This is a genomic window from Amycolatopsis sp. NPDC088138 (assembly GCF_044741685.1).
GTDB lineage: Bacteria > Actinomycetota > Actinomycetes > Mycobacteriales > Pseudonocardiaceae > Amycolatopsis.
The window spans coordinates 418805-473737 of record NZ_JBIUTB010000006.1; the positions used below are offsets into that span (position 1 = coordinate 418805).

General features: G+C 70.7%; 57 protein-coding genes, 1 tRNA gene and 1 pseudogene (2 of these 59 only partly in view). 39 read left to right on the forward strand and 20 right to left on the reverse strand.

Annotated features, from left to right (window positions below; translation table 11 throughout):
- From ACIOD2_RS33750 to ACIOD2_RS33760, 3 genes are all read left to right on the forward strand, one after another.
- Positions 1-786, forward strand: partial view of a serpin family protein gene (locus ACIOD2_RS33750; RefSeq protein WP_400547362.1) — the 3' portion only. 309 nt of this gene lie to the left of the window's left edge; the window shows 786 of its 1095 coding nt (coding positions 310-1095); its start codon lies beyond the left edge, outside the window; it ends in the stop codon at positions 784-786.
- A 95-nt stretch (positions 787-881) separates the two neighbouring features.
- The gene (locus ACIOD2_RS33755; RefSeq protein WP_400548873.1) at positions 882-2597 is read left to right on the forward strand and encodes a glycosyl transferase; all 1716 of its coding nucleotides are present in this window, start codon (positions 882-884) and stop codon (positions 2595-2597) included.
- 47 nt (positions 2598-2644) lie between these two features.
- A complete protein-coding gene (locus ACIOD2_RS33760) occupies positions 2645-3184 on the forward strand; it encodes a DinB family protein (RefSeq protein WP_400547365.1) in 540 nt (179 codons plus the stop codon).
- A 1-nt stretch (position 3185) separates the two neighbouring features.
- Here the strand turns inward: ACIOD2_RS33760 and ACIOD2_RS33765 are convergent, their stop codons facing one another.
- The 4 genes from ACIOD2_RS33765 to ACIOD2_RS33780 all read right to left on the reverse strand — a co-directional run bounded on the left by ACIOD2_RS33765 (position 3186) and on the right by ACIOD2_RS33780 (position 6054).
- Positions 3186-4595 (reverse strand): serine/threonine-protein kinase, encoded by a 1410-nt coding sequence (locus ACIOD2_RS33765; RefSeq protein WP_400547368.1) that lies wholly within the window; start codon positions 4593-4595, stop codon positions 3186-3188.
- A gap of 76 nt (positions 4596-4671) precedes the next feature.
- Positions 4672-5070: a VOC family protein gene (locus ACIOD2_RS33770; RefSeq protein WP_400547371.1), complete on the reverse strand. Its 399-nt coding sequence runs from the start codon at positions 5068-5070 to the stop codon at positions 4672-4674.
- Positions 5063-5413 (reverse strand): VOC family protein, encoded by a 351-nt coding sequence (locus ACIOD2_RS33775; protein WP_400547375.1) that lies wholly within the window; start codon positions 5411-5413, stop codon positions 5063-5065. The genes ACIOD2_RS33770 and ACIOD2_RS33775 overlap by 8 nt, the downstream gene beginning before the upstream one ends.
- Positions 5414-5451: 38 nt before the next feature.
- Positions 5452-6054: a TetR/AcrR family transcriptional regulator gene (locus tag ACIOD2_RS33780; protein WP_400547378.1), complete on the reverse strand. Its 603-nt coding sequence runs from the start codon at positions 6052-6054 to the stop codon at positions 5452-5454.
- A gap of 102 nt (positions 6055-6156) precedes the next feature.
- Between ACIOD2_RS33780 and ACIOD2_RS33785 the strand changes: the two genes are divergently transcribed.
- Positions 6157-6858 (forward strand): carboxymuconolactone decarboxylase family protein, encoded by a 702-nt coding sequence (locus ACIOD2_RS33785; protein WP_400547381.1) that lies wholly within the window; start codon positions 6157-6159, stop codon positions 6856-6858.
- Here the strand turns inward: ACIOD2_RS33785 and ACIOD2_RS33790 are convergent.
- A complete protein-coding gene (locus ACIOD2_RS33790; protein WP_400547384.1) occupies positions 6855-7310 on the reverse strand; it encodes a MarR family winged helix-turn-helix transcriptional regulator in 456 nt (151 codons plus the stop codon). The genes ACIOD2_RS33785 and ACIOD2_RS33790 overlap by 4 nt on opposite strands.
- 24 nt (positions 7311-7334) lie before the next feature.
- Here ACIOD2_RS33790 and ACIOD2_RS33795 point away from each other — a divergent pair, with 24 nt between their 5' ends.
- From ACIOD2_RS33795 to ACIOD2_RS33805, 3 genes are all read left to right on the forward strand, one after another.
- A complete protein-coding gene (locus ACIOD2_RS33795) occupies positions 7335-8693 on the forward strand; it encodes an MFS transporter (RefSeq protein WP_400547387.1) in 1359 nt (452 codons plus the stop codon).
- A gap of 20 nt (positions 8694-8713) precedes the next feature.
- A complete protein-coding gene (locus tag ACIOD2_RS33800) occupies positions 8714-9280 on the forward strand; it encodes a carboxymuconolactone decarboxylase family protein (RefSeq protein ID WP_400547390.1) in 567 nt (188 codons plus the stop codon).
- Between the two features lie 62 nt (positions 9281-9342).
- On the forward strand, positions 9343-10113 hold the full coding sequence (locus ACIOD2_RS33805) for a hypothetical protein (RefSeq protein ID WP_400547393.1): 771 nt from the start codon (positions 9343-9345) through the stop codon (positions 10111-10113).
- Here ACIOD2_RS33805 and ACIOD2_RS33810 read toward each other — a convergent pair.
- Positions 10085-11038 (reverse strand): sigma-70 family RNA polymerase sigma factor, encoded by a 954-nt coding sequence (locus ACIOD2_RS33810; RefSeq protein WP_400547396.1) that lies wholly within the window; start codon positions 11036-11038, stop codon positions 10085-10087. The two genes, ACIOD2_RS33805 and ACIOD2_RS33810, sit on opposite strands and share 29 nt — an antisense overlap.
- 32 nt (positions 11039-11070) lie before the next feature.
- Here ACIOD2_RS33810 and dnaG point away from each other — a divergent pair, with 32 nt between their 5' ends.
- Genes dnaG through ACIOD2_RS33825 form a run of 3 tightly spaced genes read left to right on the forward strand, consistent with a single transcriptional unit; the run spans position 11071 to position 14330 of the window.
- Positions 11071-12987 (forward strand): DNA primase, encoded by a 1917-nt coding sequence (gene dnaG, locus ACIOD2_RS33815; RefSeq protein ID WP_400547399.1) that lies wholly within the window; start codon positions 11071-11073, stop codon positions 12985-12987.
- Positions 12988-12990: 3 nt separating this feature from the next.
- Positions 12991-13518, forward strand: a complete 528-nt coding sequence (locus ACIOD2_RS33820; protein ID WP_400547402.1) for a hypothetical protein — start codon at positions 12991-12993, stop codon at positions 13516-13518.
- Between the two features lie 50 nt (positions 13519-13568).
- Positions 13569-14330: a trans-aconitate 2-methyltransferase gene (locus tag ACIOD2_RS33825; protein WP_400547405.1), complete on the forward strand. Its 762-nt coding sequence runs from the start codon at positions 13569-13571 to the stop codon at positions 14328-14330.
- Here the strand turns inward: ACIOD2_RS33825 and ACIOD2_RS33830 are convergent.
- A complete protein-coding gene (locus ACIOD2_RS33830; protein WP_400547408.1) occupies positions 14327-14503 on the reverse strand; it encodes a hypothetical protein in 177 nt (58 codons plus the stop codon). The genes ACIOD2_RS33825 and ACIOD2_RS33830 overlap by 4 nt on opposite strands.
- A gap of 166 nt (positions 14504-14669) precedes the next feature.
- Between ACIOD2_RS33830 and ACIOD2_RS33835 the strand changes: the two genes are divergently transcribed.
- From ACIOD2_RS33835 to ACIOD2_RS33845, 3 genes are all read left to right on the forward strand, one after another.
- Positions 14670-14742, forward strand: a tRNA-Asn gene (locus ACIOD2_RS33835).
- A gap of 583 nt (positions 14743-15325) precedes the next feature.
- The gene (locus tag ACIOD2_RS33840; protein WP_400547411.1) at positions 15326-16117 is read left to right on the forward strand and encodes a hypothetical protein; all 792 of its coding nucleotides are present in this window, start codon (positions 15326-15328) and stop codon (positions 16115-16117) included.
- A complete protein-coding gene (locus tag ACIOD2_RS33845) occupies positions 16110-17375 on the forward strand; it encodes a helix-turn-helix domain-containing protein (RefSeq protein WP_400547414.1) in 1266 nt (421 codons plus the stop codon). Before ACIOD2_RS33840 ends, ACIOD2_RS33845 begins: the two co-directional genes overlap by 8 nt.
- Positions 17376-18213: 838 nt before the next feature.
- On the opposite strand, the gene ACIOD2_RS33850 is transcribed toward ACIOD2_RS33845, so the two are convergent.
- Entirely contained in the window at positions 18214-21453 is a 3240-nt protein-coding gene (locus ACIOD2_RS33850) for an RHS repeat-associated core domain-containing protein (RefSeq protein WP_400547417.1), read from the reverse strand.
- A 350-nt stretch (positions 21454-21803) separates the two neighbouring features.
- On the opposite strand from ACIOD2_RS33850, the gene ACIOD2_RS33855 reads away from it, so the two are divergent.
- From ACIOD2_RS33855 to ACIOD2_RS33865, 3 genes are all read left to right on the forward strand, one after another.
- Positions 21804-22553 carry an SDR family NAD(P)-dependent oxidoreductase gene (locus tag ACIOD2_RS33855; protein WP_400547420.1) on the forward strand — a complete coding sequence of 250 codons (750 nt, stop codon included), beginning with the start codon at positions 21804-21806 and terminating at the stop codon, positions 22551-22553.
- Between the two features lie 98 nt (positions 22554-22651).
- Positions 22652-23845, forward strand: a complete 1194-nt coding sequence (locus ACIOD2_RS33860) for a hypothetical protein (RefSeq protein WP_400547423.1) — start codon at positions 22652-22654, stop codon at positions 23843-23845.
- 72 nt (positions 23846-23917) lie between these two features.
- Entirely contained in the window at positions 23918-24553 is a 636-nt protein-coding gene (locus ACIOD2_RS33865; RefSeq protein WP_400547426.1) for a hypothetical protein, read from the forward strand.
- Positions 24554-24717: 164 nt separating this feature from the next.
- Here the strand turns inward: ACIOD2_RS33865 and ACIOD2_RS33870 are convergent, their stop codons facing one another.
- Complete coding sequence (locus ACIOD2_RS33870) at positions 24718-25146, reverse strand: STAS domain-containing protein (protein ID WP_400547429.1); 429 nt, start codon at positions 25144-25146, stop codon at positions 24718-24720.
- Positions 25147-25442: 296 nt separating this feature from the next.
- Positions 25443-25853 carry an Lsr2 family protein gene (locus ACIOD2_RS33875; protein WP_400547432.1) on the reverse strand — a complete coding sequence of 137 codons (411 nt, stop codon included), beginning with the start codon at positions 25851-25853 and terminating at the stop codon, positions 25443-25445.
- A gap of 261 nt (positions 25854-26114) precedes the next feature.
- Here ACIOD2_RS33875 and ACIOD2_RS33880 point away from each other — a divergent pair.
- From ACIOD2_RS33880 to ACIOD2_RS33890, 3 genes and pseudogenes are all read left to right on the forward strand, one after another.
- Positions 26115-26354: pseudogene (locus ACIOD2_RS33880) on the forward strand (hypothetical protein); the annotation flags it as partial.
- 322 nt (positions 26355-26676) lie between these two features.
- Positions 26677-27555 (forward strand): DUF3592 domain-containing protein, encoded by an 879-nt coding sequence (locus ACIOD2_RS33885; RefSeq protein ID WP_400547435.1) that lies wholly within the window; start codon positions 26677-26679, stop codon positions 27553-27555.
- Between the two features lie 85 nt (positions 27556-27640).
- Positions 27641-28045, forward strand: a complete 405-nt coding sequence (locus ACIOD2_RS33890) for a hypothetical protein (protein WP_400547438.1) — start codon at positions 27641-27643, stop codon at positions 28043-28045.
- A gap of 53 nt (positions 28046-28098) precedes the next feature.
- On the opposite strand, the gene ACIOD2_RS33895 is transcribed toward ACIOD2_RS33890, so the two are convergent.
- Positions 28099-29241: a M48 family metalloprotease gene (locus tag ACIOD2_RS33895; RefSeq protein ID WP_400547441.1), complete on the reverse strand. Its 1143-nt coding sequence runs from the start codon at positions 29239-29241 to the stop codon at positions 28099-28101.
- A 238-nt stretch (positions 29242-29479) separates the two neighbouring features.
- On the opposite strand from ACIOD2_RS33895, the gene ACIOD2_RS33900 reads away from it, so the two are divergent.
- Positions 29480-30688, forward strand: a complete 1209-nt coding sequence (locus ACIOD2_RS33900; RefSeq protein ID WP_400548876.1) for an Ig-like domain-containing protein — start codon at positions 29480-29482, stop codon at positions 30686-30688.
- Between the two features lie 65 nt (positions 30689-30753).
- On the opposite strand, the gene ACIOD2_RS33905 is transcribed toward ACIOD2_RS33900, so the two are convergent.
- The gene (locus tag ACIOD2_RS33905; protein WP_400547444.1) at positions 30754-31521 is read right to left on the reverse strand and encodes a glycoside hydrolase family 75 protein; all 768 of its coding nucleotides are present in this window, start codon (positions 31519-31521) and stop codon (positions 30754-30756) included.
- A 213-nt stretch (positions 31522-31734) separates the two neighbouring features.
- On the opposite strand from ACIOD2_RS33905, the gene ACIOD2_RS33910 reads away from it, so the two are divergent.
- A complete protein-coding gene (locus tag ACIOD2_RS33910; protein WP_400547447.1) occupies positions 31735-31872 on the forward strand; it encodes a hypothetical protein in 138 nt (45 codons plus the stop codon).
- A gap of 19 nt (positions 31873-31891) precedes the next feature.
- Here ACIOD2_RS33910 and ACIOD2_RS33915 read toward each other — a convergent pair whose 3' ends face one another.
- Positions 31892-32440 carry a TetR/AcrR family transcriptional regulator gene (locus ACIOD2_RS33915; protein ID WP_400547450.1) on the reverse strand — a complete coding sequence of 183 codons (549 nt, stop codon included), beginning with the start codon at positions 32438-32440 and terminating at the stop codon, positions 31892-31894.
- A 63-nt stretch (positions 32441-32503) separates the two neighbouring features.
- Here ACIOD2_RS33915 and ACIOD2_RS33920 point away from each other — a divergent pair, with 63 nt between their 5' ends.
- The 3 genes from ACIOD2_RS33920 (at position 32504) to ACIOD2_RS33930 (ending at position 37236) form a co-directional block, all read left to right on the forward strand.
- Entirely contained in the window at positions 32504-33265 is a 762-nt protein-coding gene (locus ACIOD2_RS33920; RefSeq protein ID WP_400547453.1) for an ABC transporter ATP-binding protein, read from the forward strand.
- 1 nt (position 33266) lies between these two features.
- Positions 33267-34592 carry an FtsX-like permease family protein gene (locus tag ACIOD2_RS33925; protein WP_400547456.1) on the forward strand — a complete coding sequence of 442 codons (1326 nt, stop codon included), beginning with the start codon at positions 33267-33269 and terminating at the stop codon, positions 34590-34592.
- A 79-nt stretch (positions 34593-34671) separates the two neighbouring features.
- Entirely contained in the window at positions 34672-37236 is a 2565-nt protein-coding gene (locus tag ACIOD2_RS33930; protein ID WP_400547459.1) for an ABC transporter substrate-binding protein, read from the forward strand.
- 1 nt (position 37237) lies between these two features.
- Here the strand turns inward: ACIOD2_RS33930 and ACIOD2_RS33935 are convergent, their stop codons facing one another.
- The 3 genes from ACIOD2_RS33935 to ACIOD2_RS33945 are packed head-to-tail and all read right to left on the reverse strand — an operon-like array spanning position 37238 to position 38864.
- Complete coding sequence (locus ACIOD2_RS33935; RefSeq protein WP_400547461.1) at positions 37238-37702, reverse strand: DUF664 domain-containing protein; 465 nt, start codon at positions 37700-37702, stop codon at positions 37238-37240.
- Complete coding sequence (locus tag ACIOD2_RS33940) at positions 37699-38124, reverse strand: heme-binding protein (RefSeq protein WP_400547464.1); 426 nt, start codon at positions 38122-38124, stop codon at positions 37699-37701. The genes ACIOD2_RS33935 and ACIOD2_RS33940 overlap by 4 nt, the downstream gene beginning before the upstream one ends.
- Positions 38121-38864, reverse strand: a complete 744-nt coding sequence (locus ACIOD2_RS33945) for an SDR family oxidoreductase (protein WP_400547467.1) — start codon at positions 38862-38864, stop codon at positions 38121-38123. Before ACIOD2_RS33945 ends, ACIOD2_RS33940 begins: the two co-directional genes overlap by 4 nt.
- An 87-nt stretch (positions 38865-38951) precedes the next feature.
- Here ACIOD2_RS33945 and ACIOD2_RS33950 point away from each other — a divergent pair, with 87 nt between their 5' ends.
- From ACIOD2_RS33950 to ACIOD2_RS34005, 12 genes are all read left to right on the forward strand, one after another.
- On the forward strand, positions 38952-39329 hold the full coding sequence (locus tag ACIOD2_RS33950; RefSeq protein WP_400547470.1) for a winged helix-turn-helix transcriptional regulator: 378 nt from the start codon (positions 38952-38954) through the stop codon (positions 39327-39329).
- Between the two features lie 41 nt (positions 39330-39370).
- A complete protein-coding gene (locus tag ACIOD2_RS33955) occupies positions 39371-41803 on the forward strand; it encodes a tetratricopeptide repeat protein (protein WP_400547473.1) in 2433 nt (810 codons plus the stop codon).
- Between the two features lie 465 nt (positions 41804-42268).
- A complete protein-coding gene (locus tag ACIOD2_RS33960; RefSeq protein WP_323331595.1) occupies positions 42269-42436 on the forward strand; it encodes a hypothetical protein in 168 nt (55 codons plus the stop codon).
- Positions 42437-42503: 67 nt separating this feature from the next.
- A complete protein-coding gene (locus ACIOD2_RS33965; protein ID WP_400547476.1) occupies positions 42504-43010 on the forward strand; it encodes a MauE/DoxX family redox-associated membrane protein in 507 nt (168 codons plus the stop codon).
- Positions 43010-43507, forward strand: coding sequence for a TlpA disulfide reductase family protein (locus tag ACIOD2_RS33970; RefSeq protein WP_400547479.1), 498 nt, complete (start codon positions 43010-43012; stop codon positions 43505-43507). The genes ACIOD2_RS33965 and ACIOD2_RS33970 overlap by 1 nt, the downstream gene beginning before the upstream one ends.
- Positions 43508-43509: 2 nt before the next feature.
- The gene (locus ACIOD2_RS33975) at positions 43510-45324 is read left to right on the forward strand and encodes an ABC transporter ATP-binding protein (protein ID WP_400547482.1); all 1815 of its coding nucleotides are present in this window, start codon (positions 43510-43512) and stop codon (positions 45322-45324) included.
- Positions 45321-45752 (forward strand): S26 family signal peptidase, encoded by a 432-nt coding sequence (locus tag ACIOD2_RS33980; RefSeq protein WP_400547485.1) that lies wholly within the window; start codon positions 45321-45323, stop codon positions 45750-45752. The genes ACIOD2_RS33975 and ACIOD2_RS33980 overlap by 4 nt, the downstream gene beginning before the upstream one ends.
- A gap of 229 nt (positions 45753-45981) precedes the next feature.
- Complete coding sequence (locus tag ACIOD2_RS33985; RefSeq protein WP_400547488.1) at positions 45982-46392, forward strand: VOC family protein; 411 nt, start codon at positions 45982-45984, stop codon at positions 46390-46392.
- Positions 46393-46506: 114 nt separating this feature from the next.
- Positions 46507-47118 (forward strand): dihydrofolate reductase family protein, encoded by a 612-nt coding sequence (locus ACIOD2_RS33990; RefSeq protein ID WP_400547491.1) that lies wholly within the window; start codon positions 46507-46509, stop codon positions 47116-47118.
- Between the two features lie 32 nt (positions 47119-47150).
- A complete protein-coding gene (locus ACIOD2_RS33995; protein ID WP_400547494.1) occupies positions 47151-47474 on the forward strand; it encodes a YciI family protein in 324 nt (107 codons plus the stop codon).
- On the forward strand, positions 47471-48697 hold the full coding sequence (locus ACIOD2_RS34000; protein ID WP_400547497.1) for an RNA polymerase sigma factor: 1227 nt from the start codon (positions 47471-47473) through the stop codon (positions 48695-48697). The genes ACIOD2_RS33995 and ACIOD2_RS34000 overlap by 4 nt, the downstream gene beginning before the upstream one ends.
- Positions 48698-48734: 37 nt before the next feature.
- Entirely contained in the window at positions 48735-49484 is a 750-nt protein-coding gene (locus tag ACIOD2_RS34005; protein ID WP_400547500.1) for an MBL fold metallo-hydrolase, read from the forward strand.
- Here the strand turns inward: ACIOD2_RS34005 and ACIOD2_RS34010 are convergent.
- From ACIOD2_RS34010 to ACIOD2_RS34020, 3 genes are read right to left on the reverse strand one after another with little or no spacing between them, the layout of a single operon-like run.
- On the reverse strand, positions 49481-50362 hold the full coding sequence (locus tag ACIOD2_RS34010) for an NAD-dependent epimerase/dehydratase family protein (protein ID WP_400547503.1): 882 nt from the start codon (positions 50360-50362) through the stop codon (positions 49481-49483). The genes ACIOD2_RS34005 and ACIOD2_RS34010 overlap by 4 nt on opposite strands.
- Positions 50359-51255: an alpha/beta fold hydrolase gene (locus ACIOD2_RS34015; protein ID WP_400547506.1), complete on the reverse strand. Its 897-nt coding sequence runs from the start codon at positions 51253-51255 to the stop codon at positions 50359-50361. Before ACIOD2_RS34015 ends, ACIOD2_RS34010 begins: the two co-directional genes overlap by 4 nt.
- A gap of 22 nt (positions 51256-51277) precedes the next feature.
- Positions 51278-52018 carry an SDR family NAD(P)-dependent oxidoreductase gene (locus ACIOD2_RS34020; protein WP_400547509.1) on the reverse strand — a complete coding sequence of 247 codons (741 nt, stop codon included), beginning with the start codon at positions 52016-52018 and terminating at the stop codon, positions 51278-51280.
- An 88-nt stretch (positions 52019-52106) separates the two neighbouring features.
- On the opposite strand from ACIOD2_RS34020, the gene ACIOD2_RS34025 reads away from it, so the two are divergent.
- Complete coding sequence (locus ACIOD2_RS34025) at positions 52107-52742, forward strand: TetR/AcrR family transcriptional regulator (RefSeq protein WP_400547512.1); 636 nt, start codon at positions 52107-52109, stop codon at positions 52740-52742.
- Positions 52743-53206: 464 nt separating this feature from the next.
- Here ACIOD2_RS34025 and ACIOD2_RS34030 read toward each other — a convergent pair whose 3' ends face one another.
- Positions 53207-53767 (reverse strand): MarR family winged helix-turn-helix transcriptional regulator, encoded by a 561-nt coding sequence (locus ACIOD2_RS34030; protein ID WP_400547515.1) that lies wholly within the window; start codon positions 53765-53767, stop codon positions 53207-53209.
- Between the two features lie 114 nt (positions 53768-53881).
- On the opposite strand from ACIOD2_RS34030, the gene ACIOD2_RS34035 reads away from it, so the two are divergent.
- Entirely contained in the window at positions 53882-54814 is a 933-nt protein-coding gene (locus ACIOD2_RS34035) for a TIGR03619 family F420-dependent LLM class oxidoreductase (RefSeq protein ID WP_400547518.1), read from the forward strand.
- A gap of 35 nt (positions 54815-54849) precedes the next feature.
- Positions 54850-54933 carry the 5' end (the start) of an SDR family NAD(P)-dependent oxidoreductase gene (locus tag ACIOD2_RS34040; RefSeq protein WP_400547521.1) on the forward strand. 687 nt of this gene lie beyond the right edge of the window, so only the first 84 of its 771 coding nucleotides appear in the window; the start codon lies at positions 54850-54852; its stop codon lies beyond the right edge, outside the window.

Genomic DNA, 54933 nt, shown 5'->3' on the forward strand with positions numbered 1-54933 from the left:
CTGGCCGGGTGGCCCGGGGCGAACGTCGAGAGCGCGCCGTTCGAGGAGGATCCCGAACGCGCCCGCGCGCTGATCAACGAGGACGTCGGCCGCACCACGCACGGCCTCATCCCGGCGCTGCTGCCGCCGGGCTCGATCGCCGCCGACGTCGCGGCCGTGCTGGTCAACGCGCTGTACCTGAAGTCCGCGTGGAAGCTGCCGTTCCGGGAGGCCAACACCACCGGCGCGCCGTTCCACGCGCCGTCCGGCACCCGCGACGTCCCGACCATGTGGCTCGGTGAGAACGTCGGTTACGCACACACCGGCGGCTGGCAGGCGGTGCGGCTGGTCGCGGCGGGTGGCCTGCAGACCGTGGTGCTGCTGCCCGACGGCGACCTCGCCGAGGCGGAGGCGACGCTCGACGAAGCGGCGTTGACCGGCCTGCTCGGCGAGATCCGCTCGACGCGCGTGGAGCTGGCGCTCCCGAAGATCTCGCTCGACGTGCCCAGCACGCTGACCGGTGTGCTGCACGGCCTGGGCGTGCGGACGATGTTCACCGATCGCGCCGACCTGAGCGGGCTCTCCCCGGACCCGCGGCTCGCGGTGTCCGAGGTGGTGCACCAGGCCGTGCTGCGGGTCGACGAACAGGGCTTCGAAGGGGCCGCGGCGACGGCGCTGACCATGCGCCTCACCTCGATGATCACGTCCGACCCCGTCGCGGTGACGGTGGACCGTCCGTTCCTGGTGCTGGTCCGGCACGCCGGCACCGGGGCCCTCTACTTCTTCGCCAGGGTGGTCGAGCCGTGAGCTTGAAGTCCGAAGCCGTTCCCGAGCTCGTTCCGCCCGCTCCCGAAGCCCCGCCCGCAGGCCCGAAACGCTGGGAGTGGCAGGACTCCGCCATCATGGGCGGCTTCCTGCTGTTCACGATCCTGCTCTACAACGGGCTGTGGTTCGACCTCAAGCGCGGTTACCTGTGGAACGGCGCGTCGGACCAGAGCCAGTGGGAGTGGTACTCGACGGTCGTCGCGAAGTCCGTCCTGCACTTCCAGAACCCGTTCACCACGGACCTGCAGAACTACCCGTACGGCGTGAACATGGCGGCGAACGCGGCGATGTTCGGCCTGAACATCCCGCTCGCGCCGATCACGCTGACCTTCGGGGCCACGCTGACCTGGGCGATCGTGCTCACCGCCGGGCTCGCCGGCACCGCGATCGGCTGGTACTGGGTGTTCTCCCGGCACCTGGTGCCCAACCGCACGGCCGCCGCGATCGGCGCCGCGTTCTGCGGGTTCGCCCCGCCGATGATCTCGCACGGCAACGCGCACCCGAACTTCGTCGTGCTGTTCGTGCTGCCGTTCATCGCCCTGAAGGCGATCCAGATCGCGCACAACGAGCGCCCGGTGCGCAACGGCGTCGTGCTCGGCCTGCTCGTCGCGTGGCAGATCCTGCTCGGCGAGGAGCCGTTGGCGATCTTCGGGCTCACGTTCCTGGTGTTCGTGATCGCCTACCTGATCCCGCACCGCGCCGAGCTCCGCGGCATGCTCGCGCCGCTGGCCAAGGGCGTCGGCATCGGCGCCGTCGTGGCCCTGCTGATCGCGGGATTCCCGTTGTACTGGCAGTTCTTCGGGCCGCAGAGCTTCCATTCGCTGCTGCACGGCCCGGCGGGCAACGACACGGCGGCGTTCACCCGGTTCGCGACGCAGTCGATCGCGGGCTGGCCGGAGTCCGCCGCGGACGTCTCGATGAACCGCACCGAGGAGAACGCGTTCTTCGGCTGGCCGCTGATCGTGCTCATGGTGGTGCTGACGATCTGGCTGTGGCGTGACATCACGGCGAGAGCGCTCGCGATCACCATGTACGTCATGGCGCTCCTTTCCCTGGGTGTCGAGATCACGGTGGCGCACCAGGACACCGGCGTCCCCGGGCCGTGGAAGTGGCTGGGGCAGCTGCCGTTGCTGGACTCGCTGCTCGAGTCCCGGCTCGCGATGGGCTGCATCCCGGTGGTCGGCGGGCTCCTGGCGATCGCGACGCACCGCGTGTGGACGGCGGCGGCCGAGCAATCCCTTGACGCGGAAGGCAAACAGCGCGTCCCGCTGCGCCTGGTCTGGGTCGGCGCGGTGGTGGCGGTGCTGCTGCCGATCGCGCCGACGGAGCTGGTGACGCACGAGCGCCCGCTGTCGCCGCCGTTCTTCGCCGACGGCATCTGGCGCCAGTACATCGCCCCCGGCGGCTCGCTCGTGCCGGTGCCGCTGCCCAGCACCGGGGAAGCGGAACCGTTGCACTGGCAGGTGGACGCCGGCCTCGGCTACCCGATGCCCGAGGGCTACTTCGTCGGCCCGACGTCCGCGGAGGACCGCCGCGGCCGCTACGGCGCCGTCCCGCTCCCGACGTCGGACCTGTTCGCCGAGGTCGAGCGCACGGGTCAGACCGCGGACGTCACCGAGGCCGATCGCACCCAGGCGCTGGAGGACCTGCGCAAGTGGAACGCCGACGTGCTGGTGGTCGGCCCGCGCCAGAACCAGGAAGCGCTCAAGTCCACTGTGGAGCTGCTGCTCCGCAAACCGGCGGAGTTCGTCGGCGGCGTGTGGGTCTGGGACGTCCGCGCCTTGACGCCCTGACGAAAACCCCGCGGCCGCGAGCCGGCGAATCGGTAGAGTGCGCGCCCATGACCATCGTGGACGAGCAGGGCCGGGCCGAACCGCCGGTCGACGCCGACGAAACCGGGACCCTGCTGGGGTTCCTCGAGTACCACCGCGCGACGCTCGCGTGGAAGTGCGCCGGCCTCGACGCGGCGGGCCTGCGCGCGACCGTCGGCCCGTCCCCGATGACGCTGGGCGGCATGCTCAAGCACCTGTCCTACGTGGAGGACCACTGGTTCTCGCGCGTCCTGACCGGCGCCGAACGGGCGGAGCCGTGGCTCTCGGTGGACTGGACGGCCGCCCCGGACTGGGACTGGGATTCCGCCGTCGAAGACACCCCGGACCAGCTGCGCGCACTGTGGGAGGGGACGGTCGCACGTTCGCGCGAGCTGCTCACGAAGGCGCTGGAGCAGGGCGATCTCTCGCAGGTCGCCGCCCGCGGCTGGGCGGACGGGCTCAAGCCCAACCTGCGCTGGATCCTGGTCCACATGGTGGAGGAGTACAGCCGCCACAACGGCCACGCAGACCTCATCCGCGAGTCGGTGGACGGCAGCACCGGGGAGTAGCTCAGCGGTTCTTGGCCACCGAGTCCGAGTCGATGCACAGGTGGCCGTCCCACATCGCGACGCCGAGGACGTGGGTTTCGGTGGTGTCCGGGCGGCCGTCGCGGTAGTGCAGCCTGATCCGCGCGGTCACCGAGTCGTCCTCGACGCTCGGCGTGCCGACGACCTCGGCACCGCTGAACCTGCTCCAGAACTTGTCGTAGCTGTCCCGGGTCCGCAGGCGCAGGTTCGGGCCGATCAGCTCCCAGCCGGAGTCGGTGTCCGGCAGCAGACCGTAGTAGTGGACGACGAATCCGGAGAGGTCGCCGGGGGAAGGCCGGCTCGCCTGAGCCGTCGTCACCGCGAGCGGGACGGTGGTGTCCGGCGCCGGCGTGGGAGAAGCCGGGGAAACGGACGTCCGTACCGCAGCCGACGTCGGCGCGGCGGCGGGCGTTCGCGACGTCAGGGCGGGCAGGGCGATCAGCGCACCCACCCCGCCGAGCAGGACCAGCACCACGAGCGTGAGCGCGACGGCGAGACCGGCCCGGCGCGGCGGCGCGGCATCCGGTTCGACCCTGGTGAACGTCCGGGTTTCCGCGGGCAGGGCCGCGAAGTCGCGACGCGGGCCCGACGCGGCGAGGGCTCCCGCCGCGAGCGCCGCGGCGGTGGGGTAGCGGTCGTCCGGGCTCTTCGCCATGCCCCGGGCCACCACGCCGTCGAGCGCCGTGGGCGTGCCCGGGCGCAGCAGGCTCGGGCGGGGCGGTGGCTGGTTCAGGTGGGCGTTCAGCAGGGACGCCGCGGTCGTCGCGGCGAAGGGCTTGGTGGCCGTGAGGCACTGGTGCAGCACGCAGGCCAGGGCGTAGACGTCGACGCGCTGGTCGGGCCGGGCACCGGTGAACCGCTCGGGTGCCATGTAGTCGAGCGTGCCGATCGCCGCGCCCGTGCCGGTCAACCCGGTCGCCGCTTCCTGCGACCGGGCGATCCCGAAGTCCACCAGATAGGCGAACCCGCTGGGCGTCAGGAGAATGTTCGACGGCTTGACGTCGCGGTGGACCACGCCTTCGGCGTGCGCGGCCGTGAGGGCCTGCGCGATCTGGCCGATCACGTTGACGGCTTCGGCGGGATCCATCGGCCCGCGGGTGCTCAGCCGTGTCGCCAGGTCTTCGCCTTCGACGAGTTGCATGTCCAGGTAGAGCCGGCCGTCGATTTCCCCGAAAGAGTGAATCGGAACGATGTGCGGCTCGCGCAGCCGAGCCGCCGAATGTGCTTCGCGGCGAAAGCGTTCGCGAAAGTCCTGATCGGCCGCGAGGTGGGGCGACAGCACCTTCAACGCCACGACCCGGTCGAGCCGGGTGTCGTAGGCGCGCAGCACTTCGCCCATCCCGCCGCGCGCGATCAGCCGTTCGATCCGGTACGGCCCGAATTCCGAGGTCACGTCGCACAGTCGCGCGACGCCCCTTGCCGCGTTACACGTCACCGATTCCCGGAAACCCCGGCGGATTCGGCGGAAATCAGCCGACGAAGACGCAGAACGGGTGACCCGCCGGGTCCGCGTAGACCCGCAGTGGCTCCTCCGGATCCGCCGCTTCGTCCGCCAGCAGCCGCGCACCCAACGCCGTCGCCCGCTCGTGCTGCTCGTCCAGCTCCGCGCGGGTCGCCACCGTCAGGTCCAGGTGCAGCATCTGGGGGCGCGGCCCCGCCGGCCAGGTGGGCGGAGGCAGGGATTCGACCTGCTGGAACGCCAGCCGCGGGGCGCCGGCCGTGTCGTTCAGCACCAGCCAGTCGTGCTCGCCCGTCTCGTCGCCCGGGCGGTACGCGAACCCCAGCAGCTGCCGGTAGAACTCGGCCAGGGCGCGGACGTCCGTCGCGTCCAGGACGGTCTGGCGCAGCCGGGGGAACCGCTCAGGCACGGGGGTGCGCGATCTGGAAGACGTTGCCGAACGGGTCGCGGACCATCGCGCGCCGGTCGCCGTACGGGGTGTCCGCCGGCTCCTCGAGGCTCGTCGCGCCGCAGTCGAGAGCCCGGCGGTACGTCGCGTCCGCGTCGGCAACGTAGATGTAGAGGAACGCGGGGAACAGGTCCCGCTCGCCTTCGGCGGACACCAGCACGCGCGAACCGCCGATGTCGAGGTCGGCGGGGCGGCCGCTCTCCACCTCGCCGGTCGCGCCGAACACCGTGCGCAGGAACGCGACGGCGGCGACGAGGTCGCTCACCACCATCCGCGGGGTCACCGCCGGGTACGCCTGGCTCATACCGGCCCACCCAAGCCCGTCCGGAGCATGAACACAAGTCAGAGGCGCAGGCCGACCAGCTTCACGAGGAAGCGGTCGACCTGTTCGACCGCGGGCGGCCACGGCAGGTCGGGCTCGTTGATCCGCTGCGCCAGCATGCCGTTGACGGCGGTCCGCAGGTCGATGGCGACGATCGCCGGGTCGTCCTCAGGCGCCTGGCCGGCTTCCATGCACCGGCGGATCGCCTCGGTCGTGCGGGCGACCATGACGCCCTTGAACGGCATGCCGTGGCTCCGGTGGACCTTGCTCTCGTGCAGCACCTTGTAGAGCCCGGGGTGCGCCTGCGCCCACCCGGCCTGCGCCAGGATCCGGGCGCGCAACGCGGCCGCCGGGTCCGGGGCCGCTTCGGCGGCTTCGTCGCCGGTGCGCACCAGTTCGTCGTGGCAGCGCTGCATGGCGGCCAGCACCAGCGCGTCGCGGTCCGGGAAGTGCAGGTACACCGACGTCGCCGCGATCGACACCTCGCGCGCGACGGCCCGCAGGGACAGCGCCTCGTCGTCGGCCAGTTCGCCGAGCATCCGGACCGCGGCCGTGACGATCTCGTCGCGGAGCAGTTCGCCCTGGCCGCGGGCGTTGGGACGGCGGCGGGAGGTCTCGTTCATGGTCGTCCCAGTGTAGCTGGACACCTATTGCGCTACAGGTGTAGCGTCATTCGCACTACAGCTGTAGCGCTACGATCGTCCATTCACTGAGGGAGCACGATCTTGACCACCACCGCCACCCCGGCGAGCCTCGACCGGCTCGCCGCGCTCGACCCCGTCTTCGCGCAGCTGGTCGGCGCCTCCGCGCGGTTCCTCGGTGCGGTCCCGGAGCTGACCGACCGCGAGAAGACCTTCCTGTCGGTCACGGCCGACGTTTGCCAGGGCAGCCTCGGCCTGGTGCTCACCGCCCACGTCCGGGCCGGCCTGAAAGCCGGAGTGTCCACTTCGGACGTTCGCGAGCTGCTGCGCTTCGTCTCGTACGACTGCGGCTATCACGCGGCTTCCGCGGCCATCGAGCGGATCGCCCAGCTCGAAACCGAGCTGGGCATCTCGCGGCCGGACGCCGAACTGCTGCCCGGCGAGCTGGTGTCGACGGGCCCGGACGCCGCGCCGGCCCCGCTGCCGGAGCCGACTCGCGCCCGGCTGGCCGAGCTGGACCCGCACTTCGCCGAGTACTTCGACCTGCAGTCGCGGATGCGGACCGGGCACGGCCCCGGCACGCTCACCGAACGCGAGCGCGGCCTGGTCAGCATGAGCGTCGACGTCCACTACCAGACGCTGCGCGACACCTTCCGCATCCACGTCGGCCGCGCCCGGCGTGGCGGCGCGACGCCGGAAGACGTCCGCGCCGCGCTGCGGTTCCTGGCGCAGTTCGGCGTCACCAGGGCTTGGCACGCCTGGGAAGCGCTGAACGAGATGGACTAACCGAGGACCTCGTTCGCGAGCCGGTTCAGGTAACCGGCGAAGCGTTCGCGATCCTCCCGCGGCCACTGGCCTACCAGCGCATCGAACGCCTGGCGCTGGTAGGCCCGCGACGTCTCGAGGAACTCCTTCGCCCCTTCGGTGAGGGTCAGCACGGCGCGCCGGGCGTCGCGGGTCGACGTCTCGCGCGTCACGAAGCCGTCGTGCCCGGCTTCGCCGACCATCCGGCTGGCCACCGAGCGGTCGACGCCCAGCTGGCGGGCCACGTCCGCGACGGTCACCTCGCCGCTCGCGGCACCGTCGATCGCCTGGATGACGAAGAGGTTCGGCGCCGTCCAGGTCGGCGGGGCGTCGGCGGCGAAGCGCTGGACGACGTCCGGTGCCTGCTGCCGGGCCCAGTGCCGGACCAGCCGGAACAGCGCGGGGCCGCCGTCACCCGAGCTTGATGTGTGCATAAGGCACGTTATAACGTGTGCTTTATGCACGCAATTGCGCCTCGCAACCTCGCCTTCATCGGTCTGCTGCTCGGCATGGCCATGGCCCAGCTGGACGGGCTGGTCGTCACCGCCGCGCTGCCCTCGATCGGTGCCGACCTGCACGCCCGCACCGGGCTCGTCGCGGTCACCGCCGCCGGGCTGCTGTCCCTCACCGTCGCGACGCCGTTGCACGGCCGCCTCGGTGACCTTTACGGCCGCCGGGTCTCCTTCGTGGTGTCGATCGTCGTGTTCGCCGCGGGTTCGGCCTGGTGCGCCGCCGCGCCGGACGTCGGCTCGCTGATCGCCGCCCGCGCCCTGCAGGGGCTGGGCGGCAGCGGCCTGATCGTGAACGCGATGAGCGCTCTCGGCGAGCTGTTCGACCGGGACGAGCTGCTGCGCCGCCAGGGCTGGCAGACGGCGGTGTTCGCGGCCGCCACCCTCGGCGGGCCGCCGCTGGGCGGGCTGCTCGCGGCCGGACCGGGCTGGCGGTGGATCTTCCTGGTCAACCTGCCGTTGTGCGTGCCCGCATTGCTGCTCGGGCTACGCGGCCTGGCCTCGAAACCGCGCCGCACCAAGGAAAGGTTCGACTTCGCGAGCAGCGGGCTGCTGACCGTCGCGGGTGCCGCGGTGGTCGCGCTCGGCACGGTCGACGCGCTCGCCCGGAGTCTACTGTGGACACCGGTGCTCGTCGTGGCCGCGGCGGTGGCGGGATTCCTGTTCGTGCGGCGGCAGAAACGCACCTCGAGCCCGCTGATCTCGCCGAAGGTGTTCGCGGACGCCGTCCTGGCGCGCGCGGTCGTCGTCAACGGCCTCGCGGGCGCCGCGCTCTACGGCACGTTCACCTACGTCGCGTTGGTCGCCGCCCTCGGCGCCGGCGCGGCCGGGACCGGCCTGCTGCTCATCGCGATGACCGCCGGGCAGCTCGCGCTTTCGGTCTCCTTCTCCGCTCTGGCAAGAAAACGGCCCGACATGACGGCGTGGGGCCGCTTCGGCTGCGCGCTCGGGGTCGCGGGGCTCGCCGCGATCGCCGTGTCGGCTGGGGGAGCGCGCTGGCTGCTCGTGCCGGGGCTGTTCGCCATCGGGGCCGCGTTCACCGTCTGCACGTCCGCCTACACCGTGCTCGGCCAGACGCGGGCCGCGCGCGAGCTGATGGGCGTCACGATGGGCTCGCTGACCTTCGCCCGGCAGGCCGGCGGGCTGGCCGGCGCCGCGGTGTTCGGCTGGCTCGCCCTGGCTGTCACCGGCGGGCTGGCCGCGCCGGGCCTGGCCGTCGTGTTCGGCGCGGCGGCCGCGACGATGCTGGTGGCGTGGCTCACTTCGCCGCGTGTCACATCGGCGGACGCCGTCTCGTTCCCTTCCTGACCGAGACGAAGGAGACGGACATGCCCCGCATCGCCGCGAAGAAGACCACCGAAGCCGGACCGTTGCTCAAGCTCTTCTACCGCGTCGCCGGGAGGAAGTACGGCGCCGTGCCCGAGCCGATGGCCGTCGCCGCGCACCACCCCGGCCTGCTGCGCGCGAACACGGTGCACGAGCTGATGGTGCAGCGCGCGTCGAGGAAGCTCCCGGTGAACGTCCGCGAGCTCGCCGTCTACCGCGTCGCCACCCGGATCGGCTGCTCGTGGTGCGTCGACTTCGGCACCATGCTGCAGAAGCACGACGGCCTGGACATCGAACGGCTGAAGAAGATCGGCGACTACGCGACGTCGCCCGCGTTCAGCGCCCAGGAGCGGCTCGCGATCGCCTACGCCGACGCGATGTCCGGGGAGCAGGTCACGGTGACCGACGAGCAGGTCGCCGAGCTGGAGCGCGAGTTCGGCCGTGACGGCGTCCTCGAGCTGACCTACCAGATCGGCCTGGAGAACTCCCGCGCCCGGATGAACAGCGCGCTGGGCATCGTCGACCAGGGCTTCACCTCGGGTGACGCCTGCCGGGTCCCGCTCCCGTAGGACCCCGGGAACCAGACCCCGGTCGGACGCGCCGGAGGGGGCCGCCGCGGGACCGTTCCGGCATGCACCTCGTCGCCAGTGAACGGATCAAGCTCTTCAGCATCGCCACCCCCTGGGTGTGCGGCCTCTTCGCGGTCGTCGCGCTGGTCGCGCCGGCCGTGCTCACCGCGCTCACGGCGACCGAGTCCCGGCTGCCGCCGACTGTCGCGAGCACCCAGTTCGGCTACCAGCTCGCCATGGTCGCCGTCCTCCTGCTGGCCGCCCTCGCGGTGACCAGCGAGTACCAGTCCGGCACGATCCACGGCACCTTCCAGGCCGTGCCGAGCCGGTGGCCGGTGCTGGTCGCGAAGGTCGCGGTCGTCGCCGGGTACGGCTTCGTCATCGGCGAGGCCGCCGCCTTCGCGGCCTGGTTCGTCGCGCTTGTCCTCGCCCCGGACGCCGACCTGGCCTTGAACAGCCCGGCGGACTGGACGATCGTCGCCGGCACCGGCCCGGTGTTCGCGCTGGCCGCGGTCTGCGGGGTCGCCGTCGGCCTGCTCGTGCGCCACACCGCCGGCGCGGTCGCGCTGCTCGTCGCGTACCCGCTCATGGCGGAGAACGTCGTCACGTTGATCCCGCGCGCAGGGATGGCGATCCACCGGTGGCTGCCGCTGAACGCCGTCACGAAGTTCCTCACCGGCACCGGCGAGGCGAACGCCGGGCGGGACGGCGGCAACGCCACCGTCCTGTCGGACTCGCCGCTGGCCCCGGGCTGGGCACTGGCCTACTTCGGCGTCTTCGCCCTGCTCCTGCTGGCCGCCGGGATCACGAAGGTGCGCCGCCGGGACGCGTGATCCGGGTCAGCTTGTCCGGGTTGACGACGTCGTAGATCGCCACGATCTTCCCGTCGCGCACGCTCATGGCCTGGACGTGCTCGTCGAGCGCCAGGAAGCCCTCGCGCCCCGGCATCGGCGGCAGGTAGAACCCGACGTCGCCGTTGACCAGCACGGGCGCGCCGCGGCTGACGCTCTCCGGCTCGTACTTGCGCATGAGGCCGATGAAGAAGCGGGCGATCTTGTCGGCGCCGAGCATGAGCTGGCGGGTGGTGCGGCCCTTGCCGTTCGAGTCGCCGACCAGCACCGCGTCCGGGTGCAGCAGCTCGACGACCGCCCCGATGTCGCCCGCGAGCAGCGCGGTGACGAACTTCTCGAGGATCTTCGCCTGGTCGTCGAGCGGCACGCGCGGCGCCGGGTCCGCGTCGGCCAGCGCGCGGCGGCCGCGGGAGCCGTGCTGGCGCGCGGCTTCGGCCGAGCAGCCGAGGATGTCCGCGATCTCGGCGAAGGGCAGCGAGAAGGCGTCGTGCAGCACGAAGGCGACGCGCTGCTCCGGGGTCAGCTTGTCGAGCACGACCAGCGCGGCCATCCGCAGCCCGTCGTCGCGGACCGCGACTTCCAGCGGGTCCTCGCTCACCGGCTGGCCGAACGGCGTCACCACCGGTTCCGGCAGCCACTGGCCGACGTAGCGCTCCCGCTGCGCCGCGGCCGACTTCAGCCGGTCGAGGCAGATCCGGCCGACGACCGTGGTCAGCCAGCCGCGCAGGTCCCGGATCGCGTCGCGGCCGGCCTCGTCGAGCCCGGCCAGCCGCAGCCAGGACTCCTGGACGGCGTCCTCGGCGTCGGCGCGGGTGCCGGTCAGCCGGTAGGCCACCCCGATCAGGTGACCGCGGTGCTCGGCGAACCGCGCGGCGAGGGTGTCCTGGGCGGTGGGCGTGGAGGCCATGCCCCGAGTGTGCCGCAACCGGCGGGGATAGAGTGGGTGGCGTGGCAGGACGGATTCGGGACAGCGACATCGCGGAGGTGCGCGAGCGGAGCCGGATCGACGAGGTCGTCGGGGAGTACGTGGCGCTGCGCCGCGCCGGTGGAGGCAGCCTGAAGGGCCTCTGCCCGTTCCACAACGAGAAGACCCCGTCGTTCAACGTCCGCCCGGCGCACGGCACCTTCCACTGCTTCGGCTGTGGCGAGGGCGGCGACGTGATCAAGTTCGTCCAGAAGATCGACCTGATCACGTTCGTGGAGGCCGTCGAGCGGCTGGCCGACCGCGTCGGCATCCGCCTCACCTACGAAGGCGGCGGCGCGACGATCCAGCGCGACCGCGGCAGCCGCAGCCGGCTGATCGAGGCGCACCGCGCGGCCCAGGAGTTCTACGCCGAGCAGCTGGTCACCGACGAGGCGCGCACCGCGCGGGACTTCCTGTCCGAGCGCGGCTTCGACGCCGCCGCGGCCAAGACGTTCGGCTGCGGTTACGCCCCCGGCGGCTGGGACAAGCTGACCAAGCACCTGCTCACGCGCGGTTTCGAGGTCAAGGAGCTGCTGACGGCGGGGCTGTCCAAGGAGGGCCAGCGCGGCCCGATGGACCGCTTCCACCGGCGGCTGGTCTGGCCGATCCGCGACGTCGGCAACGAGGTCGTCGGCTTCGGCGCGCGGCGCCTGTTCGACGACGACCGGATCTCGGCGAAGTACCTCAACACCGCCGAGTCGCCGATCTACAAGAAGTCCCAGGTCATGTTCGGCCTCGACCTGGCCAAGCGCGAGATCGCGAAGCGGCACCAGGTCGTCGTGGTCGAGGGCTACACCGACGTGATGGCGATGCACGCGTCGGGCGTCCCGACGGCCGTGGCGTCCTCGGGCACGGCGTTCGGCGAAGACCACATGAAGGTGCTTCGCCGGCTGATGATGGACGACGACGCCTTCCGCGGCGAAGTGATCTTCACCTTCGACGGTGACGAGGCGGGCCAGAAGGCCGCGCTGAAGGCGTTCGAAGGCGACCAGACGTTCGCCGGCCAGACCTACATCGCCGTCGCACCCGACGGCATGGACCCGTGCGAGCTGCGCCTGGCCAAGGGTGACAGCGCGGTGAAGGACCTGGTGGCGCGGCGGACCCCGCTGTTCGAGTTCGTCATCCGCAGCACGCTGAAGAACTACGACCTCGACTCGGTCGACGGCCAGGTCGCGGCCCTGCAGAAGACCGTGCCGATGGTCGCGTCGATCAAGGACCGCGCCGCGCGTGACGGCTACGCGTCGAAGCTCGCCTGGTGGGTGGGCTGGCAGGACGTCGCGCAGGTGGTCAACCGGGTCCGCGGCAGCGCGGGCGCGACCGACAAGCGCGGTGGCGCGCCCCTGCGGCAGCCGGCGCGCGTCGGCGCCCCCGAGGTGAAGGCCCCGGAGACCGACGTCGCCCGCCCCGCGCCGAAGGACCCGCGGTTCGCGATCCAGCGCGAGGCGCTCAAGGCCGCGCTGCAGCAGCCCGCGATCGCCGGGCCGGAGTACGACGCGCTGCCGCTGGAGGCGTTCACGCACCCGGTGTACGTCGCGGTGCACGAAGCCGTGCTCAAGGCGGGCGGCGCGGGTTCGGGCCTGACCGGCCCGGCGCTGCTGGACGCGGCCGCCCCGCACTGTCCGGAGGGGACGGTCCGGCGCGTGCTCTCGGAGCTGGCCGTGGAACCGTTGCAGGCCAAGGACGAAGTCGACTCCCGCTACATCTCCTCGATCCTCGCCCGGCTGCAGGAAAGCCTGGTCGGGCGGCAGATCGCGGAGATCAAGGGGAAGCTGCAGCGGCTGTCGCCGGTCGAGGCGCCGGACGACTACCGCGCCCTGTTCGGCGACCTCGTCGCGCTGGAGCAGTACAAGAAGTCGCTGGGCGAACAGGCGTCCGCCAGCGCGTGGGGCTGATTCATGAGTTTTCTGCGCCGGTTGCTCGGCGACCACACCCCTGACGGCTTCGCCGGTTCGCTGGACGCGGGCGAGGACGTCGTCGACAGCGCCCAGGTCGAGGGCGGCGGCCACCTGGTCGTCACGCCGCTCGGGTTGTGGATCCCGGACGGTTCCGGCGGCGCGCGGCGCGTCGGCTGGCACCTGATCGGCAAGGCGGCCTGGAAGGACGGCGTCTTCACGCTGACCGAGTCGGCGGAGTCCGGCACCGCCGGGTCGGCCGTCGTGCTGACCGACCTGACGCCGGTGCGGTTCACCCTGCCGGAGCCCGCCAGGGTGCCGCACCACGTGCGGCTGCGCGTCGACGGTTCGGTGCGTTCGCGCCACCGTCAGGAGATCGGCCCCGGTGGCGGCGCGTGGTTCGTCCAACGCAAGGTCCCCGGCCGCGACGGCACCGTCCTGCAGGTCCGCCCGGACCCGGGCACCGACGTCACGCTGGTGGCGGCCATCGCCGAGCAGGTCGCCGCGAAGCTGGCCCACGCCGCCGAATAGCAGTACGCTCGTACTCAGTACAGGCGTACTGTTTGGTTCGGGAGGCGACCGTGTGGGATCCGGAGAAGTACCTCGACTACGCCGACCTGCGGGCCCGGCCGTTCTACGACCTGACGTCCCGGATCGGCGCGGTATCACCCCGGCGGGTGGTCGACCTCGGCTGCGGACCCGGGAATCTCACGGTCGACCTGGGCAAACGCTGGCCCGGTGCCGCGTTGGAGTGCAGTGACAGTTCACCCGAAATGGTGGCGGCCGCGCGTAGCCGCGGCCTGGACGCCGCGGTGCTCGACGTCAACGACTGGACACCGGCGCCGGACACGGACGTCGTCGTGTCGAACGCGGTCCTGCAGTGGGTGCCGGAGCACCGCGACCTGCTGCGGCGCTGGGCCGGTCAGCTGCCGTCGGGCGCGTGGCTCGCGGTGCAGGTCCCGGGCAACTTCGACGCGCCGTCACACGCGCTGACCCGCGAGCTGGCGGCGTCGCCGGCCTGGTCGTCCCGGCTGGCCGACGTCGTCCTGCGGGAGGACGACGCGGTGTCGAGCCCGCTGGAGTACGCGAACCTCCTGGCCGACGCCGGCTGCGGCGTCGACGCCTGGGAAACGACGTACGTCCAGCCCCTGCGCGGGTCGCGCGCGGTGCTGGAGTGGATCACCGGAACGGCGTTGCGCCCGGTCCGCGCGGCGCTGGAAGACGAGGCGTGGAACCAGTTCCGCGAAGAACTGGCCCCCCGGCTCGACCAGGCGTACCCGACGCGCCCCGACGGCACGACGTGGTTCGAGTTCCGCCGCGTGTTCGTCGTCGCGCAGGTCTAACGCCGGCGCCCCACCTTTTCGCTGATCTTGGCCCGCGCCACCCCGGCGGCGCCCTGGACCATCGGATGGTCGACGACCCGGCGGTAGGTGCGCACGAGCTGCTCGTACCGCCCCCGGCCTGCCTTGGCGCCCAGCACGTACCCCAGGCCCGCTCCCAGCAGGAACTTCTTCATCCGTGTCCACGCCTCTCGTCGGTAGGTCGTCCGAGGTGTCCATTGTCCAGGAAAACCGCCCGTAGGGGGCGGTTGCGCTAAGTGGGGGGTGGTGCGAACCCGGTTGCGGGGATGGTCTAAAGTTCTTCTTGTCGGGCGAGAGCGCGGCACCGGAAAAGAGCGACATTCCCCTGTAGCTCAACTGGCAGAGCATTCGGCTGTTAACCGGAGGGTTCTTGGTTCGAGTCCAAGCGGGGGAGCAAAGCCCAGGTCAACGACCTGGGCTTTTTTGCTACCCCTGGTTAGGGGCGATTGGTGTCTATCTTGACGATCGTCCAATGATCCGTCATGGCATCCGGCTGCCCCAGGTCGACGCCGTCCTCGGCGTGATCGATGTCGCGTGTTCTGAGTTGTGTCGACGACACGAGCTGCCTGAAGCTGACGTCTGATCGTCAGGCGTGCCGGTCGAATCGGCGTAGGTGACCCCCTTGTGCCGGTGCGCCTGTGTTGCTCTGCGGGTGTCAAGGTCCTGCTGTTCCCGCTTTCGGCCATGGGCCTTGATGCCGACGTTGTCGCCGCCTCCACGTACTCCGCACGGCTGACATCTGAGTTGCTATGTCATGGTCTTGCGCTGCGTCGTCGGGCCAGGATGTTCGCAAGCGCGGCACCCGCAAGGTCGCGGGGCAACAACCTCCGGGCTGGCGACGTGGAGGTGTCCGGGTTTCAGAGGCGGGCAATACTTGCGTAAAAATCAAGCACGGTAGACACTCTGATCAGGCAAACGTAAGTTCCGGGGTGACTGGAGGAGTCATGGTCGGTACTGGTGAGCCGTCCAGGTGGGCGGTGGAACAGTTCGGTGATGCCGCGCTCGATGTCACCACCTGCGTCGTCAGAGGTCTGGTTCGTGGTCAGCGGAGCGCTCGGGCGGTGCAGCTCGCTGCCCGTGCCGAAGGAGCAGGTGACAACTACGCGTATGGCAGCATGTGGAACGCCCGATACAAGAAGGTCGTCGACCTGTTCCAGCTGGCCGATTTGCCCGGGTTCGAGATCATCAAGCCCAAGGGTGCCTCGTATCGGTTGGCGGTGGTCAACGGTCGCGTCCTGATCCCGTTCCGGCACTCCGACTCCCTGGGGAAGCCTATAAGGCAAGCTAAGCTCGGCAGCTTGATTCCGCGGCGTCTCTCGCGCGAGAGTGGCGTGCTGCCTGAGAACACACTGTTTGATGAACTCGGCGGTCCCCCGGCTGACGCCGAGAGTGTGGACGAATCTCCCAGCGTGGGAGAGGCCGCTGCTGAGGCTCGCTCCTTGGGGCTGACCGTCGTCTACATCGGCTATGTCGCCAATTCGGACAGTGACGAGGTTCTGGCCGCGTGGTGGGGAACGCCGGTGTCCTTGGAAGACGATGGCAGCATGACGTGGTTCCCGGAACAGCTGGACCTGAGCGTGGCTGTGGAGGATTCTGCTGGGGCTGTCGGTACCGGTCTCCATGTCGCGGGAGTCTCCGCGAGCACGCCCGGTTTCGCTCAAGGCGAGGAGCCCCGCCTCGCCATGGACACGAGACTGCGGAAGGATGAGAGTCCCACCTCCGAGGTGGAGACCGACATCCCGGATCCAGCTGCCGAAGACGATGAGTGACGACGACACACGCCAGCAACACCTGTTTCCCGCTTCGAGCCGCATCACGCGCGGTGGCCGAGTATCCAGTGATGCGGCATTGACCCTGTCCGAGGTGCACAAACTGTTCGATGCGACCCGCCTGACCCAGGCCCGCAGCCTCGCTGGCCGTACCAAGAAGTGGTTGGCGGAGGAACTGGGTGTGACTCCTGCCGCGGTCAGTCAGTACGAGATGGGCACCAACCGTCCGCGCCCGGATATCCTTCCGCGGTTGGCGCAGGTGCTCGACGTACCGCTGGAATTCTTCCTCGTCGGCCGGCCGCACGGCCGCTTGGATGCTTCGGCGGCGCACTTCCGTAGCCTGCGAAACACGCGCGCATACCAGCGTGCCAAGGCGGTCTCGTTCACAGAGCAGGTCTGGGAGTTGGTCTACGCACTGGAGAAACGGGTCCAGTTGCCGCCGGTGGACTTGCCGGGCTTCGCGGGGGGCGAAGTGGAGCCCGGCACGGCCCTGCCTCGGGATCCGGCGACGGCTGCCCGTGCCCTTCGCGCGGCATGGGGATTGGGAACCGGACCGATAACGCATTTGATTCGACGGCTGGAGGCCCACGGTATCGTGGTCGTCACCCCTCCTCGCGACGAAGACCTCAGTACCGTGGATGCGTTCTCCACCTCGCGGCTCCCTCGTCCGGTGATCGTCTTGACCCCCAACCGGACGGACGACGTCTACCGGCATCGGTTTACGGCCGCTCACGAGTTGGCCCACCTGGTTTTGCACGGTGACACCGCGCCCGGGGATATCGCACAGGAGCGGGAAGCAGACGCGTTCGCCGCGGAGTTCCTGACACCCAAACACTCGATTGCGTCTCAGCTTCCCGGTCGCGCTGATCTGAACAAGCTGTCTGCGCTACGCGAGGTGTGGGGAGTGTCGGTGCACTCGCTGCTCTACCGCTGCCGGGAATTGGGGCTGCTATCGGACTCGTCGGCCAGTCGCGCGTACATCCGTCTGCGCAAACTCGACAGCACGCCAGGTTTTGGTATGCCAGAGTCGCTCGCCAACTTCCCTGGTGAACAGCCGGCATTGCTTTCCCAAGGCTTTTCCTTGGCAAGTGATCACGGCTTGACCATCAACGAGTTGGCCCGGGAACTCGCGTGGACCAACGCGGCGGTACGGCGGACCATCGGTGAATCCGGGCAACGCCCGGTTTTGCGGTTGGTGACCGATGAGGAATGGAAGAACAAGGACTCGGAACGCGAACGAGTGCAAGCGGCGCGTTAGCTAGTGACCTTATGTAAGTCGCAGCGGGAGAAGCGAGGCGCGAGACCATTTCGCGGCGAAAGTGCCTGACCATCGTGGCGCCGAGCCCCGGGCTCAGCGCCACTTTCGGGATCACCGTCGACGTCCTGGGCCCCGCGTTCGGCGCCGAGGTGCTGATGACTGAGATCGCCGGGTCGGCGCGCTCGCGAACCTCGTCGACGAAGGCTCCCGCTAGCTCTGGCCCGCGCACAACGACCTTCGACGCATCCCGCTCGTCGACCCCACACCGGTCTTCCCGCTTGGTGTCATCTGGCTTACCGGCAACCGGCTGCTTAAGCTGGCCGAGCTCGAAGCCGACTTCGCCGGCCGACAGGGCTGGCGCCCGTCCTGGGCCCGCCGCGGTACTAGTTAGAGCTGCTGCAATTTTGGTGAGCAGCTGCGACGCCGTCGCCGTGTCGACGTTCCCAGTCCACCTCGTCTGTGATGAGCCGGTTTCCCTGGGCTGGTCGTCACAATCGAGGGCCGGGAGCGCCGGAACGCGGACGTCGGGTACCTCTGGACCGGACGGGCCGATCAGGACGGAAATGTGGCCCGGAAGCCTGTACTTCCGGGCCACATCCGGGTTGCCCGGTGGTGACGGCCTACTCACGTTGCTTTCGCAGGTAATACACGGTTCCTGCTGCCGCTATCATGATACCGAGAACAATGAGAATTATTCCAATCAGACTCAGTGGGCCGCTGAAATTCGGATCGTACTGCAGATAAATGAAGGCAAAGGCAAAAATCACCAGAATTGCAGCAATGGTCGCAAATATTACTATGCGGTGATTTCTAGCCATATCTCTCCTTGTTGACCCTGCTAGTCTTTCGTCTTGAACTCTTTGTTCGCCTCGTTGATCGCTACGACGCCAGCGCCGATTGAGGCGACTCCGACTCCGATCGCGGCAGGGCAGGCTGCCACGGCGGTCGCGGGGATGAAACATCCGACGGCCACGGCGGTGCCACCGACGATGGCGGCACCGGTTGCGACAAGCAGCTTACCGATTCCGCCGAGTACCGAATCGCCATTGGGGTCGCTGTTGTTGACCGGATCGCCGGCCCCGTAGGCGTAGGTGTTGGCCTCCTGGCCTGTCGGGTCGGGCTGGGTGAAGCGAGCATAGGCGGGGTTGTAGTGGCGGTATCCCGTGAGGTACTCGCTGCTGGAGAGTTGGTAGCTGCCGATCCAGCGGAGCCGGTTGGCGTCTGCCGCTGGGCCGGTGACGCCGGTGTTGAACCCGTAAGCCGTGTAGGTGTAGCTCGCGGTGACGGCGCCGGCGTCGTCAACCAGGGCGACGACGCTGCCCTGGTAGTCGGTGACGGCGTTGTGGTGCTTGCCCGCGGCATCGACCAGGCCCGTCAGGGCGCCGTCGACATCGTGGGTGTAGGTCGTGCCGGCGCCGTTGTCCACGGTGCGTGAAATGCCCAGCGCGGTGCGGTTGAAAACATGCGTGACGTTGCTCGAACCGCCCTGCTCGGTGATCGAGGCAGGCTGGGTCTGGTCGAGAGTGTCATACGAGGCGGTGAGCAGCGTGCTGGTCCCGGAGGTGACCGAGGTCAGCTGATTGGTGTCGCTGTAGTGGGCTGTACCGCCGGGGTTGGTGGTGGTGAGATTGCCGGCGCCGTCGTAGCCGACCGTGGTGCTGTTGATCTTGGTCATCTGGTTGGCGTCATTGACGGTGTAGGTGCGTCCGTCACCGGCGGTGATGTTGCCGGCGTTGTCGTAGCTGTAGGTGCGGGTCCCGGCCTTGGTGAGACGTCCGAAACCGTCGTAGGTGTTTTCGGCGGTGCCGGTGGCGTCGGTGCGGGATTGCACCTGCCCGGTGTCGGTGCCGTCGGCCCGGGTGAAGCGGTAGGTGGTCGAGAAGACCGATGCTCCGGCCGGGTTCTTGACCGTGATGGCGGTTTGCCTTCCGGACTTGTCGAGCGTGATCGTCTGAGTGCTGCCGCCCGGCAGGGTGGCGGAGGTGCGGTGGTCGGCGTTGTCGAACCCGTAGGTGGTGGACTTGCTCGCCTGGTCCTTCACCGACGTCAGCCGGTCGGCGGCGTCGTAGCCGTAGTAGACCCAGCCGGTCGAGTCGTCGACGGCGGTGATGTTGCCGCCCCGGTCGTAGTGGTAGGTCGCGGTGTCAGTGGCCGTGCCCGCGGTGCGGGCAACCCGGGTGAGCAGGCGCCGCTCGTAGCTATTGGTGAGGGTGGCGCCGGCGGTGCGGGCGATGGTGCGGTTGCCGGTCTGGTCGTAGGTGTAGGCGGCGAGCCCGGTGCCGTCGGCCTTGGCGACCGAGACGACGTGGTCGAGCCTGTCGTAACCGTAGACCAGCTTGACGCTGTTGCCGTCGGTCACACTCGTCACCCGTGACAGGGAGTCGTAGGTGTAGGTGGTCGGTTTCAGGGGCAGCGGCGGGGTGACCTTGGTGAGGTTCCCTGCGGCGTCGTAGCCGTAGGTGGTGGCGTGTCCGTTGCCGTCGGTCGCTTTGGTGACCAGGCCGGTGCTGTAGTCGTACTTCGCGACGTCGGTGTTGAGTGCGTCAGAGTGCACATTGGTGACGTTGCCCGCGTTGTCGTAGGTGTTGCTGACCTTGTTGCCGGAGTAGTCCGCTACCTGGGTCGGCAGGTGCGGGTGTCCGGTGTCGGTATAGCCGACCGTCATGGCCGCGCCGGTCGGGAGCTTGCCGCCCTTGAGGTTGTTGAGCGGGTCGTAGTCGTAGGTCACCGAGTTCTGCAGCCCGTCGGTCAGCGAGTTGACGTCACCGTGGGCCGACCAGGCCTGCGCCCGCTCGTGTCCCAGAGCGTCCTTGGTCTTGGTCTGCCGGCCACCGCTGTCGAAGGTGTAGAAGCTCTTGTGCCCGTTGGGGTCGGTGACCGTCGTGGCTCCGGTCGCGGAGTCGTAGCCGTAGGTGGTAACGCTGGCGACTCCGTCGTAGTTCGGCTCGGCGACCTGAGTGATGTCGCCGTCCGTGTCGTAGGTCAGCGTGTAGACCCGCCCCAGCGCGGTGGTCAGCGTCGTCACGCGGCCGTCGGCGTCCAGCCCGAACGTCGTGCCGTCACCGTTGCGGTTGGTGATTTTCGTGAGCCGGCCGTTCGAGTCGTAGCTGTAGCCGCCGGCGACCTGGCCGGCCGGGTCGGTCACGGTGCTGATGTCGCCGTTCCCGCCGTGGGCGACGGTCGTGACACGGCCCTGGGTGTCGGTGATCGACGCCAGGGTCCCGTCAGCCGGGTTGTAGCGGTAGGTGATGGTGTGACCGTTACGGTCGGCCTGCGAGAACAGACGCCCGTCCCCGGTGAACGACCACGCCTCGCCCGACGAGTCCTGGGTCAGGGAGAAGGTGCCGTTGGGGAGTTTCGTCAGGGTGGCGTGCATGCCCGACGGCGTGGTGTAGCTGCCGTCGTCGTTTCTCGTGAACTCCGCGCAGTAGCCGGTCGGGTCGTACAGCACCAGCCGCCGGTCGGGAGCCGGGTAAATCAGGAGCTTGACGTCGGGGCCGCCGGAGATGGTCCAGTGGCTCCCGAACTCCCCGCCGCGGCCGGTCGTGCTGTTGTAGACGGCGCTCACCGACATGTCCAGCCCGGTGCCCTTGACCGTCAACGCCCGGTCGGTGATGACCGCGTTGTGGTTGAAGCGGTTGACCAGCAGTTCCGTGCGGTCGGAGATCGCGTAACGGTCCATCGCGAACCACGATTGGGTTCCCGTTTGCGTGCTCTCGCAGACCACCGACTGGACCGAGGTCCCCGACCTCGGTGCGGCGGCTGTCGGCGGCACTCTGACCTGGTCGGCGGTGACGCCGGTCGGCGTGCGGTTGACCTGTGCGGGTGGTGTCCACGATGTCGGCAATGGCACGCCACTCTGAGCCACCTCAGAAGCTGCGGTCGCCATCCCCGGCACGGCCGCCATCAGGACAACGGCCGACGTGAAGGCCACCGTCCGGATCGCAAAAGATCTCAATGATTTTTGTTGCATCAGAACGTGAATCTCCCCTCGAAGCCCTTCAGGCTTCACCCGATATTTCTTGGACGAGGGCGACAGGACAAGCCGCGCCTCGGCGGTTCGTGCTGCGCCGGCCATCGGCAGACGTGTAGTCGGCATCACGCTCCTCGTGCGAGCAGAGTGGTAGCTGGGCATGCGGACGGGGCGAACAGGTCTTGTCCTGTGCCGCGGTCCGGCCAGCCACGCCTCGAGGACACGAGAGCGGGCCGAGGGCGGGCCGTCGCCGGCGCGCCGCGGCCGACAGTACTCGTCGCCGGGGTTGCGGTGACAGGGTCCGTTCGGCGGAGCCGCCGACCGAATGGGGTACCTGCGGAGGCTCAGGTGTTCGATCCGTACCCGTTCGGACTATTTCGGTCCGGGCATGATCGCCTAAGCTGCCTTGGCTCGGCTTCCGGCGTTCGCGTCGGAAGACACCAGGGGAGGGTGAAATGAGCACGCTTGGCGGTCGCGTGGCCGTGGTGACCGGTGGGGGCACTGGCCTCGGCCGGGAGATCGTGGAAGCCTTTGCCGCAGCCGGTGCTGCAGTGGTCATCGTGAGTCGCAAGCTCGAAGCGTGCGAACGCGCTGCCGAGCAAGTCCGCGAGCGCCACGGTGTCGACGCGCTCGGCGTTTCGTGCGACATCGGCATCTGGGGCGAATGCGAGGCACTTGTCGAGACGGTCCACGGTGAATTCGGCGGTGCCGACATCCTGGTCAACAACGCCGGTGCGGCGCCGGTGTACCGCGACCTGACCGAGTTGACCGAGCGCATGTGGCGCAAGGTTCTGGGGATCAACCTGCTCGGTGCGGTCGCACTGTCTCAGGGCTTCGGTTTCCGGATGGCCGAAGCCGGTCGCGGATCGATCATCAACGTCACGTCCACGGGCGCGGTCCGTCCGAAGGACCCGTTCGTGCCCTACGCCGTCGCCAAGGCCAGCCTCAACACCTACACCAAGGCACTCGCCCAGTCCCTCGGTCCTCGAGGCGTCCGGGTGAACGCGATCCAATGTGGACCTTTTCGCACCGGCATGTCGACCGCATGGGACGAGCGAGTCGTCGCGACGCTGGAGAAGACCTCGGCGCTGCGCCGGATCGGTGACCCACACGAGATCCAGGCTGCGGCACTGTACCTGGCGAGCGACGATTCGGCCTTCATGACCGGAGCGGTACTCGAGCTCGACGGCGGCGCCACGTTCTGAAAATTCGAAACCGGGCCGGCCACGAACGTCCTGTTGAGCACGCAGCTGGACGTGGAGCGCAGGCCGTGCGACAACCTTCGTGAAGTCCAGGAGTGGTTGTGACCACGAATCGGCCGAAGAACCAACGAGACGCGGGCCAATGGCTGGCCCTCGACGAAGACGGCCTGCTCTACGCAATCGGGGACGCGCTGTACACCGGCGTCTCGATCAACAACGCCGACCTCGTCGTCAAGAAAGTCGTCGGGCCGTCGGTGGCGACGGCACGGACGACCTGTACCGAACTGCGGACGACGATCCGCTACAACCACGATTCGTTCGACGTGTGGGTCAAACCGGCCCTGGGTGGACGGGACGGAGCCCTGATCGCCTTGCAGGCGTGCTACGTCCCGGCCGGGCACCCGTTCCCGGCGAGGCCGGCGATCGCGGTCTGGGAATGGGAGGAGCCGCCGCCCGGCAACGGCGAGTCGCTGCTGCACTGGTGGGGCGAGGACGCACCTCGATTCTACGGCGTCGAACCGCCGACCGCCCACTGGCACGGCGGGGCGACCGGCCGTGACCCCTACCGGTTCATGGACAGCGTCCTGACCGAGGACTTCCGAGTGGCGACCACGGCCGTCATGCAGGACTTCCGCGACGCCGAGATCGATCTGCCTCTGATCAAGTTCATGGAGCAACGCCACGCCGCCACGAAGGTCGCCCGCGGAGTTCGTGCTGTCGGACGGAAGAAGTCGGCGAGCTACTACGTCGGCTTCTCTATGGAAGTCCAGCTGGGGCTGGTACAGAGGACTGTGGCCGGCCCACTGCTGCGCCAACTCGGCGCGTATGCGGCCATCACGACCGATCCGCTCATCATGGTCGACGCGGCTCATGACTCGGTGGCCCTCACCAGTAACGACTTCGCCCTGATCGACGTGGGAGTTCCCGCGGACAGCAGTCTGCGTTCCATGGTCCACCCGGACGACATCGAGCGGGTGCTGTCCCTCGTCCACTTCGCCGCGAACAACCCCGGCAAGCGGAGCCGGCCGGTGCGGGTCGCATTGAAGACCCGCCGGGAGCTCTGGCTGACGGTCCGCATGCACGCGGTGGGGACCAATGACAGCGCGACCCGCGGCAGACAGTTCGTGATGTGTCGTCTCGAGGTGCTCGAACGGGCATCGCCGCCGCCCGGCCCTGACGTGTGCTCACCCGCCCGTTCGTTGCTGTCGACGCCTGGCAGGAGAACGGTTGCCGTTGAACTTCGGGCTGTGTCGGGCAGTGGTGAGTGTGCTGCCGGTGAGAGCGCCGAGCGTTAGGCTCGGGTTCCGACGGACAGACCTCGAGATCGACGTATGGGAATGTCTGGCATGCACCCCTTAGAAGAGGAAGTGGTCGAAGCGATCGCGCGTCGGCTGCAGGCGGATGGGTGGAAGCAGGTCGACTTCGAGGAGCCTGCTTTCTCGCTGGCGGAAAACGATGAGGTTCATTTTAGTGTCGGTCTTAACTACATGTTCCGGATTTATGGGATCGCTCTCCTTCCGGCAATCGGTGTGCAATGCCTGGAAACAAGCAGACTGGTTTCCCGGTTCATGGGGCGCACGCCGGTGGATCGGCTGGGTTCCTCATTCGGTCGTGGTCTGATGGATGTGCTCAACGAAAACGGGATACCTCGTGCACCGTTGGAGCGTTGGCTGGTTCGCGAACCTTCGGAGGTGGCTGCGGTCGTCGGAGTGTTTCTCGACGACTTCGCGACGTACGCGATGCCGTTCTTCCGCTCCTTGGCGACACGCGAGGACATCATCCAACGTCTCGAGCGGGTTCCGAACAGGTACCAGGCGCAAAGCGGGCACCTGGCGGTCGCGTTGGCGTTAGCCGGCCGGGAAAGGGATGCGATCGACGCGCTGGCGGAGTTCGCAGGCTTCGATCGCAGCCAGGGCCCGCAGATGGCCGCTCAGTCGCGGACGTTTGTTCAGGCATTCCTGCGCCATTTCGGCATTGACGAGTCGCGCCTCCCGCTTGGCTAGCCCGCCAGTGGCAAGATTCGCTGCTCGTCGACGCCGTACGCGCCCACCTTCGGCTGCCCTGATCCGGCCGTTGAACGTCCAGAGCCGGCTCTCGGCAAAGTTGGTTTTGGTAACGCTGCAATGCATTGGTCCGGGTAGCGACGTCATCCAGGAATACTGGCGCACTACTTCGAGGGTTGCGTGACGCCGAGCGCGTCCGACAGCTGCGCGTGGACCGGGATCCGCGCGTCGAGGGCGAACAGGTGCAACATCCGGATGACGGAGGACGAGCGCGCCACGAGGGCGATCCGGCGTTGGTCGGCCCGGGCGCGGGCTGCGGCGCCTTCCAGGACGCGTACGCCGGCGATGCCCAGGGCCGGCACGTCCGACAGGTCGACCACCGTCGTTGCGGGCAGGTCTTGCCAGAGGGCCCGCTGGAGCAGCCACGCCGTGCTGTCGTCGACGATCCCGGCTGCGGTGACCACCAGTACCCCGGCTCGGGCCTCGCTCTGGCGCACCAGCAGCCGCGGCTCGGCGGGCCGGCGTGATTCCTGATCGGAAGGTGTTCCACGGAAAGGCTGTGCAGGAATCATGGCGCGGTCTCCCGGAGGCATGGACAGTACCGTCCGCGCGGGGCCTGGGCGCCGACCTTTCACTCACCCGCCACCGTAATGCCCATGCAGGCGGGTAGCGAGCAGGTCAACCCGTGCGGCCGACACGGTTCGCCCGGTCGGATGACGCCCGTGACCGCACGGTGATTTCCGGTTACGGACGGGTCCCGCTGGAGGCTCGCTGCCGTGAAGCGGGCAGGTCGGCGTCAGGCACTGTCCGATGTGGACCAGTGTGGCGCCTGGAGCGGTGTGCGTCCACTCATTCCGGGAGGCCGCGACTACGCGAGTTGACGTCGTCGTTACTTCCGGGCGGCGGCGACCTTTTTGCGCGGAGTGCGTTTGCGCGGAGTCTGCGCAGGCTTTTCCGCCTCGGTGACCTGTGCCTGGTCGAATGCGGTGATCACCTCGGAGGACAGGCGTCCTCGTTCGGAAACCTCGTAGCCGTGGGCGTTGGCCCACGCCCGGATCTGCTGGTTGCGCTCGCGATCGGATGCCGTGGTGGTCGGCTGGCCGGTGGCGACGCGCACCTTCCGGCCGCCGGTACGTCGTCCCGCGTTGATGTAGCGGGCGAGATCCTCGCGCAGCGTGGCGGCGTTGTCGTCGGAGAGGTCGATCTCGTACGTGACACCGTCGAGGGCGAAAGGGACGGTGTGGGCTGCGGGGGTTCCGTCGATGTCGTCGAGCATCTCGACGAGGACCTTCTGGGCCATTCCTGCTCCTCAAACCGGTATATACCAGTTTCGTGATGAGATGAATGCTGCGCTCCTCCTCGGAGTCTATCCGCACGGGCTCGGGTTGGGGATATTCTCCCGGCTGTCAGCTGGTATCAATAGGTGTGCGGTGTGCCTCGCTGAGATGAATCGTGGATGCGTGTGTGCGGCGCGACCAGCGGACGTTGAGAACCATGACGGCAATTGGCCGTCGGCAAGCGAAGAATTGAGATATCCCCGCCGTCGGTGCTGTGACCTGCGATGGGCGGCCTTCGGTGGTGGAACAAATGTGCTGAAGAGGGCCGCTTTCAGCCGGCCGAAGAACTCGTTGTCGCGTTGCGTGCCGGTGCGGTGACATCGGTGGAACTGACCGACGAGGGGATCGCCCGTATCGAGGACATCCAGAGCTTCAAGGAGATCTACGGCACCACCGTCAACCCGTGGGAGCACGCTCGGACGCCGGGCGGGTCCTCCGGCCGCCCTGGTGCACCGGTTGGGACTGCCGCCTGCCCGCCCCGAGCGGCTCTTCGATTTCCGGGTCCTGGTCCTCGACGAGTTGCTGACCCGCGTCGCCGGTTCGAGTGCGGAGATGGCGTCGAATACCCGTACCTGGACCAGTTCGTCTGGGTCGGCTTGCCCGCCGCCGCCGTAGCCGCGGGTCGGTCGCCCGAGTAAGAAATCTGCGGCTTCCAGGCACCGAAGCAGGGGCCGCCACCCGATGGGCACGGCCCGCTTGCACGCTTGACGAGCCCCGTTGGTTGCCCTCTTCCGGTGTCTGATTGATCGCAGGTCGCGGTCTGTTTCCCGGGTTTACGCTGACGCGATGACGCTGGGGATGGACCGGGATGCGACGACGCATCGCCGGTGGCAGAACACCTTTCTGGCCGGGGCGATCGTCTTCGGCTTGGCCGCGGTCGGTGACGCGGCGGGGACGGGCTACGCGCTGACCGCGCCCGGATACCTCTTCGAGGACGGCGAGTTCGCGGGCGAGGTCACGGTCTTCGTCGTGGCCGCGGCGCTGATGCTCGGCTGCGTGGCCCTCGCGGGTTTCGCCGCGATGAGCGCCTCGGCCGACCACCTGCTGAAGACCGGGGTGCGCGTGACCGGGAAGGTGCTGGGCGTCTACCGGCACAGCCGGGGCGAGGACACGATCCACGTGGCGTATCCGGTGGGCTACGGGCACTTCCGGTACGCCGACATCGTCTGGGACTCCGGCCGGCAGTACACCGAGGGGCAGCCGATCACGGTCGTCTACGACAAGGCCGACCCCGACCGGGTGCGCACGCCGGACGAGACCAACGGCGACCAGACCTGGACGTGGGTGCTGGTGCTCGGGACGATCGCCGCGGGGAGCGGGCTCGTGCTTTCGGTCATCGCCGCGGTGAACTGGCGGCGCCGCTACCGCGCGGTTTCCGCCACTGGCTGGCGGATCGCGTCGGTGACCGTGGTCCCGGACTACCCGGTCCGCAAGGGCCGGCACATGCCGGACATCACCGTCGCCTACCGCGACGGCACCCGGATCACGTTGCGCGCGGCCACGTCGTCGCACGGCTCGGTGCCGCTGAAGCAGGAGCCGAACCGGCGGGCCTGGATCGGCGGCACCGACCGCGACATGGTGGTCCTCTTCCCGCACGGACGGTGGCGTGAGGCGCCGTTCGCGGTCCCGGCCTACGCGCTGAACACGCGGACGGGCCCGCGGTGATCGCGATGTCGGTTCGGCACGCGGTGCTCACCGGTGAAGGAAAGTCCGTTGCCCGAGGTACCCGCCGCTGGCACGATCACCGGCCATGACAACGGATCCGGCCGCCGGCTTGCGCGACGTCGCGACGGAGTGCGCCGGGCTGGTGGCGTCCCGGTTCGGCCGCGAGCTGGACTGGAGCCTGGACAGCCTCGGCGTGCTCGACGACGTGTGCGCCGAACTGCTGTCCGAGGGGCCGCTGGAAGGGCCGCGCTTCGATCTGTGGTGGAAGCTGATCGGGGCCTACACCGGCGAGGTGCTCGTCCGGGCGTACGGGGGCGAGTGGACCACCCACGAGGAGACGCCCGGCGCCTATGTCGTGGTGGTGAGCGGCGCCACCGCGTTTCCGTTCGGCATCGCCGAGCGGGTTCTGTCGGGGGAGCCGTTCAAGAGCCTGGCTTCGTTCGGCCGGGTGCTGCCCGCGATCATCGAGCGCACCGGACCCCGTGACTGACGGCGGGCCGTCTCCCTCGAACAGGGGGAGACGGCCCGCCGGTGGAACGGAACTCAGCCGCGGGCCGCGGCCACCGTGGCCGGCTGGTCGGCGGCAGGCGGCATCAGCTTCGGGTACTCCTTCTGGAACTTCTCGATCATCGTGGCGGACGGGACGATCCGGTTCGGGTTGGCCTGGCTCGTCGCCTGCTTCTCGCCCCAGGCACCGGCGGCCTTGCGCTGGTCGGGGGTGCCGTGGCTGTGGAAGCAGTCGCCGATGGAGGCGTCCAGGTATGTGACCTCCTGCTGGGTGCGGGCGTCCCACCCGAAACCCTTGGCGTGCGCGACGAAATAGCCGCCGTAGGCGTCGGGGCCCATCTCGGAGGACTCGTTGCGCGGGTGGTTGTCGTGCGCGAAGTCGACCTGGTGGCCGTACTCGTGGCCGACCACGGACTCCACCGAGACGTCGTCGAACCCGAGGAGGTTGACGGTGTCCAGCAGGCCGTCACCGAGCGCCACGCGCTTGCCGCCGAGGCTGCCGGCCGGGGCGGAGAACGCGTTCAGGGTGATCAGCGGGTTGCGGCCGCCCTGCAGCACCGGCACCTCGTAGAGCACCTTGGTGGCGAGCGCGGCCGCGTCCTTCACCTTCGCCGGTGCGAGGCCCAGGCCGAAGGTCTGCGCCATCTTCGCCTGGCTGCCGAGATCGGTGCCCTTCCAGGCGACGAGCTGGACGTTCCAGCTCTCGATGTCCCAGAAGGCCCGCAGCTTGTCGATCGTGGCGGTGGCGCGCGGGGTGTACTGGCCGTCGGTGCCGAAGACCTGCGGGGTCTTGTCGGTCGCGACGCCCTGGACGTAGAGCTGGCTGAGCCCCGAGAGCGCGTCGAGCGCCTGGCCCTCGAGCGGGGTGAGCTGGGACGCGAGGTTGTTCGCGTAGGTCAGCAGCGAACCCTCGGTGCAGCCCGGGATCGGGCCCGCCGCGGCCTGGGCCCGGGGGCCGATCTTCGGGATGGGCGACTCGATGAGCCGGTCGACGTCGCGCAGCGCGCTCGCGGGCAGGCCGTTGTAGAGGTCGATGACGTCCTGGTAGAGCTGCGCGACGTCCTGCTCGACGGTGGACGGCGCGGCCGCTGCCGCGGGAACGGCCGTGGCGAGCGCGAGCGCCGCCACGGTGCCCGCTGCCATGAGCGTTCTGCCGAGGAATCCGGTCCGGTTGGGCAAGGTGGTCCCCTCTTCTGTTCCGGTTCAAGATCACGAAGCACCGCCACAGTAGGGCGGCCGCTGACGGCGAAACCGGAGCCGGGACAATAACCCCGGAATGGTCCACGTCTTTCGGAGGTTTTTCGCGGTGCCGGCATCGGCCGAAAGTACTAGGAGCCGCCGGTGCGGTGACCTCTTCGCAAGAGATCGGATCGTGACTCAACTTGGGGCAGGTGTGGAACGTCTGATGGACGTGAGAGTGATCCGTATCGCCGGGCTCGGCCTGGCGGCCCTGCTGCTGGCCGCCTGTAGTGGACAGACCGAGACCGGGGGGACCGCGCAGGCGGTCGGCGCCGCCGGGGCGACCGGGACGGCGACCGCGCCCGGGGTGCCGGCCGCGACGGTGGCGTTCGAGGGCGGGGACAAGCTGAGCCCGAAGGACCCGATCGTCGTCCGGGCCTCGGGTGGCACGTTGCAGGCGGTCACGGTCACGAACCCGCAGACCGGCAACGCCGTCAAGGGCGACCTGTCGCCGGACAAGACGACCTGGACCAGCAACGATCGCCTCCGGTACGGGGCCACCTACCAAGCGGTCGCCACCGCGGTGAACCCGGCGGGTGCGGCGAGCGAGCAGCGCGGGGAAGTGCACACGCTCAAGCCGTCCGGGGTCGCCACCGCGTCGCTGTTCCAGCCGTCGTCGGGCGATTTCGGCGTCGGCCTGGTCCTCGGCCTGAAGTTCGACCACGACATCACCGACAAGGCCACGGCGGAGAAGTCCTTCAAGGTGACGTCCTCGCCCGCCCAGGACGGCGGCTGGTACTGGGTGAGCAAGCGCGAGGTCCACTTCCGGCCCAAGGACTACTGGAAGGCCGGCTCGACGGTGAAGCTCGAGACCACGACCTTCGGCATGCCGATCGGGGGCGGGGTGTACGGCGGCCAGGACGTCTCGGCCACCTACAAGGTGCACGACTCCTGGATCGCCAAGGCGGACGGCAAGACGCACCAGATGAAGGCGTTCCACAACGGGCAGCTGGTGAAGACCGCGCCGATCAGCATGGGCAAGACCGTCGACACCCCGCCGCGGGGCCCGACGCCGACCTTCAACGGCACGCACACCGTGCTGTCGAAGGTGGACCACACGATCATGGACTCCTGCAGCTACGGCGTGTGCGAGGGCGACCCCGGTTACTACAAGGCGCCGGAGAACTGGGACGTCCGGATCTCCAACGACGGTGAGTACCTGCACGAGAACCTGAAGACGGTCGGCGTGCAGGGCAGTGACAACGTCTCCAACGGCTGCCTCAACATGAACACCGAGAACGCCAAGTGGTTCTTCGACAACTTCAACGCCGGCGACGTCGTCGAGGTCACCAACTCGGGCGGCCCGCAGCTGTCCATCAACAACGGCCACGGCGACTGGGCGATCAGCTGGAGCGCCTGGCAGGCCGGCAGCGCCCTGCGCGGCTGAGTTCCGCGACCGCGACCACCGCCGTGGCGGTGGTCGCGGTCACTTTCGTTGCACCCGCAGGTGATTCAGAGGCCCATGCCGGCGCCGAGGCTGTCCAAAGCCTTCTGCACCAAGGCCTGGGCGTTGGCGTTCAGCGCGGAGTTCGCGCCGTTCACGACCCAGGACGAGCCGGAGAAGATCACCACGGTCACGCCGTTGTCGACGCCGCCGGTGGTGCCGCTGCTGGGGATGCCGAGCGACGAGGCCGCCTTCACCGACGCCTCACCGAGTTCGCGGGAGTCGTTGTCCGAAGTGGTCTGGTCGTTCCCCGTCTGCGTGTCGCCGAAGATCGCGCCGATCACCTTGCTCTTGTAGAACATCAGCGCGAACTGACGGCCCTTGATGCCGTGCTCCTTGTAGAAGAAGTGCGGGCACGGGCTCTTGCGGTCGTAGCAGTCGTCACCCAGGACGTAGAACGGCACGTGGTGCGCGGCCAGCTGGTCGCCGTTGCTGTCCTGGAAGGTGGTTTCGTCCTGGTGGTCCGGGTCGGAGTCGGGGTCGCTGCCGTCGTCGTCGACGGCCAGGGACGAGCTGTAGGCGTAGACGCCCGACGACACCTGGAACACGTTCACGTTCTGGGAGCGCGTCATGGTGTTGATGTGGGGCTTGGAGTTGACCTTGTTCGCGGTCGTGCTGTTCTTCTGGACGCCGGCCAGCACCTCGGCGGCCGTGTACGTCTTGTCTGCCGTGGCCGGGGAAGCGGTGGCCGCGTCGGCGGCCTTGACGCCGAGCGGCGGCGCGATGAGCGTCAGAGCCGCGGCGGCTACCACGGCGAAGCGTTTGCGGGATGACATGGGCGGGGACCCTCCACTCTTAGTTAGGAAAGTTGCCTAACATAGGGAACCACCTGTGACCCCGGACACGTGAGATTTTTACCAACATTTTGGAGAAATGTTCCGCTCTTCGGGGCACGCCGGGCGCGGGACGCCCCGGGTAGCCCGCGGGAATTCGGGTATCCGACCGGCATGACCTCAGACGAAGAACAACGCCGCCCGGGTGATACCGGTATGTCCGAAGAAGACGAATCCGCCGAGCCCCGGACCCTGGACCGGGGACTGGCCCCGCCGTCGGTCGACCCCGAGATCACGTCGACCGAGCCGCTCGACCGGGGGCTCGCGCCGCCCGACGAGGACCCGGCCGAGTAGCTCGGCCGCCAGACCTGTCTCAGGCTGAACGTCGCGCCGTGTCGGCGCGCACGATGTCGGCGGCGGAGGGGGCGTCGCCGGGCGAGGTGAGCCACTGCAGGGCCGTGCCGACCAGGAGTGAGTAGTAGTGCGCGCCGACGACGCGCACGTCGTCGGGGTCCGCGGCCGGCCCGAGGCCGCCGAAGGCGTTGGCCAGCGCGATCCGCGCCTGGCGCTGGGCCTCGGCCGTCATGGCGCGGACCTGCTCGTCGTGCTGCAGGTAGCTGACGCTTTCGAAGTTCACGAACCACAGCTCCCGGCTCTCCCGGATCGAGCCGATGATCCGCTCCCAGCGCTCTTCGTGGCCGGCCGCCGGCGCGTCGAGGACGGCGAACAGCAGCTCGCCCCACTCCGCGTTGAGGTCGTGCAGCGCGCCGGTGAGCAGCTGGTCCTTCGAGCCGAAGTGGTAGTTGATCGACGCCTGGTTGGCCCCGGAGGCGGCGACCAGGTCGCGCACGGTCGTGCGCGCGTAACCGGTCTTCAGCAGGCACTCACGTGCCGCGGTCAGCAGATTTTCTCGGTGTCCCACCTGTGCTAGCGTATCAGGTAAACGTTCGTTTTAAATATACGTTCGTCACTGGGAGGGGCAGTCATGACCGCACCGATGGTTCGCATCCGGGAGCTGCGCTGCAGGTTCGAGGGGGACGGGGGACCGGTCGACGCCTTGCGCGGCGTCGACCTGGACGTCGCCCGCGGCTCGTTCGCCGCGATCATGGGGCCGTCGGGCTCCGGGAAGACGACCCTGCTGCACTGCGTCGCCGGCCTGCGCGCGCCCACCTCGGGCCGCGTCGAGCTGAACGGCACGGACCTGGCCGGCCTGGACGAAACCGCCCTCGCGCGGATCCGCCGCCGGCGGGCCGGTTTCGTCTTCCAGGCCTTCAACCTGCTGCCGGCGTTGACGGCGGCCGAGAACATCGAGCTCCCGCTGCGGCTCGACGGCCGCCGCGCGGACCCGGGGCGGACGGCGTCCCTGCTCACCTCGGTCGGCCTGGGCGACCGCGGCGCCCACCGGCCCGAGCAGCTCTCCGGCGGTCAGCAGCAGCGCGTCGCGGTCGCCCGCGCGCTGGTCACCGACCCGGAGGTGGTGTTCGCGGACGAGCCGACCGGGGCCCTCGACATCCGCAGCGCGCGCGAAGTGCTCACCCTGCTGCGCCGGCTGTCCGACCGCGGGCAGACCACCATCATGGTCACCCACGACCCGGTGGCCGCGTCCTTCGCCGACACCGTGCTCTTCCTCGCCGACGGCCTGGTCGTCGACCGGCTCGCCCGCCCGTCCGCGGCGGCCGTGGCCCACCGGATGGCGACGCTGGTCGAGTCGGCCGAGCGGGCGGCGAACGTCGCGGGGGTGCGCTGACATGGTTTCCCTGGCACTACGCCTGTTCCGCCACCACCGCGGGAGCGCGGTGGCCACCGGCCTGGTCGCGGTGACCGGCATGGCCCTGGTCGTCGCGATGGCCGCGCTGCTCGGCACCGGGCTGGCCGGCGGCACCGCGGCCGCCGACCGCGCCTTCCTCGTCCAGTTCCCGCTGATCATGGGCGGCTGGGTGGTCGCGATCGTGCTGTTCGCCATGGTCTCGACCATCGGCGTGACGCTCGGCGGCCGGGCCGCCGAGATCCGGGCGCTGCGGCTGACCGGCGCCGAGCCGCGGCAGGTCCGGGTCCTGGTCTCGGTCGAGACGCTGCTGGTCGCCCTGGTGGCCGCGGTACCCGGCCTCGGCGCCGGCTACCTCCTCGGGGCGCTGCTGATGCGGGCCGTCCGGGCCACCGGTCTCATCGCCCCGGTCACGGTCTACGCACCCGGGCCGGTCCTGCCCCTGGGGGCGGTGGTGGTCGTGCTCGCCGCGGCCGCGCTGGCGGCGTGGCTCGGCAGCCGCGCCCCCGCCGGGGCGAGCCCGGTCGCGGCGGCGGAACCGGCCGCGGTCGCCCGGCGGTCCGGACGCGGACGGCGGGTGAGCGCCGCCGTCCTGCTCGTGGCGGGTGCCGGTTCCGCGAGCGCCGTGTTCGCGCTGCCCGCCGACAGCATCGCGACGACCGCGATGACCGGTCCCGCAACGGTCCTGACCGCGATCGGCCTGGCCGTGCTCGCGCCGGAACTCCTCGCCGCCGCGAACGCCGTCGTGCGCCTGGCCGCCCCGCGGTCGCGGGGTGCCGGGACGTACCTGGCCGCGGTCAACCTGGCCGCCGCGCCGGAGCGGACGCGCCCGGTGGTCACGTTCCTCACCCTGCTCGTCGGGGTGTCGGCGGGAACGCTGGCCATGCAAGGGATCGAGAACCGGCACACGGCCGCCGACAGCGTGGCGCGGGTCCTCGCGTCGATCAACTACTTCGTGGTCGTGCTCATCGCGCTGTTCATGGCGATCGCGCTGGCCAACAACCTGATCGCCGCGCTCGGACGGCGGCGGACGGAGTTCGCGGTGCTGGCGCTGCTCGGCTCGACCGGGCGGCAGACCCGCGGCATGGTGCTCCGGGAAACCGCGGTCGCCGCGCTGACGGCGGTGTTCGCCGCCGGTGCCGGTGCGCTGGTCTGCGTGGTGCCGTTCGCCGTCGTGAAGACGGGCAGCGCGGCCGCCGCGTTCGCCGCCGGGCCGTTCCTGCTCAGCGGCGCGCTCGGGCTGGTGGTCGCGCTCGTGGTCACGGCGGTGGCCGGTGGCCGCACGATCCGTGCGGCCGCGCCCGGCTGACCGGAGGTTTATCGATCGGGTGAGGGGAGCCCTGCCTACCGTTGGGCACCCCTTGCACCGATTTTCGGAGGTCTGTCCCGTGCCGGAGAAGCCCGACACCGCGGTGTCGCTCACCCACCGGGCGATCGGGCTCCGGGCCGCGGATCCGGTGCGGGCGCGGGAACTGCTCGGTGTCGCGCTGGCGAAGGACGGCGGCTACGAGCCGGCGTGGCGGTGGCTCGCCGAGCTGGTGGAGACCGACGGCGAACGGCGGTTCTGCCTCGAGCGGGCCTACGAGATCAAAGCCGATCCCGAGACCGGGCGGGCGCTCAAGGCGGTGCGCGCGGTGCCGCCGGCCGCGCCCGCCGAGGTCGCCGACCTGGTGGAGCCGGAGCGGCCGCCGGTGAAGGTCCACACAGGCCGGTCGAAGCGTGGCTGGAAGCGGATCTGGTTCGCGGTCGGCGCGGCGGTGGTCCTGGCCGCGCTGCTGGGGGTGTGGACGGCGGCGGGAGCCGAGCGGGGCGCACCCGTCTACGTCGCGCTGGTGGCCGGGATGACCGGGGACAACGCGGTGACCTCGGCCCACATGGAGCACGCCGTCCGGATGCACCTCGACACCGTGAACGCGGCGGGCGGGATCCACGGGCACCCGGTCGAGCTGCTCGTTTACGACGACGCCGACCGGGTGGACAAGGCGGTCGGGATCGCGGAGGAGATCGTCCGGGAGAACAAGGTCCTCTACGTCGTCGGGCACGGGAGCAGTGACACCGCGCTCGCGGCGTCGCCGATCTACCACCGGGCCCGGATCCCGGCCATCACCCCGTCGGCCAGCTCGTCGCGGATCACCGACGGCAGCGACTGGTACTTCCGCAGCATGTTCGGCAACCGGACGCAGAGCGACTTCCTGTCGGTGTACGCCTCGCACGTGCTGGGCTCGAAGTCCGCGGCCGTCGTCTACGACGATGACGAGGACGGCCGCTCGGCGCACGACACCTTCCAGGAGTCCTTCGGCGAATTCGGCCGGGTGACGGCGGAACTGCCGATCTCCGCCGCGCCGGCGAGCCGGGCCGCGTCGGTCGACGCCGCGGTCGCCGAGCTGAGGACGCACGACCCGCGTGAGCCGATTGTCCTTGCGCTGAAGGAGAAGAGCGGTCTCGAGGTGATCGACCGGCTCCGGTCCGCGGGCGTGACGGCGCCCGTCCTCGGCAGCTCGTCGCTGAGCTCCCGGTCCTTCCACGACGCGTTGACCGGAGCCGAGCGGAGGAGCGGGCGGCCGGGAGCGCTCACCGGGAACCTGTTCATGGCGACACCGCTGGCCCAGGATTCGCTGTCCGGCCCCGCGCAGGTGTGGGCCGACGCCTTCGAACAGCGCTTCGGCGAACGTCCGTTGTGGCAGGCCGCGACGGCCCGGCAGGCGCTGAACGTCGGGCTGCACGCGATGGACGTGGGCGGGCTGGCCTTCGACGAGAACGACCGGGCCGAGGACCGGCAGCGGGTGCGTGACTCACTGGCGTCGTTGAAGGACCGGAAGAACTCCTTCCCCGCGTTGCTGGGGCCGTTGTACTTCAACGCGAGCGGCTCGGCGCAGATGGCCGTGTCGGTGGTGACGAGCGACGGGGCCCGGTTCGTCTCTGCACCCGTCCAGTTCACGATCTACGAACCGCCGTCCGGGGACGCGCTGAAGGCGGGACTGGCGGACGGCGAGGTCATCGCGGTCAAGAACCGGTACCTGAGCCGGCGCCAGGTGGTGGCGACCGGCATCAACCTCAACGAGGTCCGCGACCTCGACACGACCGACGGAACGTACTTCGTCGACTTCTTCGTCTGGCTGAAGTACACCGGCAACGACGGTGCGGCCGACGTGCAGTTCGTCAACGCCGTCAAACCCGACCTGAAGCTGGGGGAGCCGCTGCGCGACGTCACCGAGGACGGGCACACCTACCGGCTCTACCGGGTGGCCGACCGGTTCAAGAGCAGCTTCGAGTTCCACGACTTCCCGTTCGACCACCAGCGGCTCACCGTGCTGCTGCAGAACCGGACGCAGACCGCGGACCAGGTCTCCTACGTGACGGACAAGGAGATCCTCGACCAGGACCCGAGCGCCTACTTGCGCAGCGGTGCCGACGCCGAGGCGACCATCAACCAGGTCCCGAACTGGGTCGCGTCGTCGGTGCACTTCTTCCGGCAGACGGTCGGCAGCAGCGACGCACTGGGCGATGGTCAGGCGGCGGGTGCGGTCACGGGGATCTACTACAGCCAGTACGCGGCCGAGATCGAGATCCAGCGGGACACGCTGCCGTTCCTGATCAAGAACCTGCTGCCGCTGATCCTGCTGATCTGCGTCACGTACCTGTCGTTGTTCTTCAAGGCCGCCGACGGCAGCGCGCCGGTGTCGATGGGCGTGACCGCGATCCTCAGCACCGCGGTGCTGCTGAACAACGTGACGTCGCAGCTCCCGTCGGTCAGCTACATCGTGGCGCTCGAATGGGGTTACTACGCGTTCATCCTGCTGGCCGCCGGCTGTGTGCTGATCGCGATGCTGCGCAAGCGTTTCGCCACCCTGAAACGGGACGACGCGGAACAGACCCTGCGCCGGGCGGCCCGCATCGGCTACCCGGTCTACCTGCTCGGCATCGTGGCCGTCTTCATGGTCGCCTTCGGGTGAGCTATCCGTGCTGTGCCAGCAGGACGTCCCGGGTCAGTTCGAGGTGCCCGCGGTGCTGGGCGAGCTCTTCGTAGACGTGCAGCAGGGCCATGCCCTGGTTCGCGCCGATCGGGGTGTCGCGGTACTTCGGCGGGGCTTCCCGGCGGCACGGGTCCGACGGGACGGCCGCTCGTACGTCGTCCGCGAACCGGTCGCGGACGGCGTGCAGCCGTTCGACCAGTCCGGAAACCGTTCCGGTGGCGGTGAATTCCGCCGCACGGTCGCGCGGCACGTCACGGCCGCCGACGATCTGGCCGCCCCAGAAGGACACCACGCCGAGGCAGTGGTTGACGATCCCGTACGGCGAGTTGGCGCCCGGCAGGTCCGGGCGCCGGTTCGCCAGGTCGTCGCCGAGCCCGGTGAGCACGGCGGCCATGCCGTCCAGCGCGCGGTCGACGAAGTGCAGGTACCCCTCCGCGGTGATCACGCGGGCGAGCGTACCGCCGGGTGGCCCAGCACCTCGGCGACAGCGGCTTCGACGACGGCGAGGTCCTGCTCCCCGGTGCCGCCGCTCGCGCCGAAGCCCCCGGTGACCACGCCGTCCTCGACGATCGGCAGTCCGCCCTTGCCGAGCATCACCCGGCCGCCGGTGGCCACGCTGATCGACGTCGTGAACTGGACCCGGCCGTCGAACACCGCGGCGACCTCGGCCGACGGGCGGGCGAACGCCGCGGCGGTGTACGCCTTCCCGATCGCCACCTCCGTCAGCGGGAACGGGGTGCCGTCCGCCCGCGCGAACGCCACCAGCGCGCCGCCGGCGTCGACCACGGCGATCGCCATCGGCACCGGCGCTTCCGCGCGGGCCGCCTGCACCAGCGCCAGCGCGACTTCGAGGCGCACTCCGGTCATGACGCACTCCTCGTCAGGCCGCCGTCGACGTAGGTGGTCGTGCCCGTCACGTACGAGGCGCGGGGCGAGGCCAGGAACGCGGCGACGTCGGCGAACTCCCGGACGGTTCCCCAGCGCCCCAAGGGGATCTCCTCGGCCAGGTGCGGCGGTACCCCGTCCGGGTACAGGACGTCCCGGCGCGGGGTGGCGATGCGTCCCGGCGCCAGGGTGTTGACGGTGATCCCGGTCGGTCCCAGCTCGGCCGCCAGTGTCTTCAGGTACCCGTGGATCCCCGGCCGGACCGCGTTGGACGCGGCCATCAGCGGCGTGGGCTCGCGGACCCCGTTCGTCGTGATCGCCAGGATCCGCCCGCTCGTGCTCCGGCGCAGGTGCCCGACGCTCGCGTGGACCAGGCGGACGAGCGGGAGCAGCACCAGCTCGGCGGCCGCGACCACGTCCTCGGCCGTCAAGCCCACCGCGCTGACCGGACGCGGCCCGCCGCCGTTCCACAGCACGATGTCCAGCCCGCCGAAGCGCTCCACGGTCTCCGTGACCACGCGCGCGGGTTCGTCCGGCCGGCTCAGGTCCGCCGGGACCGCGTGCGCGCCGAGCCTCGCGGCGTGTCCGGCCAGGACGTCCGCGCGTCTCGCGGTCAGGACGACGTTGGCGCCCTCCTCCGCCAGGACCTCCGCGATGCCCAGGCCCATGCCGGACGACGAGCCGCTGACGAGGGCGGTCCTGCCCTTCAGCTCCAGGTCCACGGCGCTCCTCCTTCGTCCCGCTCCCTCATGCGGGCGAAGGTATCTTCGGGATGTCGGTATCTTCAACGAAACCAGGAGGAACCGGGCATGGGCACAGCTCACGACCGGCTCGCCGCCCGGTGCCCGAGCCGGGACGTGCTCAACCGGGTCGGTGCGCGCTGGGTGCCGACCGTGCTCAACGCCCTGGACGCGGGTCCGATGAGGTTCACCGAGCTCAAGAAGGTCGTCGAGGGCGTGACCGCCAAGGCGCTGACCGAGACGCTGCGCGCCCTGGAGTACGACGGGATCGTCGACCGGGTGGAGACGCCGTCCGTGACCCCGCCGAAAGTGGACTACTCGCTGACGCCGCTCGGGCGTTCGCTGTTCGAGGCGCTCTCCCCGGTGCGGGAATGGGCCGAGCAGCACGTCGGCGACATCGCGGAGGCGCGCCGCCGGTATTCGCAGCCGGAGGGTCACCTTCGGTAATCCGTGGTCGTGGCGGCGGATCGCGGCCACCATAGGGCGTCATGGCGTTCACCGAACCACCTGATCCCGGCCAGGCGCGCACGCTGGCCGAGCTCATCACCCGGTTGCGGCTGCTCAAGGCGTGGGCGGGCGGCCCGTCGTACGCCCAGATCGCCGACGGGGTGAACCGGCTCTGGACGGCGGCCGGGCGCCCGGCCGCCGAGCGGACGGCCCGCACGACCGTCGCCGACTGCTTCAACACCGGCCGCGCGCGGCCCAACACCGATCTGGTGCTGGCCGTCGTCGAGGTACTGCACCCGGACCCGGGTTACGTCGCCCACTGGCAGGACATGCTGCGGGTGGTCCGCAGCCGCGCGGAGGCGGCGACCTTCGTGCAGGCCCAGCTCGGCCTGCCCGAGGCGATCCCGCACTTCACCGGGCGCCGGGCGGAGCTCGCGCGGCTGTGCGCGGTGCTCGGCGACGCCGCGGGCGGGCAGGCGTCGGCGATCGCGGGCATGGCCGGGGTCGGCAAGACCGGGCTGGCCGTGCACGCCGGCCACGAGCTGCTGCGCGCCGGCCGGTTCGACAACGCGCTTTTCGTGAACCTGCGCGGGTTCCACCCCGACCCCGGCCGGCCGCCGGTGGATCCGGCCGCGGTGCTCGACTCCTTCCTGCGGCTGCTCGGCGTGCCCGGGCACGCCGTGCCCGCCGACCTGCCGGGCAAGGAGCGGGTCTACCGGGAGCGCTCGGCCGGGCGGCGGCTGCTGGTCGTCCTCGACAACGCGCACAGCGAGGAGCAGGTCCGGCCGCTGCTGCCCGACGAGCGGGGCGGGCCGGTGCTCGTCACCAGCCGGCTGGTGCTGCCCGGGCCGGCCGGTGCGGCGCACCTGCGGCTGGACGTGCTGAGCCCGGACGAGGCGCTGGCCTACCTGCGGCGGACCGTCGGCTCGGAGCGCGTCGACCAGGAGCCCGGCGTGGCCCGGCGGATCACCGCCGAGCTCGGCCGGCTGCCGCTCACGCTGAACCTCGCCGCGTTGCGGATGACCGCGCCCGCGCACCGGTCGTGGCTGCTGGCCGACCACCTCGAGCGGCTCGAACAGCGGCGGGCGCACCTGCGCCTGGACGACGCCGTGGACGCGTCGATCAGCCTGTCCTACGACCACCTCGGCGAGCCGGAACGGCGGGCCCTGCGGCTGCTCGCGCTGCACCCGGGCGCGGACCTGGACGTCCACGGCATCGCCGCGCTCACCGGTACCGGCCTGGCGGAGGCGACCCGGGCCGCGGACCGGCTCGTCGCGGCGAGCCTGGTGCGGCGCCGGGAGGTGGACCGGTTCGAGCTGCACGACCTCATCCGCGCGTTCGGGATGGCGCGGGCCGAGGACGAGGACGTCGCCTCCGGCCGGAGAGCCGCGCTGGCGCGGCTGCTCGACTACTACGCGTTCGCGTCCGCCGCCGCGATGGACCACTACGCGCCGCGCGTGCGGGACCACCGGCCGCACGTGCCGGACCCCGGCCTGCCGATCCCGCCGCTGACCGACCGTGAGTCGGCGGCGGCGTGGCTGGAAGCCGAACGGGCCAACCTGGTCAGCGCCGGGCTCCACGGGGTGGCGTCGGGGCACGCGGGACTGCTGTCGCGGATCCTGTTCCGGTACCTGCAGACCGGCGGTTACATCCGGGAGGCGCTGGCGCTGCACACGAGCGCGATGGAGTCGGCGGACCCGGTCGCCCGCGGGCACGCGCTGGTGAGCCTCGGCGCCACCCACAGCCAGGTCGGCCGCTACGACGTCGCGACGCGGTTCGCCGAACAGGCCCTGGACTGCTTCCGCGGCGCCGAAGACCGCTCCGGCGAGTGCCGGGCGCTCGGCACGCTGGGCGCGATCGCCTCCTGGAACGCCGACTTCGCGCGCTCGGCGGGCTTCCTGCGGGGAGCGCTGAGCCTGGCCCGCGAGATCGGCGCCCGGGCGGGCGAACGCACCGCGCTCACCAACCTCGGGTACGTCTACGGCCGGCTGGGCCGGTACGCCGAGGCGCTGGAGAGCCACACGAAGGCGCTCGCCATCGACCAGCAGACCGGCGACCTGAGCGACATGGGCCGCACCCTGCTCAACATCGGCGACACGCACCTGCGCACCGGCCGGCACGAGGAAGCGTGCGGCTTCTTCCACCGCGCGACGGCCATCGCCGAGCAGGCGGCCGACCGGGACCTGCACCTGGAAGCGCTGCTGTGCCTCGCGGACGTGTCCCTGGAGCTCGGCCGCACCGGCCACGCCCGGACCGCGCACGAGTCCGCCGTCGCGATGGCCGCGGAGCTCGGCATCCTGCACCAGGCGGCCCGCGCGCACCTCGGCCTCGCCCGCGCCCTGACGGCGATGGGCGACCCGGTGCGGGCCCGGCACCACTGGCTCACGGCCCGTGAGCACCACCGCGAGCTGGGCCTGCCGGACCCGGAGGAGATCACCGCGGACGCCGGCCGCCCGGTCACAACCGGCGGCTGACGCCGCGGGCTCGCCCCCCCGCGTGTCGACCCCCCAATCACGCGTGTCGACCCTCTGATCACGTGTGTCGACCCTCCAAACACGCGCGCCGACGCCCCAATCACGTGTCGACCCTCCAATCACGCGCGCCGACGCCCCAATCACGTGTGTCGACCCTCCAAACACGCGCGTCGACCCCTCAAGCACGTGTGTCGACCCTCCGATCACACCTAATGCTTCGCCCGGGCGAATTTCCGCGCACCGGGCTTCGGGCTCGTGTGATTGAAGGGTCATCACCTGTGATCGGGACGCCGACACACGTGATTGGGGGGTCGACACGGCGACGGGGCCCCGCGCGGTGGGCGTCCGGGTTCGTCCGGGATTGCTGCCGTCGGGGGGCAGCGGCGGCGATGCTCGCGGCCGGTGCGGGACGAGCGAAAGCGGCTCCGCACCTGGCCGGACATTCACTCCTCGAAGGGAGACACCATGCGGCGCCTCGTTGACCGCGTGCTCGACCGGATCGTGCCCAACGCCCAGGCCTCCGCCTGTGCGGGCGGCTACTTCTGCAACAGCGCGGGCCACCCCGGGTACTGGTACCGGTTCTGTTGCCCGCAGACCGGCTGCGAATGGTCCAAGGTTCGCAGCACCTGCTGACCCGGTCCCGGACGCACCGGGCGGTGCCCGCGGCAAGCGGGCACCGCCCGGCGAGGGAAGGAGTGACATGGAGTACCTCCGTGCGGCGTGCGCGGCGCTGATCGCCGTGGTGTTCGCCGCCTCGTCGTTGTCGAAGGTCCGGGACTTCCGCGGGTTCGCGCGGTCGGTGCCCGCGCTGGTGCCGATGCCCGCGGACGCGGTCGTGCCCGTGTCGGTGGCCGTCGTGGTCGCCGAAGCGGGCGCCGCGGTGCTCGTGGTCGTGCCGGCCACCGCGACCGCGGGTTTTCTCCTCGCTTCGCTGCTGCTACTGGCTTTCGCCGCCGCCATCGGCACCGCCCTGCGCCGCGGGCGGCCCGCGGCGTGCCGCTGCTTCGGCGCGGCCGACACCCCGGTCGGCCCGCGGCACCTGGCCCGCAACACCCTGCTGCTCTGCTTCGCCGTCGTCGGCGCGCTCGCGCCGGGTGGCCTGCCCTCCGTCGCCGGGGCCGCCGTCGCGGTCGCGGCGGGCGGGGCGGTGGCCGTACTCGTCATCGCGATGGACGACATCGCCGTCGTGTTCGCAAGGAGTTCCTGATGCTCGTCCTCGTCGCCGCCCTGGTGCTGGTCGGCCTGGTGTGCCTGCTGAACCTGCTCCTGACCGTCGGGATCCTGCGCCGGATGCGCGCTCAGGCCACGACGGGTTCCCCCTTCGCGCTGCGGCCCGGTTCGGCCGTCGGCGAGTTCGCCGCCACCACGACCGAAGGCGAGTCCCTCACCGCCGCGGGGCTGGACGGCACGGTGGCGTTCTTCTCCGCTGACTGCCCGGCCTGCCACGACACCCTCCCGGACTTCCTCGCCTACGCCCGCGAACAGGGCCGCGACCGCGTCCTGGCCGTCGTCGGCGGGGACGACGCCGAAACCGTGCGCGCGCTCGCCGAGGTCGCGCGGGTGGTGCCGGCGGAGCTCGACGGCGGCCCGGTCGCCGCCGCGTTCCGCAACACCTGGACGCCCGCGCTGTACGTCGTGGCCGACGGGCGGGTGGTCGCGACCGCGGGCCGGGTGCACGAGCTGACCGTGCCCGCCGGGCGGTGACGGTGCGCCAGACGGACCGGCGGATCGGCGCGGACCAGGTGCGGGCGGCGGGCGCGGCCGCCGCCGTGCTCCTGTGGCGGTCCGGCCCGGCGCGGCTGACCGGGCTGCTGGTGATGACGGCGGCGGCCGCCACCGCGCCCATCGCCACCGCCTGGCTGACCAAGCTCGTCCTCGACCGGCTCGTCTCGCGCACCGGCGCGGTCGGCGGCCTCGCCGTGGCGCTCGCCGTCGCCGGGCTCGCCGTCGCCGCGCTGCCCGTGGTGGCCCACTTCGTCCGGGCGCAGATCGGCCGCGCGGCGAGCACCGTCGCCACCGACGGGCTGTTCGCCGCGCTGGGCCGCCAGGTCGGGTTGCGCACCTTCGAAAACCCCGCCTACCAGGACCGGTTGCGGCTGGCGCAGGAGAGCTGCGGGCGGATGCCGGAGATCGTCGACGGCGTCGGCGGCACGCTCAGCGGGACGCTTTCCCTGGTCGGGTTCCTCGGTTCGCTGTTCGTGCTGAGCCCGGCGATGACCGGCGTCGTGCTGGCCGCCGCGATCCCCGCGCTGCTCGCCGAGCTCCTGCTGGCCCGGCGCCGCGCCGCGGTGGAATGGCGCGTCGAGCGGTTCACCCGGCGCGAGTTCTTCTACAGCCAGCTGCTCACCGGGATCCCCGCCGCGACCGAGATCCGGCTGTTCGGCATCGGGGCGTTCCTGCGCGCGCGGCTGATGGACGAGCGCCGCAGCGCCAACGACGCCCAGCGCCGCATGGACGAACGCGAGCTGCGGACCATGGGCGGCCTGACGGCGCTGAGCGCGGCGGTCGCCGGTACGGGGCTGTGGTGGGCGATCACGTCGGCGCGCGACGGGTCGCTCAGCGCCGGCGACGTGTCGATGTTCGTGGCCGCCGTCGCCGGGGTGCAGGCCGCGCTGGGCACGCTGGCGTCGTCGATCGCCAACGGCCAGGCCCGGCTGCTGTCGTTCGCGCACTACGTCGCCGTGGTCCGCGCGGAACCCGATCTGCCGAGCGGCTCCGGCGACGCGGCACCCGCGTTGCGGCAGGGGCTCGAGCTGCGCGACGTGTGGTTCCGCTACAGCGACGACCACCCGTGGGTGCTGCGGGGGGTGGACCTCACCATCCCGCACGGTGCGGCGGTCGCCCTCGTCGGCCTCAACGGCGCGGGCAAGAGCACGCTCGTGAAGCTGTTGTGCCGCATGTACGACCCGACGCGCGGGCGGATCCTCTGGGACGGCGTCGACCTGCGCGCAATCCCGCCCGCGCTGCTGCGCGAGCGGATCAGCGCCGTGTTCCAGGACCACATGAACTACGACATGACCGCGGCCGAGAACATCGGGCTCGGCGAGCTGGCCGCGATGAACGACCGGGCCCGGCTGGTGGACGCCGCGACGCGGGCGGGCGCGCACGACCGGATCGCCGCTCTGCCACGGGGTTACGACACGCCGCTCACCCGGATCTTCGAGATCGGCGAGGACACCTCGACCGGGGTGGTGCTCTCCGGCGGGCAGTGGCAGCGGCTGGCGCTGGCCCGCTCGCTCGTCCGGGAGGGCCGCGACCTGATGATCCTCGACGAGCCCAGCTCCGGTCTCGACCCGGAGGCCGAGCACGAGGTGCACGCGCGCATCCGCGAGCACCGGCGAGGCCGGACGAGCCTGCTCATCTCGCACCGGCTGAGCGCGGTGCGCGACGCCGACCGCATCGCCGTGCTCGAGGACGGCCGGGTCAGCGAACTGGGCACGCACGACAGCCTGCTCGCCGACGGCCGCGGCTACGCCCGCCTGTTCCGCCTGCAGGCCGACGGTTACCAGGCCGTGCCGTGAAGGTGCTGGTGCTCCTCGGACTGCTGGCGGCGGGCAGCGCCGTCGCGGCGCGGCGGGGGCTGATCCTGACCACAGTGGACGGTGCGAGCATGGCCCCGGAACTGGCGTCCGGCGACCGGGTCCTGGTGCGCCGGACCCGCCGCCCGCGGCGCGGCCAGGTGGCGCTGCTGCGCTACCCGCGGCTGCCGAGCGGGGCGCCGACGGGGGAGCAGCTGCTGCTCAAGCGCGTCGTGGCGGTGGCGGGCGACCACCTCCCGGCGGACTGGGGCGACCCGGACGTCCACGGCCTCGCGGGCGCGGTGGTCCCATCCGGCTGCGCCGTCGTCCTGGGCGACAACCGGCCGACCAGCTGGGACTCCCGACACTACGGCTTCGTGCCGCGGGACCGCCTGGTCGGCGTGGTGCTGCGGCACGTCTCCCGTCCGTGACGGGAGCCCTTGGTACGACGTGCACGCCATCGCCCGGCTCGAACTCGTGCGGACCCTGCGCGGCCTGGACGCCATCCGCCGCGTGCCGGCCGCGGGAACCACCTGGCCGGACCTGCGGCTGGTCGAGGACCGGCTGCGGCGGTGGTCCACGAACGGCCGGCCGCCGCACCGCGGCAGGACCCCGCCTGACGGTCGCCGCGGAGGGGGGCCCGCGGCTAGCGTGACCGGCATGGACATCACCATTCACACGACCGTCCTCCCGCACGACGACCCCGACGCGTCGCTGGCGTTCTACCGCGACGTCCTCGGCTTCGAGGTCCGCAGCGACGTCGGGAGGGGCGCGATGCGCTGGATCGCCGTCGGGCCGCCCGGGCAGCCCGGCACGTCCATCCTCCTGGCGCCCCCGGCCGCCGACCCCGGCGTCACCGAGGACGAGCGCCGCACCATCGCCGAGATGATGGCCAAGGGCACCTACGGCTGGATCATGCTCGCCACCCCCGACCTCGACGCCACCTTCGACAAGGTGCAGGCCGCGGGCGCCGAGGTCGTCCAGGAGCCGATCGAGCAGCCCTACGGCGTCCGCGACAGCGCGTTCCGCGATCCGGCCGGCAACCTGGTCCGCATCCAGGAAGTGCGCTGAGCGGAAAGTTCTCCGAAAAGAATCTCGGCTGCCCTGTCGGATCGGGTCGGGGGTGTTCGTAGCAGGGGTGAGGCCGCCCGCACGGGGCGGCGCCGAGGCGAAGGAACCGCGATCATGAAGCTGACGACCGTCACCCAGATGACCATCGACGGAGTTACGCAGGGCAACGGCGGCGCGTCGGAGGAGGACCGCCGGAACGGGTTCGAGCGCGGTGGCTGGGCCCCGGGGGCGGGCGACGACGACACCCGGGCGTTCATCACCCGGACCTACCAGCGCGCCGACGCGTTCCTGTTCGGACGGCGGACCTACGACCTGTTCGCCGGCTCCTGGGGGTCGGTCGAGCAGATGCGCGCCCACCCCATCGGCGCGGCGTTGAACGCGGCCCCCAAGTACGTCGCCTCGACCACGCTCACCGAGCCGGGCTGGGAGGGCACGACCGTCCTCTCCGGCGACCTCGCGGCCGCCGTCGCGGAGCTGAAGGCCAAGCCCGGGGGTGAGCTGCAGGTGCACGGCAGCAGCGTCCTGACCCGGTGGCTGCTGGCGCACGGCCTGGTCGACGAGATGATCCTGATCGTCGTCCCGGTGGTCCTCGGCCAGGGCGCGCGGCTGTTCCCGGACGCCGGCCCGGACCTCGCGCTCGAGGTGGTCGAGTCGCGAGTGGACTCGAAGGGCGTCACGATCCAGGTGCTCCGCCCGGCCGGGCGCCCGAAGTACGCGGGAAACTGACGCACACCACGACCACAGGAGAGGATTTTCGGATGCGGTACCTGGTTTCCGTGATCGACGACAAGGACAACCCCGGCAGCGCGGACCGGCAGCCCGACATCAGCGTGTTCAACGAACGCCTGATCGCGGACGGCCACTGGGTCTTCGCGGGCGGCCTGGCCGACACGACCACGGCCACGGTCGTCGACAGCCGCGGCGGGGAGGCGGTGGTCACCGACGGGCCCTTCCTCGAGTCCAAGGAGTACCTCGCCGGTGTCTGGGTGTGGGAGGCCCCCGACCTGGACGTGGCGCTCGAGCTCGCCGCCGAGGCGTCGAAGGTCTGCGACCGCAAGATCGAGGTGCGGCCGTTCCAGTGAGCGAAATCGAGGAGGCGATCACCCACGCCCACCACGAGGAGTGGGCCCGGGTGGTCGCCGCGCTGGCCCGGCGGTTCGGTGATCTCGACGTCGCCGAGGAGGCGGCCGCCGAGGCGTTCGCGACCGCCGTCGAGCGGTGGCCCGCCGACGGCGTGCCCCCCAACCCCGGCGCCTGGCTGACCACCACCGCCACCCGCAAGGCCATCGACCGGATCCGGCGCGAGAACAAGCGCGACGACAAGCACCAGGAGGCTCAAATGGTCCACGACGACGAACCGCACGAGCCCCTCGGCGTCATCGACGACGACCGGCTCCGGCTGATCTTCACCTGCTGTCACCCGGCGCTGGCGATGGAATCCCGCCTGGCGCTGACGCTGCGCATGGTCGGCGGCCTGACCATGCCCGAGATCGCCCGCGCCTTCCTGGTCGCCGAAAGCGCCATGGGGCAGCGGATCACCCGCGCGAAAGCGAAGATCAAGGCGGCGGGCATCCCGTACCGCGTGCCGTCCGCCGCGGACCTCCCGGCGCGCGTCTCCGGCGTGCTCGCCGTCCTGTTCCTCGTGTTCAACGAGGGTTACCTGGCCACCGGCCCCGGCACCGACCCGGTGCGGCACGAGCTGACCGCCGAGGCGATCCGGCTCACCCGGCTGATCCGTGTCCTCCTGCCGGCCGACGGCGAGGTGGCCGGACTGCTGGCCCTGATGCTGCTCACCGAGGCCCGCCGCCCGGCCCGCGTCTCGGCCGGTGGCGAGCTGGTCACCCTCGACGAGCAGGACCGCGGGGCCTGGGACACGGCGCTGATCGCCGAAGGGCACCGGCTGGTGCGCGAGCGCCTGGCCGCCGGGGTGGCCCCGGGCCGCTACCAGATCCTCGCCGCGATCAACGCCGTGCACACCTCCGCCCGCGACATCCGCGACACCGACTGGTCGCAGGTCGTGGCCCTCTACGACCAGCTCGTCCGCGTCGACCCCTCGCCGGTCGTCGCCCTCAACCGGGCCATCGCGGTCGCCGAGCTCGACGGCCCGGACGTGGCGCTGGCGGCCGTCGACCGGCTCGAGGACAAGCTGGCCGGCTACCACGCCTACCACGCCACCCGCGCCGATCTCCTGCGCCGGCTGGGCCGGAATGGACCGTCGCGAGCGGCCTACGACCAGGCCATCGAGCTGGCCGGCAACACCGCCGAGACCGCCGCCCTGACCCGCCGCCGCGACCAGCTGGGGTAGCCGTGCGCCGGACGCGGCCACCTGACAGGCTGAGCCGATGCTGAAGCAGGTGGCCGACGGCGTTTGGGTCCGGCAGAGCGAGTGGGTCTGGAGCAACGCCGTCGTGGTGCGCGGGGAAACCGGGCTGGTCGTGGTCGATCCCGGCATCAGCGGGGACGACCTGGGCGAGCTGGCCGACGAGGTGGACCGGCTCGGGGTTCCGGTGGTGGCCGGGTTCTCGACCCATCCGCACTGGGACCACCTGCTGTGGCACTCCCGGTTCGGTGACGTGCCGCGGTACGCCACCGCCGCCAACGCCCGGATCGCCGGGGAAGCCCGCGAGCGGGCGCAGGCGATGGCGGAGCAGACCGCGCCGGGCATTCCGCTCGAGCTGATCGGCCTGCTCACGCCGGTGCCCGCGGACGGGGGACCGATCCCGGGCGAGATCATCGAGCACGACGCCCACGCCGCCGGCCACGCCGCGATCCTGCTCGCGGACCGCGGCGTGCTGGTGGCCGGGGACATGCTTTCCGACGTGCTGATCCCGCTGCTCGACGCCCGCCGTCCCGGTCAGGTGGACGCCTACGAATCGGCGCTCGACCGGTTCGAAACGGTCCTCCGGCAGGTCGACGTCGTGGTGCCGGGGCACGGCGCCGTCGCCGCCGGGCCCGAGGTGGCGGCCCGGCTGGCCGCCGATCGCGCGTACCTCGACGCGTTGCGGCGGCGTGTGGATCCGGTGGACGCTCGTCTCGAGCAGGACTGGCTTTCCGTTCCCCACCAGGCGAATCTGGCCCAGGTCCGGCCTTAAGCGGCCGCCAGTTCCCGGAGCCGCGGTTCGCCGATCATCGTGAGCATGTCGGTGTGCTCGGGGCGCCAGCCGAGTTCGGCGCGGGAGCGCGGTGCGCGGCCGCGGCTGGACGCGCCGAGGACGAGCGCGCCGAACTCGCCCCACACGGTGACCGCCTCGCCGGGCGTGAGGCTGCGCGTCGGGCACCCGACGTCGCGCGCGACGGCTTCGGCGATCCACCGGTTCGGTGTCTCCCCGGCGACGGCGTGGTAGAGCGCACCGGCGGTTCCGTTGGCCAGTACCGAGGCGAAGAGCCGGGCGACGTCGGCGACGTGCACGTGGGAGTAGGTGTTGAGACCGTCGCCGACGTAACACGCGGCCCCGGTGCGAGCGACCGATTGGTAGATCATCGGCACGTGGCCGTGGTCGCCGGGCCCCCAGATCAGGCCCGGCCGGACGACCATCGCGCGGACCCCCCGGCCGGCGGCGGCGCGGACCGCGTCTTCGGCGGCGAGCCGGCCGGCGGCCAGCGGCTCCACGGTGAAGGGGTCGTCTTCGGCGAAGGAGTCTTCGCTCCACGCTCCGGCGGTGCGCTGGAGGTGGACACCGCTGCCGGAGGTGAACACGAAGGTTTTGCCGGTGCCCGCGACGGCGTCGAGGAGTTCGGTCACCATCGCCTGCTCCACGTCGGGCGCCGGCTGCGCGGCGAAGACCACGGCGTCGGCCTCGGCCACGCCGGTGTCCAGGTCGCCCCGCAGGACGCGGATTCCTTGCGCTGTCAGGGTTTTGACGGCGTCGTCGGAGCGGGCCAGGCCGGTCACGACGTGGCCTTCGGTGCCGAGGTGGCGGGCGACGGCGCCCCCGACGAACCCGGTGGCGCCGATGACCAGGACCCTCATGCGGGCAGGACCTTGCCGTCCAGGTAGTCGCGTAGCGTGCGCACGAACCATTCCGGCGCTTCTTCGGCGACGAAGTGCCCGGTGGGGGCCACGAGTCCGGTGAGGTTTTCGACGTGGGGGCGCAGCGCCTCGGTGGTCTGGTCGCCGACGGAGTCCCGGCCGCCGATGGAGAGCACCGGCACGGTCACCGGGCCGGCGGCCAGCGCCGCGCGGTTTTCCCGGCCGTCCTCGAGCAGCGTGCGGTAATGCCCGAAGCCGCCGCGAAGGTGATCGCGCCCGCGGTAGGTGTCGGCGTAGTAGGCGAGTTCCTCGTCGGTGAACTTCGACGTGGTGCGCAGGGCGGTGAACGTCGCGGTGACGAACTCGAGCTCGTGGCCGTCGAACAGCATCTCCGGGATCTGCGGGGCCATGAAGAGACCGAAGTGCCACGAGCCGCCGGTGACGACGTTCATCGACGCCTCCAGGTCGACGCCCGGCAGATAGGCGTCGAGCAGCACGACCGCGGCGACGTCTTCGGGCCGGTGCAGCGCCCAGGCGAAGGCGATCATGCTGCCGATGTCGTGCCCGACCACCACGACGGGCCCGGTCAGCCCGAGCGCCGTGACGAGGCCGCGCATGTCGTCGGCCTGGTTGGCTTTCGTGTAGCCGCCGTCCGGGCGCTCGCTGGCGCCGGTGCCGCGCAGGTCGGGCACGAGCACGGTGTGGTGCTCGGCGAGGGCGGGCATGACCTGGGCCCACGCGCGGCCGGTCTGGGGCCAGCCGTGCAGCAGGACCACGAGCGGTCCGCGGCCGCCGACCGCGGCGGAGAGGCGGACGCCGTTGGTCTCCGCGGTGCGGATCTCGAAGCCGGGCGGCAGCCAGGCGGGAACGATATCGGTACTGGGTAAGGACATGGTGCTCCTGTCGTGGTGGGGGTCAGGCGGGCAGGGCGCTGGGTTCGCCGCCGTTGGCGAGGATCACGGTGCCGTTGATGTAGCTGCTGTCGGCGTCGACGAGGAACCGGACGACCCGGGCGATCTCGTCGGGTTCCCCGATCCGCTCGCGGAGGTTGGCCCGGCCGAGCACCTCGACGTCGTCGCCGAGCATCGCGGTGGTGCCCGCGGAGCGGACGGGTCCGGGAGAGACGCCGTTGACGCGGACGCCGCGCGCGCCGAACTCGGTGGCCCAGGAGCGGGTCAGCAGTTCGACGGCGGCTTTCGAAGCGCCGTAAGCGGAACCGATCGGCGCGGGGGACGTCGCGGCCGTCGAGGTGATGTTGACGATGGTGCCGTGCCCGCGTTCGGCCATGCCGGGCGCCAGCGCGCCGACGAGCAGGAACGGGGCGCGGGTGTTGACGGCGAACTGCCGGTCGAAGCTTTCCGCGGTGGTCTCGGCGGTGCTGGTGAAGGCGTAGATCCCGGCGTTGTTCACCAGGATGTCCACGGCGCCCGCCTCCTCGGCGAGGGCCAGGACCTCGGCGGGGTCCGTCAGGTCCGCGGTCGCGAACCGCGCCGTGCCGCCGTCCTCGGTGATCTCCTTCACCAGCTGGGCGCCACGCTCGGGGTCGCGGCCGTGGACGACGAGATCGACGCCGCTCGCCGCCAGGTGCAGGGCGACGGCGCGGCCGATGCCCGTGGTCGCGCCGGTCACCAGGGCGGTGCGCTGGGTCGTGGTCATGGGGTTGCCTCACTTTCTGGGTTGTCCTGTCCAAAAAGTAGCCCCGGAAAATGGATTGCGCAACCCACTCTTGCGGTAGGCTGAGGGGGTGACCGAGTCAGTGAAGCCGCGTCGCCTGACCCCGAAGGGGCTGGCCACCAGGAACCGGATCATCGACGCCGCGACCGCGCTCATCGCCCGGCACGGCGTGGCCGGCACGGGCATCGAGGACGTCCGGTCGGCAGCCGAGGTGAGCGGTTCGCAGCTGTACCACTACTTCGAGAGCAAGCAGGCCCTGATCCGGGCCGTGATCACCCGCCAGGCCGATTCGGCGCTCGGGCCCCGCATCGAGGCGCTGGACAGCTTCGAGGCACTGCGCGCCTGGGCGGACGCGGCGATCGAACGCCAGCTGGAGAACGACGGCCGGGGCGACTGCAGCCTCGGTTCGCTGGCGGGCGAGCTGAGCACCAGTGACGAGGATTCCCGCACCGATCTCGCCAACGGGTTCCTGCGCTGGAAGGACCTGATCCTCAACGGGCTGCGGGCCATGCGCGACCGCGGGGAGCTGCGCGAGGACGCCGAACTGGACGAACTTGCTTTTGCGCTGCTTTCGGCGCTGCAGGGTGGGGTGCTGCTTTCCCAGACAATGCGCCATGTTCAGCCGCTGGAAGCTTCGCTGAATGCCGCGCTGGCTTACATTCGGTCGTTCGCCACGTCTGGTGAGGGTTCTCGCCCGGTCGGCTGAATCCCGCGCGGGGTGCGGCGGGCTGAACCTTCACCGGTGAGGTCGGCCCGGAAGTGCTGGACTCTTGAGGATCGTGGATGTGGTGCGGTGCCCTTGGTGGGTTTCGGCGGGCTGAGCCGCGCTGGCCCACATCCGGTCGTTCGCGACGCCGGGCAAGGGTTCCCGCCCGCTCGGCTGAATTCCGCGCGGGCTCCTGCGGGCTGGACCGCGCGGGCGTGAGTTGGTTGGTCCGGTGGCGCTGGGCTCTTGCGGGTCGCGGATGTGGTGGGTTTCGGCGGACTGAGCCGCGCGGGCGTGAAGTCGGCCCAGTGGTGCCGGACTCTTCCGTCCCGGTCGGCGTGAAGCCGCCGTCGTCCCGGATCCCGGACGTGGTGCGGCGGGCCGGATCGCGACGCCGGGCTCTTCCGGCTCGGGGTGCAAGGCGCCGTCGTTCCAGGCCGCCTTACCGATCAGGCCGATCAGCGTTACTTCTGCCGCGCAGCCGGGCGCCGTCGACTCTTCGGTGTTTCCGGGCAGTCCGAGCCGAGCTGGACCGGTGGGCAGGGTTCGCTGGTGTCCGAGCCCTCCTGGGAGCCGCCCGCGACGCGGGTGATCATCGCGCGGAAGGCGGTCGCCTCCGCGGCGCTGAGGGGCGCCAGCAGGCGGCGCTCCGCCTCCTCGACCCGGCTGCTGCACTCGGCGAGCGCCTTGCTGCCGGCTTCGGTGATGAGCACCTGCCGGGCGCGGCGGTCGGCGGGATCCGGGCGGCGTTGCACCAGGCCGGCGGTCTCGAGCTCGTCGAGCAGGTACGTCATCAGCGTGCGGTCGAGGTCCAGCTGGTTGGCCAGCGCCAGCTGCGACGGCGGCCGGCCCGCCGTCAGCGCGGCCAGCACGAGATAGCCGCGCAGGCCGCCCGGCAGGTCGTGCAGCGACTCCTCGACCCAGTCGTAGAAGGTCCGCTTCGTCCGGGCCAGCCCCCAGCCGAGCAGCGCCCCCGCCGCGTACCGCGGGCCGCTCTGCGCGCTGCTGTCCTCGACGGGATCCATCACCCGAATATACGTCGCTCAGGGTCACGGCCCCGCAGCAGGTGTGCGCGCGATCACATCATCTTGTTTCAGATCGTCTTGAAACTAGATGATCTGAGTGCTTGCATAGTTGGCATGACGAAGTTCGGATTGACCCTTCCGCAGGACAAAGCCATGGACCTCCGGCACGACGTGGCCCTGGTCGCCCGGGAAGCGGAAGCCGCCGGCTACCGCAGTCTCTGGACCTACGAGCGGTCCCTGTTCCCCCTCGAGCCCGCCGACGGCATGTACGGCGTCCCCGGCCTGCCCTGGGACGAGGGCTACCGGTCCACCGCCGAAGCGCACACCGTGCTGACCGTCGCGGCGACCGTCACCAGCACCGTCCGGGTGGGCAGCGCGCTGCTCGTGGCTGGGATGCACGCGCCGCTGCACCTGGCCCGTTCACTGGCCACTTTGGACCAGCTCACCGGCGGCGGCCGGGTGGTCGTCGGCCTCGGTGGCGGCTGGTCCAGCGACGAGTTCCGGGCCGGTGGCGCGGATTTCGCCCACCGGGGCAAGCACCTCGACGAGATGGTCGACGCGCTGGGCGCGCTGTGGGGCCCGGATCCGGTGTCCTATGAGGACAGCCGGATCACCGTCGACAACGCACTGGTCAGCCCGAAACCCGTGGCGCCGATCCCGGTCCTGCTCGGCGGCGGGTACAGCAAGCAGGCGCTCGACCGCATCGCGCGCAAGGCGGACGGCTGGATTCCCACGTCCATCCCGCCGGAGGCGCTGGCCGGGATGTGGCAGGGCCTCCAGGACCTGGCCGCCGGACACGGCCGCCCGGCCGGCGCGGTCAAGCTGTTCCCCCTCGAATCCGTCTACCTCACCGGCACGGACGCCGGGGCGGACCGCCTGCGCGGCGTCGGGTCGATCAACCAGATCGTGGACGACCTCGCGGCGATGGCGGCCGTCGGCGCCGAAGAGATCATCATCGCCGTCCACGGCGCCACCTCCGGCAAGGACCTGGTCGAGAAGTCCGGCCGCCTGATGGACGCCCTCAAGCAGGCCGGGCTCGCGGACTGACCGGCACTTCCACCGACGGAACACGAGGACCAGCCATGACCACAGGACTGCCCGCCCATCCGCTCGCGGGCCGGACCGCGCTGATCACCGGCGGCGGCCGCGGGGTCGGCGCGAGCGTC

Coding starts and splice junctions, on each gene's coding strand:
- ACIOD2_RS33760 (WP_400547365.1), top strand. CDS start 2,645: ATGACCATCGTGGACGAGCAGGGCCGGGCCGAACCGCCGGTCGACGCC.
- ACIOD2_RS33805 (WP_400547393.1), top strand. CDS start 9,343: ATGCACCTCGTCGCCAGTGAACGGATCAAGCTCTTCAGCATCGCCACC.
- ACIOD2_RS33905 (WP_400547444.1), bottom strand. CDS start 31,521: ATGTCATCCCGCAAACGCTTCGCCGTGGTAGCCGCCGCGGCTCTGACG.
- ACIOD2_RS33995 (WP_400547494.1), top strand. CDS start 47,151: ATGCGGTACCTGGTTTCCGTGATCGACGACAAGGACAACCCCGGCAGC.
- ACIOD2_RS33810 (WP_400547396.1), bottom strand. CDS start 11,038: ATGGCCTCCACGCCCACCGCCCAGGACACCCTCGCCGCGCGGTTCGCC.
- ACIOD2_RS33890 (WP_400547438.1), top strand. CDS start 27,641: ATGACAACGGATCCGGCCGCCGGCTTGCGCGACGTCGCGACGGAGTGC.
- ACIOD2_RS33955 (WP_400547473.1), top strand. CDS start 39,371: ATGGCGTTCACCGAACCACCTGATCCCGGCCAGGCGCGCACGCTGGCC.
- ACIOD2_RS33875 (WP_400547432.1), bottom strand. CDS start 25,853: ATGGCCCAGAAGGTCCTCGTCGAGATGCTCGACGACATCGACGGAACC.
- ACIOD2_RS33775 (WP_400547375.1), bottom strand. CDS start 5,413: ATGAGCCAGGCGTACCCGGCGGTGACCCCGCGGATGGTGGTGAGCGAC.
- ACIOD2_RS33790 (WP_400547384.1), bottom strand. CDS start 7,310: ATGCACACATCAAGCTCGGGTGACGGCGGCCCCGCGCTGTTCCGGCTG.
- ACIOD2_RS34030 (WP_400547515.1), bottom strand. CDS start 53,767: ATGGATCCCGTCGAGGACAGCAGCGCGCAGAGCGGCCCGCGGTACGCG.
- ACIOD2_RS33845 (WP_400547414.1), top strand. CDS start 16,110: ATGAGTGACGACGACACACGCCAGCAACACCTGTTTCCCGCTTCGAGC.
- ACIOD2_RS33910 (WP_400547447.1), top strand. CDS start 31,735: ATGTCCGAAGAAGACGAATCCGCCGAGCCCCGGACCCTGGACCGGGGA.
- ACIOD2_RS33795 (WP_400547387.1), top strand. CDS start 7,335: ATGCACGCAATTGCGCCTCGCAACCTCGCCTTCATCGGTCTGCTGCTC.
- ACIOD2_RS34010 (WP_400547503.1), bottom strand. CDS start 50,362: ATGAGGGTCCTGGTCATCGGCGCCACCGGGTTCGTCGGGGGCGCCGTC.
- ACIOD2_RS33885 (WP_400547435.1), top strand. CDS start 26,677: ATGACGCTGGGGATGGACCGGGATGCGACGACGCATCGCCGGTGGCAG.
- ACIOD2_RS33870 (WP_400547429.1), bottom strand. CDS start 25,146: ATGCCTCCGGGAGACCGCGCCATGATTCCTGCACAGCCTTTCCGTGGA.
- ACIOD2_RS34035 (WP_400547518.1), top strand. CDS start 53,882: ATGACGAAGTTCGGATTGACCCTTCCGCAGGACAAAGCCATGGACCTC.
- ACIOD2_RS33960 (WP_323331595.1), top strand. CDS start 42,269: ATGCGGCGCCTCGTTGACCGCGTGCTCGACCGGATCGTGCCCAACGCC.
- ACIOD2_RS33830 (WP_400547408.1), bottom strand. CDS start 14,503: ATGAAGAAGTTCCTGCTGGGAGCGGGCCTGGGGTACGTGCTGGGCGCC.
- ACIOD2_RS34005 (WP_400547500.1), top strand. CDS start 48,735: ATGCTGAAGCAGGTGGCCGACGGCGTTTGGGTCCGGCAGAGCGAGTGG.
- ACIOD2_RS33755 (WP_400548873.1), top strand. CDS start 882: ATGGGCGGCTTCCTGCTGTTCACGATCCTGCTCTACAACGGGCTGTGG.
- ACIOD2_RS33990 (WP_400547491.1), top strand. CDS start 46,507: ATGAAGCTGACGACCGTCACCCAGATGACCATCGACGGAGTTACGCAG.
- ACIOD2_RS33855 (WP_400547420.1), top strand. CDS start 21,804: ATGAGCACGCTTGGCGGTCGCGTGGCCGTGGTGACCGGTGGGGGCACT.
- ACIOD2_RS33985 (WP_400547488.1), top strand. CDS start 45,982: ATGGACATCACCATTCACACGACCGTCCTCCCGCACGACGACCCCGAC.
- ACIOD2_RS33940 (WP_400547464.1), bottom strand. CDS start 38,124: ATGACCGGAGTGCGCCTCGAAGTCGCGCTGGCGCTGGTGCAGGCGGCC.
- ACIOD2_RS33950 (WP_400547470.1), top strand. CDS start 38,952: ATGGGCACAGCTCACGACCGGCTCGCCGCCCGGTGCCCGAGCCGGGAC.
- ACIOD2_RS33820 (WP_400547402.1), top strand. CDS start 12,991: ATGAGTTTTCTGCGCCGGTTGCTCGGCGACCACACCCCTGACGGCTTC.
- ACIOD2_RS33970 (WP_400547479.1), top strand. CDS start 43,010: ATGCTCGTCCTCGTCGCCGCCCTGGTGCTGGTCGGCCTGGTGTGCCTG.
- ACIOD2_RS34015 (WP_400547506.1), bottom strand. CDS start 51,255: ATGTCCTTACCCAGTACCGATATCGTTCCCGCCTGGCTGCCGCCCGGC.
- ACIOD2_RS33965 (WP_400547476.1), top strand. CDS start 42,504: ATGGAGTACCTCCGTGCGGCGTGCGCGGCGCTGATCGCCGTGGTGTTC.
- ACIOD2_RS33850 (WP_400547417.1), bottom strand. CDS start 21,453: ATGGCCGGCGCAGCACGAACCGCCGAGGCGCGGCTTGTCCTGTCGCCC.
- ACIOD2_RS33800 (WP_400547390.1), top strand. CDS start 8,714: ATGCCCCGCATCGCCGCGAAGAAGACCACCGAAGCCGGACCGTTGCTC.
- ACIOD2_RS33780 (WP_400547378.1), bottom strand. CDS start 6,054: ATGAACGAGACCTCCCGCCGCCGTCCCAACGCCCGCGGCCAGGGCGAA.
- ACIOD2_RS33925 (WP_400547456.1), top strand. CDS start 33,267: ATGGTTTCCCTGGCACTACGCCTGTTCCGCCACCACCGCGGGAGCGCG.
- ACIOD2_RS33920 (WP_400547453.1), top strand. CDS start 32,504: ATGACCGCACCGATGGTTCGCATCCGGGAGCTGCGCTGCAGGTTCGAG.
- ACIOD2_RS34020 (WP_400547509.1), bottom strand. CDS start 52,018: ATGACCACGACCCAGCGCACCGCCCTGGTGACCGGCGCGACCACGGGC.